The following is a 49,243-nucleotide window of genomic DNA, read 5'->3' on the forward strand; positions in this document are numbered from 1 at the left end:
TCCGTAGTGGTAAGAGCGGTGCGGGCACGGATGACATCGCCAACGAAGAAGTAGACGCGATCAGAACCGGCGCCGTCTACAGCTACCCAGGCCGTGTTCCCGTCGTCAAAGCGGTCGAAGTTGAGACTGCTCTTGGCAAACGCAAAAGGCATCAGGGCCTCCCGAAGCATAGCCACCTCGTCTTTGAGCGCTGTCATCGTCTCTTTCAGAGTGCCTGCGTCGCCATAGGCGTCCGCATAGCCAGCATAGTAGCCTTTGCGGTAATCCTCGTTGTCTGGCAGCAGGCGGTCGTTTTCCATGGCAGGCAAACGCCGTGCAATCTCTCTGGACACCTCGCCGCCAAAAGCGGAAAGCAAACCGGAGTTACCGTCGATTGTGTCTAACGTCATGCGAGCGCCGTCTTTCATCAAGGAAACCGCTCGTTCCACATGATCTGCGATAGGCGTTTCCGCCGGAATGGGGGAGAGATCACTCATCGTCGCGCCCTCCGGGGGCCAGCGCCTTCTCGACCGCGTCGAACACTGCTTGAAGGTCAGAGACGTTCGTGAGGCCGGAAGGCTTGAAAACGCGTTCCATAGTGGCATCGCCAATGGTATAGACTTTGGGCCTGCTACGGGCCGCGATCATGCTGTCGGCCTCCGCGTATTTGACGCGGGCGCGGTAATCGACGATTGCCTCAATCGTTGGATTCTCGTTCCCTATCAGTCGGAGCGTTTCGATCACGGCATTCCACGGCACATCCGCGTGGATGGCTGCATAGTCACGCAAGCTCATGCCATCCTGCTCGAAGTTTCCACCTTGCGAATGTTCTGCGCCAGCGCGTGCAAATGCCGGCCCGCCATCTTCAATCTTCTTGCTGTCGGTCATGCCAAATCCCTCGAAGGCAGACGGCCGGCAACAGCCAGGCCCTGCATGATACGGTTGGTGCAGTAGGTGATAGCCTCGGGCTCGTCGTAGTCGTTCCAAAGCCCGAACAGAGTGTTCGCCAGCGCGTGGGGTTCGATGCCCTTGCTCTCCCAGTAGGCTCGCTCGTTCATCGCGTGCTGGGCGGTGTGTTCTTCCGGGCAGAGGGGCAGGGCGAACCTATCCGGCGCCTTGGTCTGCTTGCCCCGGCCGAAATGACCGTGGAAGATATTGGCGTAGGAGAGGTGCGCGGCCTGAACGCCAATCCGGCCCGTGACGACGCAAGGCAGCTCGTGGAGGAACGCGAGATAGTCGCTGCGCTTCTTCGGCCGGCGCTTGGGCGGCTCGGGGTCGGTGCGGAATGCCGCGGTGTTGATGCGCATAGCCATCACATCCACTCCCCGATGCCGGCGAGCATTTCCTTCTGCGCTTCCGTCCGTTCTGGCCGGTAGCCCATCTCGGCACGAAGCTGGTTGACCTTGATCTGGGCCTCGATCTTCCTCATCAGAGAGGACACCCGCATGCCGGGGTGCTTCTTGACCATGGCGGCGAGCATGCGGCGCTGTTCTTCGGTCATGGTGCACCGCCGACAGTATCTGTGACAGGGTGCTTCGAAACGACCGTGACGCCGTATACGGCCATGCCGATCGCGTCGAGGATGGTGGTACCGCTGGTCAGCAGTTCTCCGACGACACGGCCACCGAGCGGCGCAAAGTCGCCGTTCATCTTCTTGAGCATGTCGAAGAGTTCGTTCTGATCGACTTCGAAGGTGACGCGCATCTTCATGCCACTCTCCTATCGTTCGCAGCCTCATGGAAGCCGCGCCGCTCTTCGGGCGTCGGCGGGACGTAGCCGAACTCGCGCGCGAGCAGTTCCGTCGCCGCATTGAAAAAGGCGATCATCTCGGGCTCTTCGCATTCGCGGGTGTTGATGGCGCGCGGGACACCGACCAGAAAGCCGTTCGCAAGCCGGATCGTGTCGACGAAGTTGACGGCCGGGCGGATATACTGGTCGAGCGCTTCCTTGCTCGGCGCGCAGCCGGTGGCGTCAATGCAGTCCTGCAAGGTCGCCCAATAGGCTTTGAGCCGATCAAGGTTGCGCCACTGCTTGATTTCGAGCTTCACCCGCTGACCGTTCTCGATGCCGTCGAGCGCCTGCAGGTCGTATTGCATTTCCGGCACGAGCGAATTGCCGCGACGGATGAAGGCATAGACGGGCTTTTCGGTGCGCTTCGCCATGATCAGCCCCCGTTCAGCGTTTCGAGCTTGGCATAGGCTCTGTCGCGCATCGCGTAGGCGGTATCGATCATGTCGGCGTGGCCGTTGCTTTCAAGGATGGCCGGCGCGTCGTAGTCGTTCCAGATCTCAGCAGCCGACGCAGAGTCCTTCGCGGTCGCGAGCGAGGTCTCGAGTTCTTCAAGGAAGCTGCCGAGGTCGAACTCGGATTCGGTCGACTGCTCATCAACCGGCAGTTCGGCCTCGATGGTCTTCGTTGCCGGCGGAGCGGGCGGGACCGGCGGCTTCGGCGGCGCTGGGCGCTCGGCCGGCGTGATATCGCGCATTTCGTCGGCGTCCGCGATTTCGCGTGCCTCGAACTCGTCGCGTATGCCGCCCAGCACGTCGCCGAACAGTTCGCGAAGGCAGTAGCCGGCCGCGCGCCACGCGATCATGCGTTCGCGAAACTTGTACCACGGCGCATCGTTGGGCTGGCCATCCTTCCAGACCTTCTGGTTGTTCTCCCAAACCTGCTTGCGGATCGTTGGCCGATCGTCCCAAAGGCCAGCGCGTTCAGCCTGCGCTTGGGTGAATTCGACGCGGCTTTCCTCGCCGGTATCGCTGCGCTTGGCATGGCAGTAGCCGACCATCTGGCCGTCGCGCATTTCGTAGCCGGTTTTCAGGAATGCGACCTTGCCCGACTGGCGGACGACGTTGATCAGGCCGTCACCGTATAGTGCGGGCTTGCCATTGATGACGGTGAAGCTGCGAAGGCTTACCATCGGTTTCAGGCCAAGCTCGGCGCCAGACATGATGCAGACGGCAACGGCGGCCGCCGCATCGTCGCCGGTCTTCTTACCGATCAGCGCCGCCGGTGCGAGGCCGGAGGCGACGACGGCGCGCGCCACGCGCATGGTTTCTTCGAAGGTCTGCGGGACAATGGCGATGACCTGTCCGCCGCCGGCGAGTGCTGGAACGTGAGCGTTCATCATGCGGCCCTCTGTGTTTCGACGCGTTCGACGCCCGGAAGAGACTGGCCAGCCGTGACTGCACGCTTAGCGAGCTGGTCGATGACGGCGAGAATGTCGGGGTGCTTCATCAGCACGAGCGCTGTGGCGGCCGCCTGATAGTCATTCACCTTCGCGTCGACGAACGTGCGGAGTGATACGCGGGCACCAGTGCGGCCGGCGCTGGCATTCTTCGCCTCGGCTTCCTTCGCCTTGGCTGCGGCTTCCTGCTCAAGCTGACGGGCGCGGTCGACAGCGGCCTGACGCTCGGCTTGGGACTGCTGATCGGCTTCGGCGGCCTTCCGGGCAGCTTCCTCGGCCTCTCGGCGCAACCGTTCCTCTTCGCGCCGCGCGGCTTCCTGCCGTTCGCGCTCGATGCGCTGCTGCTCAAGGAGAAATGGGTCGAGATGGCGCTTGAGCTGCTTTGACAGGTCCGCGGGATCTTCCTTGAGGTAGCGGTATTTGTCGTCCACGGCGCGGCTGGCATCCAGGTGCGGCTGCTTCTCGACTTTGTGAAGGTCGGTCGCCTTCTTCGCGACCGACGCCACCCTCTTCGAAAGGATTGCGATCTGGCTGGCCTGATCTTCCGTCTTCACTTCCTTTTTCAGAAGTTCGGCGGCAAGTTCCTTTTCGGCCTGATATTCCAGCTTGAGCGCTTCGAAAGGATCGGCCGGCAGGTTGTGCCCCATTGCGGGCGCTGGCGGCTCATCGTCCCAGCCGCCGCCGTCCATGGCCTTCCTCCATGCTTCATGCGTGACCGGATGCGTGCGGCAGAAGTTCCAGGCATCGGCCGGATCGACCATCCTGTCGCCACGCTGCGCCAGCCAGCATCCGTCATCGTCACGCCACAGCGCTACCGGCTCCCACTGGCCGCCCTTGAAGCGCGTACGGTAGTAGCCTTGTTCGGGCAGGCCTTCGTGCATCGGGCCGACGTTGCCTTCGAGCGCGGCCTGCCACCAAGCCCACGGGTTATCCTGAGACATGCGTTGCTCCTTAGATTGCGCTCGGCCCGACCGTGAGGCCGGCTCCGATAACGATTGCGAAAACAATGAATGCGAGGAGGATCAGGCAGGCGTTGCCGTGCTTGGCCGCGCCGGTGTTTGCTTCCTCAAGGATGAGGTAGACCGGCGACTGAACCCTGCAGGATACGCCAGAGGCGATGCATGAACACTCGGCGTGGGTGTGGAGGTCGCAGCGGGTCATGCGGCACTCCCGGTCTTGTGCCCATCCCAACCGGCTTCCATTGCATTGAGTGCCTCTTCCGCTTCGTCGCATTCCCAACAAAGACCGGGACCGTTTACGCGCTTGCCGCATTTCCGGCAGCTCGACGGCGAGTGGTAGATCGGCCGAACCTTGACCTTGCGGCCAAGCTGCTCCTTGATGGTCGGGACTTTGGGCCACTCATCGACGCCAGCCGCTTCGCGCTCGCTGAATGCCTTCTCAGCCCACACGCTTTCCTTGGCGTGCCCTTTGTTCACATCACGGGGGCGCATGCCGCACTTGTAGCCAGCGGCACAGGACTTATCGCAAAACCGTCCCCAGCCGCGCTTGTGGTCGGCCAGACGAACCGTGATCGGTGCCCCGCATGCGGCACAGTTTTTCTCGACGGTCGTCATTCCGCAGCCTCCAGAGCAGAGGCCGGATGAATGACCTCCCGGTTACGGTGGACGTGGACGCCCGTGTAGGTCTCGACGAGGAAATCATCGTCGGACGCGGCAAGGATGGCGTCGGCCATGGACCTCTGATCCGCAGCGTGATCGCGGATCATCTTGATCATCTCCTCGCGGGACTTTCGGCCCCAATCAGCCAAGCCGACGTGCTTGGAGCCGGGAAGGCGGATGCTGGTCATACGCTCGGCCATGGGATCACTCCGCAGCTTCGAGGAAGGGGAAAGGTTCGACGGCTGCGCGGGCCGGCATGTCGTCGAAGACGCCCTTCCAGCGGAGCTTTTGCATCTGCTCGGCAGTGAAGCCGACCAACTGGCCGCAGAAGGGAATGGGCTGGTGCTTGTTGTCGAACAGCGGGCCCTTGCCGCCGACCGATACAGCGCGCTCGCTCATCTCGTGGATGTTGCGGACGTATTCGAGGTAGCGGGCCGAAGCCTTCGGGGCTTCCTTGCCGATCCGGTGAAGATGGCGGACCTTCGTGATGACAGCGTCCAGATCGCTCAGGTTCATGCGGATCGCGTCTGCGGTGCGGTCGGCTTCGTGTGCCATGTGGGGCGCTCCTCATATTCCCGGTGTGTCGGGGTGATGAGAAGAAATTACCGAAATGGTAAGTAATGGTCAATAGGGAAATTGCCGATTTGGTAATTTTCTTGCCGCCGCCACCAAACCTGCTAGAATCACCACACGAAAAACCCGGCAGGACGAACCGGCCGGGCGAAGGGAGTGGGAACGAAAAAGCCCGCCGGTGAGGGCGGGCTCGATGATGTTTCTCCGGGCGAAGCCTACTTCGCGATAGCCTTCGGCTTGAATGCCTCAATCGCTTTCGTTGCGATTGCCGGTTTGATTTTCCCGAGCTTTGCCTGGCTCTGAAGATAATCCTGCAGGTGATCCCCTAGGTAGGTTTTACGGAACCATTTGCGGAATTCGCCTAGTGCTTCGTCCGGGTAGCAATACGGCGTCTGAGGGTTTGAGAGCGCCTGAGGGAAGTAGACGGGATATTCGTGCAAATACTGCTTACGCTCTCCGTACACGACCTCTAGGCTTTCACCCTTCCAGTGCTTGGCCCAGCGCTGCCCCACGCTGATATCTGGCACGATGTGCGGGCCGACATCGATCCCGGCATTGATCATCGGAACAATCATGCCGGCGATCTCTTGATAGATGCTGAAGTATCCGGTCGGGACAGCATTCGCGACCAGGCTTACGCGATCGTGAAACTGCTGCCATGCCAGACTTACCTTGCCGTCTGGATTGTATCCCACCTGGGCATAGACAAAGTCCGTAAAGCCCTTCTTAGCGAGAGTGCGGTAACTATTTATCGCGTGATCATTCCCAGAAACCTCGAAGGCATAATATTCGAGAGTTGCCATGCAAACGTGGGCTGGAACAGCGTGATGGATCGTGCCGTTCTTTTTCACCGCATGAAAGAAGACGGTGTCATCAAAACCTTGAGCCTTAATCAGGTCGCGAATTTTCTGCTCGCGTCCCTTTGTTGGAATTTGTCCCCACTCGTCTGTAAGCTTGACGAGAGTTGAAATAGCGACGCCACACATCCGAGATAGGCCGCGGAGGGTGAGGAATGGTGTCCCGTCCCCGAGTACGCCCATCCCGACGCCATCGATTTCAGCTTCAACGACGATTTCAAGGTCAAATGTAAGCTGGGTGGGGGTGATCGCTAAACTGCTTGTATTTGTCATATTATCTAGCCTTTTCAATTGGTTGAGGTGATGCCCAACAAGGCTAGAAATCTTCCCCAAAAACACTATTTTAGGGGTGTGCAGAGTGTTCTAGCCAAGTTGCTGATCATTCGCGAAAGCCGCTTTCCTTGGCCGGGGGCGGCTTTTCGTTTAAGATCTCTCTCAATATAGCTAAAATTGCATCTATCGCCAAGTCTACCGCGATAGTGGCTCAAGTTTTCCTATTCATCGCCGTGTGGCGGCCGCTTAATGCGTCGTCCCCTTACGTCTAGCGATGTACTCAGCGTTCAGAAGGTCCACGAGATCGTCGGCCTGCTCGATGTCCAACCCGTCCTGCGGCACGCCGTTCACCTCGGCCGTCATGCCTGTGAAGATGTCATAGACGGCCCACCATCCAGTGCCGTCCTCGCGCATCGCATAGCGGTTGTTCGATTTCGGCTTTTCGGCCATCTCCATCCCCCTCAGAGCCAATTTCACGATAGCGAGATTCCGCCGGAGCACAAGAAAAAGCGACTCTCATTACGTGCAATCGCTACATCTGGTAGCTGTTAACGAGTATGACTATTTTCCTAACTTTGTTCTTGTTGCGTTCTCGTTTTCGAGTCATGCTAAGGGCATCCCAAAATCCCAAGGAGCATGAACATGGCAGAGTTTTTCGTGGTTCAATCCTTCTCCCCAGCCAAGCGCGGCATGAAGCCCGATATCCCGGTGCAGGCAACGAGCGTGATGCACGCGAGGCGAATGGCCGAGCGCCTGGCGCTACAGAAGCCCATGGTCTTCGCGACCGTGATGGAAGGTGACCCTGAAAGCGGCGACTTCGGTGAGCCGAAGCTGATCTATTTCCACGGCGACGAAAAACCCGAGGAAGTCAGCAACATGCAGCCGATCTAGGAGGGTAACGCGTCATGGCGATTATCCACCAGATCAGGCGGAAGTATGCCAACAAGGCTGAGGAGACCGTTGCCGACCTGCTCTACGGCAGCGGTGTAAAGACTGAGGAGGAGATGGAGACCGTCATCAAACGCAAAGCCGCTGAAATCTCTATTGCGATGGCAATTCTACATGGCGGGGAGTGGCGGGTTCAGATTGATCACAACGATCCTTTTGTCCACATCACTCGGCGTCTGAAACGTAACCGTCAATTAGCCGCCAAACGTGGTTGATCGCCTCATCAGGTAACCCGTCGATTCTTTTCAGCAGGGATTTAACTTCGGTCTCTCCCGATACTCTACCGTTGCGCCCTGGGGGCTGGAAAAGCTCCCAGATTGGCACATCAAGCGCGCGCGCAAACGCGTGCAGCCAATCGAGATCAAGGCCGCGCTGCCCACTTAGAAGGCGCGAGACATTGACGTCGCTCGTACCAATCGCCTCTGCGATATCCTTGTTTTTCAGCCCTCTGGCTTCCATCAACTCTCTGATGAATATGCCTTTTGGCTCTGTTGCCGTCTTCGTGCTTGCCATTGTGGCAATCTACTTTTGAGGCTTGTGGCCACGAATAGCCAAATTGGTAATTTTCCTGATTGACTGAAATTGCCAATATGGTAATTTCGCGTCATGGAAAAGATCAGGACATGGCGCAAGGCGCGCAAACTCAGCATCGAAGAGGCCGGAGAACTCGTCGGCGTTAGCGGCGTCCAATGGTCTCGATATGAGACTGGTAAACGGCGCATTCCCGCTGAGAACCTTCAAGCTGTTTCTGAGGCAACAGGCATCCCGCCTCATGAGCTTCGGCCCGATCTGGCCGGTCTGGTCGCTGCCTCGGGAGCCGCGGCATGATCGGCGATCCTCAGACTATCCCCGACGACATGGCTGCTCGCGTTGCCCGCCTCATCAACGAGGCCGAGGACATGCGCCAGCAGGCGGCCGATGACCTGAAACAGATTTACGCCGATCTGCGCGAAGAACTGCGCGGTCTTGGGTGGGACGGCAAGCATGTGTCCGCCGAAGTCGCCGCGCTCAAGGGTGCTATTGGCGAGATGCGCCTTGACGAAAAGGCGAAGGAGAAGCGCGAGGAAAAAGGCGAGCGCATCGACGACTACGTTTCGCTCCTCACACGCGCACGTGCACGTGAGGGCAACGGCTACGCAGCTGCTCGCCGCTCCGACGGTGGCCTTTCCATCCTCACCAAGCACGAAGACATCAGAACAGCGCCGGTAACGGCGGAAGAAGCTTCGGAGGGCGCGTCTCCCGCCTCCACACCCTCGCTGACGACGCGCGAGGCGGAAGAAAGCGTCGTGTCCAATAACAGCCGGCCCGCAGCCTTGGCGGTTTCCGGTGGCGAACCGAGCATACCAAGTCCCGATGCTGGCGGCGAAAAAATGGATGCGGATCAGCGTACTCCAGGCCGGTCCGACGAAACGTCGGCATACTGCAACGCCCAATCGGGGCAAGCCACCAATTCCCATTCCGAGAAAGCCACCGTCGCCACTCAAGGCGAAGCGACGGCACCAACCAGCGACGAGCGCGAGACTGACCGCGAGGCGGCAGCAGAACGAGATCGCGCCGCCGCCAACGCAGGAGGCGACGATGTAGATGGCGGCGCGGAGCGCGCAGACCAAAACAACACGGTTCTTTCTACAGGGGAGGGCACCGCCAATACCGCTCTCCCCGCAGCCGGCGTCGTCATGGAATACGTGCCGCAGTCCGGAGTGAAGCGCCTGCCGTTCGCGAGCTGCTTCCCGGAACTGTCCAAGGCCGAATACGACCGCCTTGAGAAGGACATCGCCGTCAACCGCGTGCGCGAGCCGATCATCCGCCAGGGTGACGTGATCATAGACGGCTGGAACCGGTACACCATCGCCCGCAAGTACGGCTTCTCCTACCCCGTTCAAGAATACACCGGGGCGGACGTGCTCCTCGACCTGATCGAGTGGCAGCGCGCCGCACGCAATTTCACCACGGCACAGGAAAAGAAGATCGCCGCCGATCTGGCCAAGGCGATGCCCGACCGTGCCGACGACATCATGACCGCCTTCGGGCTGGCGGAAGCTCTGGAGGCTGCGGAATGACGGCGCGCGGTCCTGAGACAGAACACACCTATCCGGTCGATCAGGAAGCCCAGTTCGCGGTTGAGGCAACTCCCGGCGCGCTTCCATTCGTCCGTTCCCATCAATCCCGTCCGAGGAGGAAGGCAGCATGACGTGCAATTTCCGTATTGGGCAGAAGGTCGTTCTCGTGGACGACAGCGTTCGTGTCGGGGATGGAATCGTGCCCAAAGCACGCGCAACCCGTCTTGGCGCGAAGTATCCGGTAAAGGGGTGCGTCTACACCGTCCGTGATGTCAGGACCACGACGATTTCTGGCGAGATATGTCTTCTGCTGGTTGAGTTGGACAACTCCCACTTTGTCGCTGCGCACGGCTTCAAGTTCGAGCCAGGCTTTTCGGCGTGGCGCTTCCGGCCTGCCGTCGAGCGCGGCACTGACCTTGGCATGTCCATCCTCCGCAGCCTCCTGAATAAGACCGGGAAGCCGGTAGAGGTGGACGCATGAGCTGGCTCATCTACGGCATCATCGGCTTCACGATCCTCTGCGGCGCGACGGCTCTGGCATACGCCTTGGCCGACCGTGACGACGGACGCGGCGAATCCTCAGGCGCGCCGGAAGGCGATCAGGTTTCGAAATTTGGTCAGCGGTCCCCCTCCTGCTGATCATCGAGCGGGCGGCTTCCTCCTCCAAGCTGCCCGCTCACCCTTATCCTTGGGAAATCGCCTCGAAGCCGCAGAACGACTGCGTGCACGGCATCTCCCAACGGAACGAACGAGGACGCCGAAGCCGAGGATACCCCGGCGCCCTCAGTATCCCGGCCTTTGGCTGCGGCGGCCACCGGGAATGGAATTAGACGGTTCGGCCCAGGCGGACCGGACGAGATGGCTTCACAAGAGCCGGCAAGCTCATCGGAGCCATCTCGTTTCTCAGTAGTGATCCTGTCCATGACAGTTCTCCTTCGACACGAGAACAATCGCACGGGAGCACGACAAGGTGTCGGGATTTGAACACAAGAATTTGGGGCGACGCCCCAAGCGAAAGGCAAGCAGGAACAAGGGAATGAGCCCGAGCATAGCAGCCAGAGATTTGATGAGAGACGCTTGGCCGATCCATCGTTACGGCAAGCTCGACAACATTTTCTATCACGCTGTGCGGTTCATTTCGCCACGCGTCACCAAAGACTTCACGCAGCGCCGCGCCCGTTCGATCTGGGAGGGCAATGCGCGCCGCATCGATAGCGAAGAAATGGACGCCTTGAGGGCGGCCCTCGTCGAGGAGGCTCACCGTGAGCAACGAGAACTTACCGCCCGTCTGGCTTCGCTGGATGAAAAGATTGCCGCTTTTGAGGCGGCTGCGCATCGCGAAGCGCTGGCGCGACCGTTCTCGGAAATGGGCCGATAGGGCCGACTGGATCGTGGGGGAATGACGATGGATTACGGCGACTTCCTCAAAGGCAAAATCCGTCTCGCGCCGGTCTCAGGCCTGCCGATCTCTCATAATGACGTGAACCCGATCCTCAAGCCCCATCAGCGCGATATCGTGGTATGGGCGGCGCGCGGCGGGAAGCGTGCCATCTTCGCCGCGTTCGGCCTGGGCAAGTCGGTTATCCAGATCGAGGTCCTACGCCTCGTTTGCGCCGCCGTCGCCGGCCGTGGCTCGTCCTGCCGCTCGGCGTCCGCCAGGAGTTTCGCCGAGACGGCAAGATGCTCGACGTCGATATCAAGTTCATTCGTCGCATCGAGGAAGCTGGCGAGACCGGCATCTACATGACGAACTATGAGACCGTTCGCGACGGAAAGCTCGATCCGAACCAGTTCACGGCCGTCAGCCTGGACGAGGCGTCTGTGCTTCGCTCCTATGGCTCGAAGACCTACCAGACATTCCTCTCGCTGTTCGATCAAGTGCGGTACCGCTTCGTCGCCACGGCCACACCTAGCCCGAACCGATATAAGGAGTTGATCCACTACGCCGGGTTCCTTGGCATCATGGACACCGGGCAGGCCCTGACGCGGTTCTTCCAGCGCGACAGCACCCAGGCCAACAATCTGACGCTCTACCCGCACAAGGAGCGTGAATTCTGGCTGTGGCTTAATTCGTGGGCGATCTTTTTGCAGTCGCCGGCCGACCTGGGCCATTCGGCGGAAGGATACGATCTGCCACCGTTCAAGGTCATCTACCACGAGGTTCAATCGAACATCGCGGACGGCGGCATTGATCGCGACGGCCAAGCCGCGCTCTTCCGGGATACCGCCGTCGGCGTCGTGTCGGCATCCCGTGAGAAGCGCGATACCCTCGAGGCTCGCATCGCGAAGATGACCGAGATCCTTGCTGGCGCCCCGAACGATCATTTCATCATCTGGCACGATCTTGAAGACGAGCGCCGCGCGATCGAGCGCGCCGTTCCGTCGGCCGTGTCGATCTACGGCACCCAGGATCTTGAGATGCGCGAAGAGGCCATCGTCGATTTCAGCGAGGGCAAGTTTCAGTACCTCGCCGCTAAACCTGTCATCGCCGGCTCCGGCTGCAACTTCCAGCGCCACTGCCACAAGGCTGTGTTCCTCGGCATCGGCTTCAAGTTCAACGACTTTATCCAGGCTCTGCACCGCATCTACCGCTTCCTGCAGGTCGAAGAGGTCGAGATCCACATCATCTACGCGGAGAGCGAGCGCGAGGTCCTGCGCACCCTCCAAGCCAAATGGGAGGCACATAATCGCATGGTCGAGAAAATGAGCGAAATCATCCGTGAACATGGTCTCGACAAGCTTTCGGCTGCCGAGGTCCTGACCCGCTCCATCGGCGTCGAGCGGATCGAAGCGCGCGGCGAGGGGTGGCAGGTAGCCAATAACGATTGCGTCGAAGAGGCGAGATCCATGGCCGACAACTCCGTCGACCTGATCGTCACCTCTATCCCGTTCTCGAACCACTACGAGTACACGCCGAGCTACAATGACTTCGGCCACACTGACGGCGATGGTCATTTCTTCCAGCAGATGGACTTCCTGACACCCGAACTGCTTCGGATCCTCAAGCCCGGTCGGGTCTATGCCTGCCACACCAAGGACCGCATCCTATTCGGGAACGTCACCGGCATGGGTATGCCGACAGTCAACCCGTTCCACGCCCGCACTCTCTTCCACACCATGCAGCACGGGTTTGCCTACATGGGCATGATCACCGTCAACACGGACGTGGTGCGCGAGAATAACCAGACCTATCGCCTCGGCTGGTCCGAAAACTGCAAGGACGGCACGAAGATGGGCGTGGGCTCGCCCGAATACATCCTGCTCTTCCGCAAGCTGCCGTCCGACACCTCCAAGGCCTACGCCGACGAGCGCGTTTCCAAGTCGAAAGACGATTACACCCGCGCCCGGTGGCAGGTCGATGCTCACGCCTTTTGGCGCTCTTCCGGCGATCGGCTTCCGACCCCAGAAGAGCTCGCCAGCCTTGGCCCGGATCTTCTGGCGAAGGCCTTCACCGAGTGGACGATGAAGAACGTCTACGACTACGAGATCCATATCCGCATCGGGGAGGCGCTCGAAGTCCGAGGCGCGCTGCCGTCCACCTTTATGAGCCTGGCGCCCGGCGCGCACGACGCGTTCACTTGGCATGACGTGAACCGCATGCGGACGCTGAACGGAGAGCAGACCAAGAAGGGCCTGGAGAACCATATCTGCCCGCTCCAGTTTGATATCGTCGATCGCCTCATCAAGAGGTTCTCGAATGAAGGGGATCTGGTTTTCGATCCGTTCGGCGGCTTGTTCACGGTCCCTTACCGTGCGCTGAAGCTTGGCCGCCGCGGTCGCGCCTCCGAGCTTAACCCCGGCTATTTCCTCGACGGCATCAAGTACCTTCAGGCTATGGAGCGAGAAGTTGCGACGCCGACGATGTTCGACATTTTCGATCGTCAGGAGGAAGCGGCGTGACGCGGAAGCCGGCAAGCACCATCGCAATCGATTTGCGCGAGATCCGCCAGGACAAGATACTGACGGTGGAAGCCAACGGATCGCGCCGCACTCCCGAGTGGCGAGAGCGCTACGCACGCCACATCGCGACGCTCGATCAAGCGATTGAAGGTTTCGACAACCTCGCTCGTCAGCAGGCCGAGCGCCAAGGGGATCTTGGCCTATGACCTTCACCAATAGCGAGCTCCTCAAAATAGGCAGGCTGTTCAGCGGCCGAGACGGCGAGCACGACACTCTCGAGATAGCCCAGATCATGGGCCGCACCGAGGGCGAGATTTACAGCGCGCTGAGTGAGGCCCGAGCAGCCTATCGGGCTTTCAACGGCTGGCACCGTGAGCACCAGCAGTCCGCCCGCGACAAGGAGAGGGCGGCAAGATGAGCATGCCCCGCCACAACGCGAAGCGAGATGAATCAGAGCCGGCGATTATCGCCGTTCTGGAGCGTGTTGGCTTCAGCGTGTACCGCCTCGACAAGCCCGTTGATCTCCTCTGCGGGTTCCGCGGCCGGAATTACCTCGTCGAGGTCAAAACCGGCACCAAGGGATATGGCAAAGGCCTGAACGCCAACCAGCAGTCATTCGCTGACGACTGGCGTGGCTCTCCCGTGTTCAGCCTTCACAGCGTTGATGACGCGGTTGCATTCTCCCAATCCGTCGCGCGTGGGGTAGCCCCATGAGCGGCGTCATCTGGTCCAAATTCTTCTGGCAGGATTGGGAGACCGATCATGCCGTTCGCCTTAGCTCCTTCGCGGCGCAAGGCCTCTGGATGCGCATGCTCTGCATTGCGGCAGCACATGACCCGATCGGCTACGTCGCGGTAGCAGGCAAGGGTCTCGATGAAACCGGGCTCGCTCTTTTGACCGGGCGCCAGGAATCCGAGATCTCTTCCCTGTTGGGCGAGCTGGAACGAAACGGCGTGTTCTCCCGTGATCGGCAAGGCCGCATCTACTCCCGGAGAATGATCCGGGACGCGCGCAAAGCCGCTACGGCGCGGAATAACGGCAAAAAGGGCGGCAACCCAACCCTTTCAAATCCTTCGGGAAATTCCGCGTCGGATAAGGGTTGGCATATGGGGGAGGATAAGCCCCATAAGCCAAGAGCTAAGAGCCAGTCAGAAAAATTAGGCAATTTTTCTTCCAGCGCTGGCGCGCAAAAAAAATCCGACATCATCGAACTGAAGGAGGCTTTCATCGATGGCTGATCTCGTCCCTGCTGACATCTTCGAGCGCCTTCCCGAGCGGTACCGCCGACGGGCGAGGGAGATCGCGGCGCGCGTCGGAGAAATCGACATGCTGCTACGGCGCTGCGACACCGGAGCACTGCGGGATGCTGCAGTTCGCTTGCGCGGCCAGCTTCGCCCCCAGCCGGATGTCGAGATGGCGGATTTCGCCCGAGAGTTCAAAACGGCTTGCGGCGACCTGCCGGAATGGGCTGTCTCCGAAGCGACGAACGACTTCCTAGCCGGCCGCGTCGCGAACCACACCGGCCAGTTCATGCCGACCTGCGCCGAGTTTGCGCGGCATGCCAGGTCGATCATCGCGCCATTCATCGGCGAGAAAAACGGCTTGCGCAACGAAGCCGAGCGCCTGTTTGAGCGCGCCGAGGACGAGGCCCGTCGCGCGGCGCTCGCCGTCGAGCGCGCCGATCCAGCCGTTCGGGCTCGCGTTCGCGTCATGCTCGCCGCCGCCAAGGCGGGCGCTCCGCTGCCGGTCACCGGCCGATCGCATATCGGTACATCGCCCGAAACCAAGGCCGAGATGGACAAGCTACGCGTTCGCCGCCCGCACGTCTCGAAGCTTCCCGAAACCCGCCTTGTGAAGGGAAAACGGTCATGAACATCCACGTCCGGCGCACCGAGAAGACCACCGCCCGTATCGAGCTGATCAAGGAACTCTATGCCCCCGGCATGTCGGCGCTCGACATCGCAAACGCCGTCGCGGCCCGAACGCACGAGCAGCTTTCACGCATGGTGATCATGGGCATCTATGCCAGGAATCGTTCGGAACTAGCTGAATACCCGCTGCGCGGCTGGGGTGAGACGAAGCGCAGCCATGAACGTCTGACCGACCGTCGCCACCGCGAGAACAATGCTAAGCGGGAACGACGCCGGCTTGCCAGGCTCCAACGCGAGGCAGAGCGCGCCGCCGCGCCGCCACGGGCCCCGAAAGAGCGCAAGGCCCCCGAACCGTCAGAGGCGAAGGCCTACGACGCCACGGCCACGCTCAAGCGCCTTTTCGAGCTCGACGCCACCGAATGCCGCTGGCCGATCACCGGCAGCAAGGCCGATATCCAGTTCTGCGGGCATCCGGCCACCGGAACCTATTGCGACCATCACCAGCTTCGCAGCGTCGGCAAGGGCACGATATCCGAGCAGCGGGCGTCGAACGATCTAAGGAGGCATGCGGCATGAAACTCGTAGGATATGAGGCCAAGGCATTCTCAGCGTGGCGGGAGACCGAGCCTGACTTTGACGTGATCAGTTTCTCGACTGTCGCCAAGCGCGCTGAGTTAGATCACAAGAAGGTTCGCCGCGCCGTTCGAGGTCTCGCACGCAAGGGGCTGGCGAAATTCTATCGAACGTCGTGGACCGATGACGGAGAGCCCCATGGCGCTGGCTACGGCCTCACCAGCCAAGGGCGCGCCATGCTCGACGTCTCCCTCAACGGCAAGGAGGGGTGAGGATGAAGACGAGCAAGAAGATCGATCTTTGGTTTTGGGGTGTTGGCACCGTCGCCGTCTTGGACAAGCTGGCGGGCGATCAGGAGCGCGCCCGGATGCTCATTCCAATTCTCTTCATGGCTCTTTTCGCATCGTACATCGCAGAACTTATCGAGCGGCAAGACTGAACGGCGGCAACACGAGGAACATGACCATGGCAAGCAATGAACGTTGGTACGCTGTCCGCACCAAGCCAGGAACGCAGCGAATGGCACGGCCGCTGCCGATTGCAGCGAACGCGACTGAAAAGGAGAAGGAAGCCGCCGAGCGCCGGAAGGGCGAGAGCATCATCGAGCGCCAGCTTAGGCAGAAGGGTATCGACGTCTATATGCCGGCGTCATGGCTGCGTCTGAAGCACCACCGCACCAACAAGATGATCGAGCGCCGTATCCCGTTCCTCGTCGGATACGCTTTCGTTCACCTGCCGGAACTTGAGTTCGAAAAGGTGCGTGGTGTCGAGGGCGTTGTCTGCATGCTGTCGGCGTCACGTCTTTCCGGGCCGGTGCAGTTCCCGGAGAGCCTGATCGCAAAGCTCATGTTGGCGGAATTCGACACCGCCCAGGCGGAGCAGCAAGCCGGCTGGCAGGAGATGGAGAACCGCCGCTTCAAGCGCAGTGAGCAGCTTCGCGGTCAACTCAAGAAGATCCTGCCGAAGGGGCGCGTCCGCACTGTCCCGCTTCGCGACTGGGCCGATGTCGTCATTGATCGCATGAGCGAAGGCGCCCAATCGCAGGTGAGGGCACTTATCGACAGGTTGGACAAGCTTCAAGCCGCCGAGACTCTTGCGGAGATCGAAGAAGTCGCTTAATGTTACTGCAATCTTTGGTGATTTGTGGCTGTTCTGATCGCGGACCTCGATTAACGAGGGAATACACGCCGGGCCACGGGGCGATTTTCACCGCGCCCCGCCGTGGAAAACTATTGCCAATTTTCTGTCGGTGTAGAGCAGTCCGGTAGCTCGCCAGCCTCATAAGCTGGAGGCCGCAGGTTCAAATCCTGCCACCGCAACCAGTTCACCTCTGCGGGTGAAGCGCCAGAGAGCCCGCCCCGGTCTGTCACCCGTTGGCGGGTTTCTCATTTCAGGAGAGAGCGATGAGCGGCTTCCTCGGCTTCAGGCTCCATAAGGGTGAGCCGAGCCATCCGACCAAGCTGAGAGCGTACACAGGAAGTCTCCTCAACAAGGCCAGCAAGACTGAGGGCCTGAACAACTACACAGATCACCAGATCGCGCGGTGGTATGGCGTCTCTTTCAGGCTCTCATGGTTTCTCGGCTTCTGGCGCTTTGGCGAGACTTCCTATCCGTCCGAGCAAGGACCTTTGCCCCGCTGATCTTCCCGCCTAACCCTCCACCCCAGCAGAAAGGAACCAGGACATGACCCTCTCCGAATTCAAAGCATGGTTTGAAGGCTTCACCGAAGGCATGGCTGGCACTCCGGATGCCGACCAGTGGAAGCGCATTCAGGCGAGGGTGACAGAGATCGACGGCGTCGCGGTCACCAGGACGGTTTTCGTCGATCGCTACCTCCCGGCCTATCGTCCGTACTGGGCCAGCCGCTTTGATGTGTCCGGCATCTCTCACGGTACGATGTTGCTCTCCGCGGGCGAGCCCAGCGGCTTCGAGAGCCACAACGCCATGCTTGATCTCGGGAAGGCGGAATTCTCGTCCGCCCTGTCAGCCCGAAGTATCTGCTAATCCCCGCATACCCGAAACGAGAGCCGGGCTTACGTCCGGCTTCTCAGCCAGAGTATTTTTCTGAAAGCCGCGCACTTTCCTCGCGCGCCCTTTGATGCGCAGCCTCTTCCCTCACAAAGCGGTGCTTGCGCTCAGGTTGATTGCGCTCTTCCACAATCACTACCCAGTGCGCCTGTTCTTTCTCTACGCCAATCACGAACGGCGGCACGTCGTCCATCCTGCCCTCCCAAGGTTAGCCCATGCCAGTCCTGAAAAATGCCCGGCATGAGAAGTTCGCGCAATCTTTGAATTTAATCAAAGGAAATCAAAATGGCCCGTGGCGGTAAACGTGACGGCGCTGGCCGCCCGGCCGGGGCTCTCACACAGCGCACCAGAGAGGTGGCCGAGCGTTCGCTTGCCACAGGCATGTCGCCGCTCGATGTGATGCTCGAAAACATGCGGCACTTCCAGCAGGTGGCACTCGACGCCGAAGCAACTCTGGAAGGACTCACGGCCGAGGAGTTCTCCGACAAGGTGCCGAGTGACGCCACGCCCGAGCAGCAGTTCAAGTTTCTCCTCGCTGAGGTGAAGAAGACAGCCGGGCTTCGCCAGATGGCGCAGGATGCCGCCCGAGACGCCGCGCCCTACGTTCACGCCAAGCTGGCGTCTGTCGAGCACTCCGGCCCCAACGGATCGCCGATCGCAATCAGCGTCTTGGCAGAGGATGCCAATCTGTGATGCATGGAACCAGCAAAGCTTACGGAGAAGCAGCGAGAGGCTAACCGTCTGCTGGCCGGCCCGGCCCGCAACATCATGCTCAGGGGCGGGTCTCGCTCTGGCAAGACGTTCGTTCTGGTGCGTGCGCTAATTCAGCGAGCCATCAACGCGCCAGGTTCTCGCCATGTCATCTTCCGCTTCCGTTTCAACCACGCCAAGACCTCGGTCTGGTCCGATACGCTGCCAAAGGTCCTATCGCTCTGCTTCCCGTCACTTAAGGTAAGGTTCGACAAGACGGATTTCTATGTCGAGTTGCCCAACGATTCCGAAATCTGGATCGGGGGCCTCGATGACAAGGAGAGGGTCGAGAAGATCCTCGGCCAGGAGTATGCCACTCTCTATTTCAACGAGAGCAGCCAGATCCCATGGGCGTCAGTCGAGACGGCAATGTCTCGTCTGGCCCAGAAATGCAAACTGGCGCCGGCGATCGCTTTGGCCACTGGCCGCGCGTTCCTTACGCTGAAGGCATACTTCGACTGCAACCCGCCATCGAAGCTCCATTGGAGCTACCAGATGTTCCGGGCCAAGATGAAGCCAGGCACCAAGGAGGTGCTGGCCAAGCCTGAAGACTACGTCGAGATGCAGGTCAACCCTGCAGACAACGTCGATAACCTGCCGGCGGAATACTTCGACGTCCTCGCATCGATGTCAGCAGCCAAGCGGTTGCGCTTTGAGGCAGGCGAATGGGCGAGCGATGTCAGCGGCGCACTTTGGGCGCTGGAGGATCGCAAGGCGCCTGACGGCAAGACGATGCCGGGCATAGACAGCCTGCGCGTTGCCTCGTTGCCAGAAATGCGCCGCATCGTCGTATCCGTAGACCCGTCAGGTACACGGGGAGACGGCGCCGGGGACGATATCGGCATCGTCGTCGCGGGACTCGGCATAGATGGGCACGGATATGTGATCGAGGACGGGACGTGCCAGATGTCGCCCGAAGGCTGGGGACGACGAGCCGTCGATCTCTACCACCGACATGAAGCGCATCGGATAATCGGCGAGCGTAACTTCGGCGGCGACATGGTTAGATTCACCGTCTCCACCGCTGACAAGAAAGCGGCTTTCAAGGAAGTGGTCGCAAGCCGCGGTAAGGCCGTCCGAGCCGAGCCGATCAGCGCACTTTATGAACAGGGTAGGGTTCATCACGTCGGGGACTTTCCCGATCTTGAGGACCAGATGTGCAATTTCACGCCCTCTGGCTATCTCGGGGAAGGTTCGCCTGACCGAGCCGACGCACTTGTCTGGGCGCTGACAGAATTGATGCTTGGGGGTTCCACCTTCTCGCTCGACAACCTTTGAGGAAGCCGATGGGGAACATTCTCGCCTTCGCTCGTGATAGCCTCACGAGCCTGGTGTCCCGCATGGGAACCGACCGAGACAAGGCCGCGACGACCTTCTACGCTCATACGGTGATGACGGACGATCAACTGATCGCCGCCTACAGCACTGCATGGCTGCCGCGGAAGATCGTGGACATTCCGGCGCTCGACGCCTGCCGCAAGTGGCGCGGCTGGCAGGCGAAGAAGCCGCAGATTGAGGCGATCGAGGATGAAGAGAAGCGCCTGAACGTCAAGGGTAAGGTGCTGGAGGCCATGAAAAAGGCCCGGCTCTTCGGCGGCGCGGCGCTTTACATCGGCACGGGCGATGCCGACGCGGCGAAGCCTCTGGACGTTGAGCGGATCGGCAGGGGCGGCATCCGCTACTTGAACGTGATCACGCGCCGCAAGCTGAGTGCAGGCGAGATCGAGCGCAACCCGGAATCTGAATGGTACGGCAAGCCGAGGGACTACACCCTCTCGGGCAACAACGGGCAGCAGGTTGTCATCCACCCATCGCGCCTGGTGCTGTTCTCTGGCGCGATGCCAGCCGATGACGAGATCTCGACGAACGTTTGGCAGGGCTGGGGCGACAGCGTTCTTCAGTCCACGCTCGACGCGATCAAGAATGCGGACAGCACGGCCGGCAATATCGCCTCCCTCGTATTCGAGGCGAAGGTCGATGTCATCCGCATCCCAGACTTCATGGCTTCATTGAACAACGAGGTGTATCGCTCGAAAATCATTGAGCGTTATACGCTCGCGAACATGTCGAAGGGCATCAACGGAACGCTGCTTCTCGACAAGGAAGAGGAATATGACACCAAGAGCGCATCGCTCGCCGGCCTGACTGATATCCTCATGGCTTTCATGCAGATCGTGTCCGGTGCTGCCGACATTCCGGTAACGCGCCTCTTGGGGCAGTCGCCCGCCGGCATGAACTCGACCGGCACGTCGGACATGAAGAATTACCACGACCGCATCCAGTCGATGCAGGAACTGGAGCTTCAGCCAGCCATGGCCCGTCTTGACGAATGCATCGAGCGATCGGCCGGCGTGGTTGACCCCGATGTCCACTATCGCTGGGCTCCTCTGGAGCAGATGAGCGAGAAGGAGCGGGCCGATATCTTCAAGATCACGGCCGACGCCGCTCGCCAGCTCGTTGGCACGACGGCCGGCCAGGAAATCGTCCCGCGCGAGGCTGTTTCCGACGCTCTCGTCAATCGGCTAGTCGAGGATGGCGTTCTGCCTGGCCTCGACGCTGCGATCGAGGAATACGGCAAGCTGAGCGAGCAGGAGCCGTCAGACGATGAGCTTGCGGCTGCTGCCGCAGCACAGGCCGCGGCAAAGCCGAACAACGTGACGCGCATGCAGGCAGCGGCGAACGACGCCGCGCCGCGCACGCTCTATGTGCGACGTGACGTCCTGAACGCCGCCGAGATCATTGCATGGGCCAAGGGGCAGGGGTTCAAGACAACGCTCCCGGCCGATGACCTGCACGTCACCATCACGTTCAGCCGCACGCCCGTCGATTGGATGGAAATGGGCTCGACATGGGAAGATGAGGTCAAGATCCCGCGCGGCGGTGCTCGCCTGATGGAGAGGTTCGGCGAGGCTCGCGTCCTGCTGTTCAACTCGAACATGCTCCGCTGGCGCCATGACGAGATGGTCGACAAGGGCGCTTCATGGGATCACCCGGAATACCAGCCGCACATCACCATCAGCTACGATCCGGGTTCCCCTGATCTTGCCGATGTCGAGCCCTATCAGGGTGAGATCGTGCTTGGGCCAGAGCGCTTTGCTGAAATCTATGAAGGGACAGCCCAAAGCATCGCAGAGAGTTAGGACTACTTACTCCAGCAGTCTATGACACTCTGATTCGGGACAAGCAGATGTCTCATACGAGCATTGCTAGCGGCGATGACAATGAGACTGTCATTTTGAGAAAGTATTTTGTCGACATACTGCTGAAGCTGTTCCAGCGTACCCCCATAGCCCACGTACCACACGGTTTCGAGAACGCGATGCACGCATGGCCCGAGCTTCTTCAGGTGTGCGTCCATTTGTGCGTGTGTGGGGTTGGGACCATTCAGATCATAAGAAACAAAGTAGTTAGCCATTACACCCTCCAATTTTCTTACGCGACTTTAGAAGAGCGCTAAATCAACCCAGAGTCGAGTCCGGCTGAGGACTATCAACATGCAATTCACCGACGCTGTAGCGGTGTCCGGCACGCGTCGGACGGCCGATGGATACCTCGTTGCCGAAGCGCGGTCGGTTCGCACCGGCATCCAGCTTTATGCCGGCAGTGAAGTCGGCAAGCCGGAGCTGTCGGTGGTGCGGGTCTATCGCCCGGCTGATCAGGTCTTTGCCGATGCCAGCCTTCAGAGTTTCACGCACGCCCCGGTGACGATGGATCACCCGGCGGAAGCGGTCACGGCCGACAACTGGAAGCAGCTCGCCGTTGGTGAGGTCAGCACGGCCGCCAAGAAGGACGGCGAGTGGGTGCACCTGCCGCTGATACTGAAGGACGCCGCGGCGATCCAGGCAGTCGAAACCGGGAAACGCGAGCTGTCCGCCGGCTACACCTGCGAACTCGTGTTCGGCGACGGTGTCACGCCTGAGGGCGAAGCGTTCAACGCCACCCAGACCAACATCAAGATCAACCACCTCGCGATCGTCGATCGGGCGCGGGCTGGTTCAAAGGCTCGCATCGGCGACGGTGCGATTTCGTGGGGCGCGGCCCCTGTGACCAATGATCAGCAACCCGAAAAGGAAAAGATCATGACCCTGAAGACGGTTACCGTCGATGGCATCCCGGTCGAAGTAACCGACCAGGGCGCCACGGTCATCGCAACGCTGCAGCAGCGGCTTGCCGACATGGCCAAATCGAAAGACAAGCAGATCGACGACGCCTGCAAGCAGGTCGAGGCGAAGGACGCTGAACTCGCCAAGAAGGACGCCGAGATCGACGCCCTGAAGGCCAAGGTGCTCGATGAAAAGGCGCTCGATGCCAAGGTGCAGGCCCGTGCGGATCTGATCACCGTCGCCAAGTCGATCGCCAAGGATGTCAAGACCGAAGGCCTGACCGACGCCGCCATCCGCAAGGCGGTCGTTTCCGCCAAGCTCGGTGATGCCGCGATTGCCGGCAAGCCTGACGCCTACATCGACGCGCGCTTCGACATCCTTGCCGAGGAAGCGAGTAAGAACCCAGATCCGTTCGCCAACGCTGTTCGCGACGGTGTCACCACCCCGGCCACCATCACCGATGCCAGCAAGGCCTATGAAGCCATGCTGCAGCGTGATCGCAACGCCTGGCAGGGCAACCAGAAGGAGTCCGCATAATGGTGTTCCCGACCGTCTCCTACTCGCGCGACACGCCGGCCGGTTATCCCGGCATGATCGCCACCACCGAGCCGCACTGGATCACGTCGATGATCGTAGGTGCTTCTTCCGGTGACATCCCCTTCGGCCGCGGCGTGATCTACGCCACCGCCGAAGACACTGTCGCGCTGCCAGCGGCGATCGGTAAGTTTGCCGGCGTGGCTGTCGTTGACCGGACGCTGCCGTTCGCCAACGGCGAGGTCTACAAGCCGCTCGACCAGATCAGCGTGATGAAGACCGGCTCCATCTGGGTCACGGCGCTCGTCGCCGTCGCGCAGGGCGACCCCGTCTACATGACGCCGACCGGGACGTTCACGAACGTCTCCAACTCGTCGGCAAACCAACTCATCGAAAATGCCGAATGGGCAAGCGTCACGAGCACCACGAACCAGCTCGCACGTCTCCGCCTTGGCGTCACCAAGTAAAGGAGAACGAGCATGTTCACGACCGACGCGCCCGCTCTGGCGCTGAACTTCCTGCGCACCGCGCAGAACTACATCGAGCCGGGCATCTACGCCCGCGAATACCCGGACTTCCAGTACCGCGAGCTGGTGCCGGTCGACAACACGGCGCCAGACTGGACGACGCACATCGACTTCTTCTCGATGGGCGATGACGTCGGCCAGGCCCGCGAATTCGCGCCGGATGGCGACGACATCCCGTTCGTCGACTTCAAGCTCGATAAGGGCGACAGCCGCGTCTACATGGCCGGCATCGGCTACCGCTACAATCTCCAGGAGCTTGCCCACGCTCAGGCGTACGGCATTCGCCTTGACGGTACCCGTGCCGATGCTGCTCGCCGCAAGTACGAGCAGTTCGTCGACAATCTGTGCTTCCTCGGTCGCTCGAAGCTCGGCCTCGCCGGCCTGCTGAACTCGACCTCCGTTACTGCGCTCACCGCGCCCAACGGTGCAGGCGGCACGGCGACGTGGCCCACGAAGACCGTCGACGAGATCGTCAAGGACGTCAACGACGTGCTCGGTGTCGTCTTCACGGCATCCAACGGCATCGAGCAGGCCGACACGCTCCTGCTGAGCCAGGATCGCTATGCCTACATCGCGACCCGCCGCCTCGACGCGACGCAGACGACGACGATTCTGGAGCACATCCAGCGCGTCAACATCTACACCATCCGCACCGGTCAGCCGCTCAAGATCCGCGCCGTCTTCGGCCTGGAGACGGCCGGCGCTGGCAACACCCAGCGCATGGTCGCTTACCGCCGCACGCCCGATGTCGTGAAGGTGCACATTCCGATGCCGCTCCGCTGGCTGCAGGCGGAACAGCGCCTTCTCAAATACGAAGTGCCGGGCATCTTCCGCTTCGGCGGCGTTGAATGGCGCCGGCCGGGTGCCGCTCGCTACCTCGACGGGATTTAAGGAGAACGCTCATGAGCAAGCTCACGATCAAGAATACCCGTCCCGGCGGCTTCGGCATTCCGGGCGGTCCCGTCATCGAGGCCGGCGCTTCGCTTGAGGTCGACCAGGCAGACTGGGAAACCGTTGAGGACCATCCCGTCGTCAAGGCGTGGGTGGACGCTGGCCACCTCACGGTCGAAGGAGAGCGGACCGCCAAGGTGGCGCCCGAGGGCTCCGACCAGCCCAAGACGGCACAGGAGGTCCTTGCGATGGCCAATGACCCGGCGGTCCAGTTCATGACCTTCAAGTCGGCGGCCGCGAAGCTCCTCGGCGACAAGATCCCGGCGAAGAAGGACGAGATCATCGCCGCTCTCGAAGAACTGGCAACCCAGCCCTGACAACTTACCCGGCAGGCAACTGCCGGGCGATCACCAAGGAGAAAGACATGGCCGGATACGGTACGAGAGCGGATTTCACGACCTACGCGACCGCGGCCGGCTATGTCTTCCCTGATGGCACGACCGATGCCCAGAAAGACGCGGCGATGCAGCGCGGCTCTCTGGTGATCGATCGGTATGAGCCACGGTTCAGCGGGCGCCGCACCGGCGGGTTTGCCCAAGAGCGGGCGTGGCCGCGCACCGGCGCCACCACTTATTACGGCGAGGCGATCCCGGCTGACGTTGTGCCGGTCGCCATCGTCAACGCCTCATACGAGGCGGCATTCCTCGAACTTACCAACCCCGGCAGTCTGTCGCCTGTGGTTACAGGCAACGCCGCGGTGAAGCGGGAGAAGGTCGGTCAGCTTGAGGTCGAGTACGCCGCTTCCTCGTCGACGAGTATTGCCGACATGATCGCCATGGCCACGCCCGTCGTCACGACGATCGAGGGGCTGCTGTGGCCGTTCCTCGTGCCGGTGCTGCCGGCTATCGCGGTGGTCTGATGCCTGATGCTCTCTACGCCCGCCTACAGGCAACAGCCGATCGGCTCATCAAGAAGTTCGGGCAACAGGGCACGGTGACGCGCGTCGCGCAGTCTGGCCCAGCATATGACCCGGTGCTGACGCCGACGGATTATCCGTGCCAGCTCGTCGTGATGGAATACGAGGATCGCGCCGTAGATGGCACGCTGATCCTGCGCACCGACAAGCTGATCTACATCGCGACGCATGGCCTCAGCATCACGCTCGATCGGGCAGACACGATCAACGCTGGCGGGCAAACCTTCGCCATCGAGAACGTCAAGCAGATCAACCCGGCTGGGCTGGTCGTCTATTACGAAGTGCAGGGCAGGGCCTGATGGCGAAGCGACCGTCGCAACGCAACCATATCCGGGGGCTTCTCGACGAATTAGAGCCGGAGCTTCGGAAGGCATTCGAAGAGAGCATCGACAACCTTAAAGCTGGCGTCCGGCTGGCGGAAATCGTCACTCGGCTGGAGGAGCGTGACATCGAAGGCGCCATCCGTGCCATGGGTATCGAGGCGTCGGCCTACCGCCCGTTGAAGAAAGCAACAGAAGCTGTGTTCGAAGCCGGCGGCGATGAGGCAGCAAAGCGCGTTCCCCGCGTCACTGAGAGCAACGGATCGACCGCGCTGTTCCGCTTCGACATTGAGCATCCGACCGCGGCGCAGGACCTGAGGCTCTATAGTTCGAGGCTGATCACTGGCGATCTCGTGCCGGATCAAATCGATGCGATCAGAAATACACTCGCCAATGGCATCCAAATGGGGCGGGCGCCGCGCCGAACCGCGTTGGATATCGTGGGTCGTCAAAGTGCGGTGACGGGTCGTAGGGAAGGCGGGATCATCGGCCTCTCTTCGCGACAAGCTGAGCATGTGGAAGCGTTTCGGAGGCGTCTATCTTCCGGAGATCCGTCCGAGATGCGGAAGGTCTTCGAGATGACCCGGCGCGACAAACGGTTCGATGCCACGATCCGATCCGCGATCAAGGCCGGAAAGCCAGTCGACCAAGCCACGATTGATAGGATGGCGGGTCGCTACGCAGACCGGCTCCTATTGCTCCGAGGCGAGACGATAGCCCGCACCGAGACGATGACGGCCTTCAACAAGGGCCAGCTGGCAGCAATGCGGCAGGCGATAGCGGAAGGGCGGGTGAGCGAAACCATAATCACGAAGGTCTGGCACGCGTTTATCGACAAGCGCACGCGCGACAGCCACCTGCATCTGAACAACAAGGCCGTCGCCTTTCGGGAACCCTTTCGAGCCATCTCGGGTGCCGAGCTGCAATACCCCGGCGATCCCAACGGAGGCGCTTCCGAAATCATCAACTGTCGCTGTTGGATGGAAACCAAGATCGACTTCCTTGCGGATATTGACTGATGGCCGGGCCGACAACGGGCATTTTCACCCGATCCGGCCGGGCGTCCCAAGGACAGGCGCGGTTCGCAAGCGATGTCGACGAGTGGGTTCTGCAGACGAAAAAGCGCATGACCGCTGTGTTTCGCCTGTCCACCCAGAAAATGATCACCATCGCGCAAACGACCGTGCCTTACCAAGATGGCTTCCTGCGAGCATCCATGGTGGTTCTGGTCAACCAGAGCCCGCCGCCGGCCACCCGAAGGGAGGAGGACGGCATGGGGCCATATACCCAAGCCTATATGCAAGTGGCGATTGCCAACGCAGCGGCCGGAGACCGCATTCTTGCAGCATACACGATGGAATATGCGAGGAGGCTGGAATACGGCTTCGTCGGAACAGACAGCATGGGGCGTTCGTACAACCAGCCACCGGTCGGCTGGGTTCGTCGGGCCGCTGCGCAATGGAAAGCAGTTGTTGCCGAATCCGTGGCTGAGGCTAAGGCTCGTTCCCCCTCGAAGGCTCAATTATAGCGTTGTTGCGCTTCTCGGCTCTGTCTGATGCGGCGAGAAACCCCGCCTGAAGGGTCGCCATCGCGCGACGGGCGGTCTTGAGCGTTGTGTCACCAAGCTCTGTCTCCGCCCTGTCAGTGCCGAGCGCAAGCAACGCCACGTGCAGGCGTTCATAGACCTCATCATTCGTCAGCGGCGGCTTTGGCATGAAGGATTGATATATGGCGACGTCCATCGACGCAATCATTCTGGCGGCGTTGCTCGAACACCTTGAGGCAATCGATCTCACCCCGGCCTTGGATATCGCCATGCCTGGGGTGTCGTTCACGCCGCCGGTATACGACGGCAATGGAGCGGACTACCGAAAAGGCGACCCTAAGCCATATCTGGCGGCATGGTTCATGCCGGCAAAGACGAACCGGGTAACCATTGATGTTGGTCCGCAACAGAAACTTGGCGTTCTCCAGGTCTCGGTGATGTGGCCCGCGAACAAGGGGCAGGTGAAGCCGCTCGACGTGGCGGGCGCCGTCATCGACCACTTCAACAACCGATTCTTCCTCGTGTCCGGCGTTCGCATCACCGTGATTGACGAGCCTTGGTTGGCGCCTCCTGTGCAAAGCGCAGACCAACTGAATTTCCCTGTCACCATCAACTACTCGGCGTTCGGGCCGGAAATCGCACCATAGAAAGGATCAAGGCATGTCTACTTCCGACATCGGCCACATCATCTACATGAAGGCCGGGGCGCCGACGGCGTTCACCGAGGCCGCCTATGAAACGCTGTTCACCACCTCGCCGATCAAGATCAACGGTGTCGTGTCGATTGGCCCGGTTGGCGGCACGAATGCCGTGATCGACATCCCCGACCTCGAGAGTGGCTGGGTTATGGCGGCCAAGGGCGCCAAGACCGGTTCCGAGACCGCGATCGCACTGCGTGAGATCAAGGGCGACGCCGGCCAGACGGCGGTGAAGGCCGCTGCGGTCGAGGGCGAACACAAGCTCTATAGCTTCAAGATCGTCGAGCCCGACGCCTCGGGTGAGGTCGAGTACATCACCGGCATCGTCTACAACTGGCAGCGCAACGAGCGTTCCACGACGAGCTATGCCGGCTTCACCTTCTCCATCCGTGCCAACAGCGACAGCGTCGTCGCTGACGCGCCCTGAGGTGATCCATGGACTTCGGTCAGTTCGATAGCCGGAAAGCATCCGAGACGCCGCGTGCGCTCCACCTCAAGCACCCCGGCACGGGTAAGCTGCTCTATGATGGTGTGGACGCAAAGGGCAATCCCGACGAGGCAAAGCCCTGCCGCGTGCTCGTTCTCGGCATCGAGGGCGAAACGGGCCAGAGCGCCATCCTCGAAAGCCAGCGCGCCCGCATGAAGCAGGAGCGCCCGTCCGGCGAGCCCGTCACCATCTCCAATGTGCACGACCAGATCGTGAAGGAGATCGCCCCGCTGATCGTCGGGTTCGAGAACGTGAACCGCGGCAGCAAGGCAGCGACTGCGCCGGCTGACGTCGAATGGTTCCTGAACCTTCAGATCGTCAACGGCAACCGGGCGCAGCTTTCGTTCGCCGAGCAGGTTCGGACCTTTGCAACGGACCGGGCCGCGATCCTGGGGGAAGGGAACGCCAGCTAGTCCTTGCCGCTGAGCAACTGGGCTGGCTGGCATCCACGGTCAAGAACGAGAGCAAGACGCGCGCGCAACGCTTTATCGACGCCGGGCGGCCGCTTCCATTGGTCGAGATCGTCGGCGGCGACTATCTGCTCGAAGCGCTCCAGCAGCTCGGGCCGATCAGGAACACCGGCATGGGCCTGACGATCCCTGACTGGCAGGAGCTGGCGGCATTCGCCAACGCATGCGGCCTGGCGCTGGAGCCATGGGAATACCGCCTGATCCGCAGAATGTGCAGCGCCTACCTGCGGGAGTTCAATGCGGGGAAGGACCCCTTCTGCATCCCGCCTGTCGAGCGAGCGTCTACAGGATGAAGTCGCCCTTCACGAAGTCAACCACAGCGCCGACCTTGATGGAGAGGTCCACTTTCCCATCGCCGTTGATGTCGCCGTAGATGTAGGTCCCGTTCGACTTCTGCTCATAGCGCAACTCGCCGGCCTTCTTGTGGAAGTCGTTCTCACCGATGAATTTGAACGCCTGGTTCCCGGCGATCTTGGTGTTCGCGTCGATGCCAGCCAAATCGATTTTGTCGCCTTGTGTGCGGTTGAAGTCCTTGATGGTGTCGCGGCCATCCGATGACCCAGTAGAGTACTTGGCCTTTTCGAAAACAAACATATCCGCACCAGACCCACCGAACAGCCTGTCTGCGCCAGCCCCGCCAGACAGCCTATCGTTTCCAGCGTTGCCGTAGATCGTATCCGCGCCCTCGCGGCTAACGAGCAGATCGTTGCCACCGTGCCCTACCAGGATGTCATTCTCTGCGCTGCCGTATACCTTGTCATTTCCGGCCATAACTTGCTTGATGAGGTTTCGTTCGTCCCAAGTAGGGACGGTCTGAAGAACCTCAACGAGTTTCGTGACTGAGAGCGACAGGCCGCTAAGTGAAAGCTGAAGTTCACCACCGTAGGTCTCGGTTACGCTCTTGATCGTTCCACCCACAATGTACCCATCACCATTGGCCTTGAACCCGCTGCCCGCGATCGTCACCTTCGTACCGTACGCATATCCAACAACCTTTGTTGAAGTGAAGGTCACAATATCAGCAGATCCAAATTCCCCCGAAAAAGGACCAAAGCTGCTCATATCAAAAGCTGTGTCGCGGCCTACCTTGAGAACTATACCCATAGAATCCTCCTCTGGAAGGATTGCGACACTTAGATATGTCGGGTGTCCTTCCTAATCTCCGATTGATATCATGACGCGGCGTTATGTTCTGCTCAAGGGGAAAACAGTCGAGGGCTGCTTCAGTCGCGGGAGCATGATCAGATAAGGCGCACCGAAGAGCGCCTTATCCTATTCGGCGGCAGGTCTTATCAGGCTTCGGACAGTATCTACGTAGCCACCAGCGCCAGCATCTTTGAATTCCTGTTCGGTCACGTAGCCGTCGTTGATGCAAGTCGCGATGTAACCGCCTTTGTAGTCTTTCGTTTCGTTCTTTGAGAGGTCCATTATCATTTGCTTACAGGCAACGATAAGGGCCCGACGATCAGCGGCTGCCTTGGCTGCTTCCTGTTCCTGGGATCTCCGGTACTCCGAGAAAGCAAAATATCCGCCGCCAGCGATAACGACCACGCACGCCGTCGCGATCAGTCCCTTTAGCCAACCATCCATGCCGTAACCCTCCAAGTTGCCGCGACGATACTGCGCGATTCCACCAAAGGTAAAGCCATGACCGATTTCGCTACGCTTGTGCTCGCCGCCGATAGCCGTGGTCTCGTGACCGGAGAGCAGGCATTGGATAGGCTGGCAACGGCTGCGGAAAAGACCGAGCGGCGGACGGCCAAATCTCTCAGCGACGTCGGCAAGGCCGCCGAGCAAGTCGGTAAGCAGTCGGCTTTTGCGAGCCAGAACTCTCGCATGATGGCAATGCAACTATCTCAGGTCGCGCAACAGGCGAGCGCGACAGGGAATGTGTTGCAGGCCATTGCGATCCAGTTGCCCGACCTTGCACTCGGGTTCGGGCCCATCGGCATTGTCGCGGGTGCCGCCGCCGGCGCGGTTCTCGCATACTTCGCCTCTTACGAGGATGGCGGCGATGCGAACCAGATATTGAAAGAGCAAGAGGAACTGATCCGCCAGGTCGCCGATCGCTGGGGTGAGGCGGCGCCCGCGCTTCAGGCCTATATTGACACGTTGGATCGCGCTAAAACCGCTGCCGAGGATGCCGCTGCTCAACAGGTGTTCGCCGATGAGCAGTTTCGATCAGCGCGCGACGCGCTTCCTGATCTGATCGTTGGGTTCGACGATCTTACCTCCAAACTGAGGCTCGCCGGTGAGGAGCAAGAGAACATCGGTGAGCTCGAGAGAGCGTTTCAGGCGCTGCAAGAGGCTGTTGAAAGCAACAGTGATCCCACCGACGAACTTAAAAATCTACAAACGGCTCTTGCCGATGCCGCAAAGTCCTCTGGAATACCAGCGATCGATGCCTTCTCTAGCTCACTCTATAGCTTTGGGAACGCTGCATTGACAGCAGCCGGCAATGTGGAAACGCTCGTGAAACAGATGAGCGTTGCGCAAACCCTTTCCAGCATTCGAGGGCTTAACGCCCCACTGGGGTACGAGAACCCGAACATCCCGGATCCAAGCGTGGAAATCCCGACACCCGATCGGCGCCCTCTTATAGAGCTTGACGGGCTACCGGGCGAATTCGGCCGCAAAGGCCGCAAGGGCAGGAAAGGGGGCAAGACCCAGACGCAGCTTTACGATGACATCGTCGCCGCTGCGAACCGCCGCATCACCAGCCTGGAGGCAGAGAAGACCGCGATCGGCCTGACCGATGAAGCGGCCGCCAAGCTGCTCTATACCACCGATCTGTTCAACGACGCGCAGCAGAAGGGGATTGATCTCTCGGGACCGCAGCGCGAGCAATTGACCACGCTGGCCGAAACCATGGCCCGTGTCGAAGAGGAAACCCGCCAGGCCTCCGAGGCGATGGAGTTCCAGAAGGATGTCTTGCACGGCATCTTCGGCGATCTCCGCAACGCCCTCGATGACGGCAAGATCACCTGGGAGGAGTTCGGCGACATCGCCATGGGCGTTCTCGACAAGGTGATCGATAAGATCCAGGACGATCTTGTCGATGCCATCGTGAACATGAACAGCGGCACGTCCGGCGGCGGCGGGTTCCTGGGTGGGCTCTTCAGCCTCTTCGGTGGCGGTGGAGCGTCAGCCGACCCTTGGGCCGGGATGCGCGTCACCTCCTTTGACGGCGGCGGCTACACCGGCAAGCGTTCGCGCTCCGGCGGCATGGACGGGAAGGGCGGGTTCATGGCCCTCCTGCATCCCGACGAGACAGTCATCGACCACACGAAATCATCTGCCACCTCCAACTCCGCTGGCGAGGGCCGAACGGTCATCGAGGTGAGGATGTCGGCGGATATCGAGTCTCGCATCATGCAGAACACCGCGCGCAACACGGTCGAAATCGTGAAGCAAAACAATAAGAACCGCCAAGAAGCTTACACGAACGGTGATAACGCCTATGGCTAATCCGATCCTCCTCCCTGCCATCCCATGGGCTCAGGTCAGTCTTCGCCCGGTCAGCCCGGCCGATGTGAGCATGATGGAGGGGCGCCGCACGGAAATGGTGGCGAGCATGACGCCATATTGGGTGGCGTCCTATTCGACAGGTTCGTTGCTTCCGGTGCATTCCGGTCTTTTCGACGCCTTCGCCATGAAGGCCGACGCTCGCGGTGCGCCGTTCCTGGCATACGATCCATGGCGGCCGCGACCGATCGCGATGAACACCGGCTCGCCGCTCTCCGGCACGAAGGCTGGGGGCGGTGCGTTCACGGGGCAGGCGGTGCTTGACGAAATCATCGACAGCCGAAACGTCCAGATCTCGGGCCTTCCAGCATCGTTCAAGTTCTCGGCCGGCGACTATATCGAATTTCGCATGAGCCTACTGGTCCGGTCGCTTCACCTCGTCGTCGAGAATGCGACCGCCACCTCTGGCGGCGTTGCGACGCTGGAGATCATGTTCGGGCTCGACACCCAGAACTTTACCACCTCCGCCAGCGTCCACCTCGAAAAGCCGTCCGCTGTCATGATGATCGATCCGGGCAGCGTGGAGGCGCCGAAGTCGCTCGGGAACCGCGAAGCCTCGTTCTCCGCAACGGAGGTATTTTTCTCATGAGCGCGCTTGACCCCGCAGTCGAGGCTCTGATCGATGCCGGCCGCCTTGTCCGCCTCGACCTGATCCGCTTTGATCTTCCCGGCAAGTCCGTCGGCTACCACCGCGGCGGCCGGCCCTACACGCACAACGGTTTGGTCTACCTGCCGAACCGGTTCCTCGATATGGGCAGCATGACGAGCGCCGTCGGCGTTGCTGTTACCACACGCACCATCGTGTTCTCCAACATCCCCGTCGAGAACCCGGAAGACGCTATCTCGCAGATCGAAAGCTACAACTACCAGAACGCGCCGGTGATCATCGCCCACCTTGCGGGCGTGCCGGAGACGAGCGAGGTCGTCGGCATCCTCGCGTCGTCGATCTACGAGATTGACCAGGTGCGCTTTAACGAGGGCGCGGTCAACGGCGCCGAACGCTCGCTGACGCTCTCCATCGATCTTCAGCCGCCCGGCCGCTCGGCGCGCGGTTCCACCGGTGTGAAGCGGAGCCTTGCCGAGCAGAAGTTCGATAACGACCCGGACGATACGGGTCTCGAATACGTCGCCACGAACACATCAATCCCCGAGGAATGGGGACAGGTGCCAAGGTAACGCTCCCATGAACCGTTTTCGAAAAGTCGAGGCTACGCTGAACGCGGAGCTTGCGAAGCCGTATGCCTATGGCAACCCGGCGCAATCCGACTGCTTCTTCATGGGGCTGGCGCTCATCGACGCGCTGGAAGGGTCGCAACGCGCCCGGAAATATGCCGGCAGCTACAAGACGCTTGCCGGTGCGCAGCGTGCGCTTCGTCGCCGGGGGTATTCCTCGCTCGTATCGTTCTTCGCCGCCGAACTCGGCAAGCCGGTGCTTGGCGGCGCCGAAGCCCGTTGCGGCGACCTCGTTATCCTGCGCCTCCTCGACGGGGCAGAGCATGTCGGCGTGTGCCTCGGCACGCGGTTCCGCACCAAGACTCCTGACGGCGCGCGCGACTACGCGCTCGACACCGTTATCGCAGCCTTCCACATCGGGTAGTCCTGAATGGCGATCTTCACTGCTATCGGCACGGCTATTGCCGGCGCGCTTTTTGCCGGCTCCACGCTGGCCGCGTCTGTCATTGCCGGCGGTCTGGCTTTCGCGGCCCGGATCGGCCTGTCGTATCTCAATCGCCCGAAGAAGCGGTCGTATTCTGCCGTCCAGGCCGAGACGCAGTTCGGCGGCGATGTGCCGGTCGGCACGATCTTTGGCACGTCGAAGACCAAGGGCCAGCGGACGTTCTATGCGAAGTGGGGGCCGGGCAACAAATTCAATGCCGAGGTCTTCTTGCTGGCGAACGGCTGGTGCGACGGCCTGGAGCCCTATGTCTATTTCTACGGCCAGAAGCAGACGCTGGTCGAGCGCCCGATCATCGGCAACGAGGTGGCGCACTATGGCGTCGAGGGCTTCCTTGCCGGCGGCAATCACCTGTTCTCGATCCGCTTCTACGATGGGCGTCCTGACCAGCTCGTGGACCAGAAGCTCGTCGACGATAGCGCATCCCTCGGCCAGACGTGGAAATCGACCAGCGTCAATGCCGGCATCGCCTATGTCGTGGTGGAGCGCATCTTCAAGCCGGAGCAGTTCGACAAGGGTAAGCCCGATATCGAGTTCGTGCTGCGCGGCCTGCGCGAGTACGATCCACGCAAGGATACGACCGTTGCCGGCGGCTCCGGGTCGCAGCGGCTCGACGATCCCGCAACGTGGGTTCACACGCTCAATCCGGCCGTCCATCGGTTCAACTATCAGCTTGGCCTTCGCGCGCTGGTCTCCGGCCGCACGCTGATCGGCGAAGGCAAGAGCATCGGGCAGCTGGACCTTGCCACCTATTTCGTGGCGATGAACGTCTGTGACACGCTGCGCCTCGACGACAAGCCGACCTATCAGTGCTCGCTCGTCGTCGGTGGCGAGGACGATCATACCGAGATCCTGCGCGAGTTCGACGATGCGATGGCCGGGTACGGCCTGAACCGGCGCGGCCTGTCGGGCATCATTGCCGGTGCGCCGCAAATCCCGGTGATGGAAATCACTGCCGATGACATCCCGGCCGACCGGGCGAAGGAAGTGCAGTTCAGGAAAAGCGCGTTCGACCGGTCTATTCACACTTCCGGCCAAACAGTAGCCTAAGATGCTGAAAAGATTGATGAAAGCCGCTCCGTTTGGGGCGGCTTTCGTATTTGTGTGTGTTGATTTTGGATGTAGGTAAATCAAGCACTTAGTTAGCGTTCGTCGGGCTTTGCGGCTGCTCGACGCGACAACAATGCGACAACGCCGCGACAAGGAACCAACATGGATACGACTGAAAAAGCGGACCTCCTTTACGGGGTTCCGGCCATCTCTGCATACCTGAGCCTCACCGATCATCAGGTCTACAACCTCCACCGACGCAAGCTGCTCCCCACTTTCAAACTCGGGAAGATTGTTTGCTTGCGTCGCTCCGATGTCGGGCCGTGGCTTGACCGGCAAGCGCGTGCCGCTACCGAAGGCAGGGAGGGCGGCATCGATGACGCCGGTTGAAGAATTCCGCAAGTTCGTCGCGATACACCGAGAGTCCGGCAAGCGGCAGGCTGATCAGTTCTTTGCCGAGAACGGCGAGGCATTAGCCACGGCCGATGCCATCGAGGTCGAGAACCTGACCACGACCGCCGTGGGGCAGATCATTCTTGGCCTCGATATGTTTTTCGAAGAGAAGGGGCTTGCGAAGAATAGGGCGATCAACGACTGCCTGAAACGCGCCACGGTCGCCGGCTTCCTCCTGCGCCTGGCTGCGCTCTACACCGCCGACGGCGGGGAGGTGGGGCATGCCTGAGAAGCATATCGCCACCATCCCCAAAAACTCGACCGAGGAAATCCGCGTCACCCTCGGCAGCTTCAAGGGCCACGACCTGTTCAATGCCCGCGTTTGGTTCGAGGGTGAGGACGGCACCATGCGGCCGGGGAAGTCCGGTATCGCCTTCAAGCTCGACAAGCTGCCGGCATTCGCCGAAGCGGTTGCAGCCGCGCTTAAAGCGGCGGGAGGCGCCCATGGATAGCGCGCGCCGTATCGAGGCGGCTCGGTGGGTCCTCTGGGGCGACGACCGCGCCCCCATCGTTCAACAGGTCAAATCTAAATTCGAACTGACGGCTCTTGAGGCCTGCGAGGTCATCAAGAAAGCCAGCTTGATCAAAGCGAGGGCGACATGAGCAAGGCCGGGAAGTTCTCGATGGTCTCCCGCACCATCTGGCGGTCTGAACGGTTTCGCGCCTTGGAGAGCCACCGCGCGCAGTTGCTGTTTTTCTACTACCTGACCTGTGAGCATCAGAACGCCCTCGGCTGCTTCCGCCTGCCGGACGGCTACGCGATTTCGGATCTCGGCTGGACCCTGCAGGAGTATCAGGTTTCCAAGGCCGAATGCATCGGCGTCGGCCTGATCGACTGCGACGACGAGACCCAGGAAATCCTCGTCGTGAAGTGGCTAGAGAACAACCCGCCGCAGAATCAGAAACACCTCCAGGGGCTCATCAAGGCGAACCTCGCCATCGAGAGCGACGACTTCCGCAACAGGCTCGCCGACGTGCTCTGCGCGATGGCCGGACAAGTCCAGCCAAGCCCCGAACCTCGGAGACCCTATTGATAGGGTATCGATACCGTATCCGAACCCTACCGATACAAAGAGAAGGAAACAGAAACGGAAACGGATACGGAAACTGAGAAGAACACCGAAAAAGAAAATCAAAAAAAAACGTGAAACTGAAACTGCCGCATAGTCGCGGCTGACCTCCCCAGCCATAGACGGCGCAATCCAGGAAAATTGCCATGAAAAACGGAAGCGATAGCGCCGAGGGCGAAGCCATGTCCTCGCAAGCGAAATGGAACAACGCGCATCCTTTGGAGATGCTGGCGCACCAGTACGTGCGCTCGGCGCTGAAAAAGGGGCTCTTGAACAAGGAGCCATGCGAGGTTTGCGGAGCTGAGAACGTCGATGCCCATCACGACGACTACAGCCGGCCGGGTGTCGTCCGCTGGCTCTGCCGCCTACATCATCGCCACCACCACATGCAGGAGAAAGCCGTATGACCCGCCCCATCCTGACACCTGACGCCCTTGACGCGATGCTTGAGGGGAAATTGTTGTCCAAGCCTGAAAAACTTTGGGGGGCGCCGGCAATTGCGGTTGCTCTCGGTGTTTCCGAGGACACCGTGAGAGAATGGGCAAAGGATCCGGAAGTCCCGATCTATCGGCCGAAAGGGTATTTTGCCCGACGGAGTGAACTGGAAATATGGCTTAGGCGGAAACCCTAAACCCATCCATTCCGACGGCCAATTCTGGCGATGTGCGTGAACACTCTCGGACCTCCGATATGGCTGAAATCAAACGCCGCTCCGTCAAGGTGCGACAGGTCAATCGTGATGCCATCGACGGTGTAGGGACGCGCAAACCTTGCTTTGATTTTCCAGTGAGGCATTGCGATATCATGAGCCGGGGCACATCGCAGCATATAGGTCAGTGCAATGAACTGATCTTGCTCCGAAGCAATCGGGTCAGGCAGGGGGTGGCCCATATCAACACGAGCTGCATCAAGTGTCAGAGCGGCGATGCCGAACATGATCAATTCATGCTTCGATAGCCGGGCAATTTCGTCCGTGTCGCTGGCAGCCATACGAGCGGTGGTGGCGTCATCAAGCTCCATAAGGGCGTGTTCCAAGTACGTTGCCATAATTCCCCCGATCCGCCGATATTTTCCTAGTTTTCCCCAGTGGCGGTTCAAGGTGAATACTGCGCATATCCTGGTGAATGAGGATATGGCCTTTTTACCGCGCCGAAAAGAAAGCACTGACCGACGAGCAAATCCTTGAGATGCTTGGCACCGGCGCCCAGACGCATGCCGGGGTCGCGGTCTCCGCCGAAACGGCATTGCGGACACCGGCCGTTGCTGCCGCCGTGCGCACCATCTCCGAGGCCTGTGCCTCGCTCGCCGTCAAAGTGGTTTCAATCGCGGCCGACGGCACCGAGACGGAAGCCCCGAACCACGAAGCCGCAAAGCTCCTGAAGGGCGATGCGAACGACTGGCAGAGCGGGTTTGAGTTCATCCGCTCTATCGTCGTCGACGCCCTCTGCCGAGACCAGGGCGGCCTTGCCCGCGTCACGCGCTCCTCGGATGGCCGGCTCCTCGAAATCATCCGTCCGCGCCCCGGCTTCATCAACGTCGATTACCCGGATGACAGCCTCCAGCCCCGCTACCGCGTCAACGGCATCGTGCAGCCGGCCAGCGATATCATCCACCTTCGCGGCACCTTCGACAAAGCCCCGCTCACCCTTTGCCGCGAAGCCATCGGCGTTGCCGTCGTCATGGAGCGCCACGCCTCTCAGCTTTTCGGCCGTGGCGCCCGCCCTGGCGGTGCCGTCGAAATGCCGAAGGGTATCGGCGAGGACGCGATCAAGAAGGTCATCGCCGGCTGGAACAAGACGTTCGGTGACGGTGGCGGCGCCGGCAGGACCGCGTTCCTCTACGACGGCGCCACCTTCAAGCAGATGACGCTTTCCAGCGTCGATGCGCAGTTTCAGCAGCTCCGGCTTTTCCAGCTTCAGGAAATCGCGCGCGCCTTCAACATCCCGGCCAGCCTCATCGGCGATCTGACCCGCGCCACCTGGTCCAACTCAGCCGAGATGCAGCGCCAGTTCCTTCAGCTTTGCCTTGAGCCCTGGCTTCGCGCCCTCGAAAGCGCCCTCGGACGCGCGCTCTTCACCAAGGAAGAGAAGGGCAAGTTCGCCGTTCGCTTTGATCGCGACGACTTCACGAACGTGGATCTCACGGCGCGCGCCACCGCGATCAACAGCCTTGTCGCCTCCCGCGTCATCAACCCCAACACCGGCCGCGCTTGGCTCGACCTCCCGCCGTACGACGGAGGTGAGGAGTACGCGAACCCGAACACCGGCGCCAGCCAGCCGGGCGTGGGTCACAACGGCGGCCCGCCTCTCGACCGCGATGAAGGCGGCAACCCGAAAACCCCGAAGCCCGACGACGATAAGGACCAGACGGATGAACCTTGAAGACATCCAGGCCAACGTGATCGATCAGGATCGCGGCCGTAAGCTTGAAATCGTGGATCCTTGGGAGGGCAAGCCCACGGGGATGACACTGTGGATCGCCGGCCCGGATAGCGAGACGCAGCGCAAAGCCCGCATCGCCATGATGGACGAGCTTGCCGACCGCGCCGAGCCGGACGGAGCGATCAAAGCCGAGCACCGGGAAGCAGCCCGCTTGAACTGCCTCGCCAAGACGGTCCTGCGCTGGGAAGTCCAGCACGAAGGCTCTGATCTCGCTTTCAGTCACAAGAACGTCCTGCGCGTCTTGCGCGCCGCCGACTGGCTTCAGGCTCAGGTCGATGCGTTCGCCGGCGACCGCCGAAACTTCGCGCCGGAGGGGCTGTGATGGACCGGCTGTTCTTCGAAACCAAGATGATCGCCGACGACGCCGGCCTCGTCTCCGGCATCGCGTGGAAGTTCGGCACGCCTGACCGCGTTGGCGACTGGATCGAGCCAGGCGCCTTCAAGGGTGCTTCCATGCCGATCCCCATGCTTTTCGGCCACGACATGAATGATCCCATCGGCACCTGGGACGTGGCGACCGAGAAATCGGACGGCCTGCACCTGACCGGCAAGCTCCTCGTCGACGAGGTAAGCCGCGCGCGCGAAGTTCGCGCCCTGGTCAAGTCCGGCGCGGTCAAGGGCATCTCAATCGGCTTCATCACTAAGAAAGCCGCGGCCCGCACTGGCGGCGGCCGCATGATCAAGGCCCTCGAATTTCTGGAAGCGTCCCTTGTGACGATCCCCATGCATCCCGGCGCGAAAGTCACGTCGGCGAAATCGGCAGTCCAGGCGATATCGATCGCCGCTGCCATCAACCGCGCGGCAGCGCAAATCGGAAGGAACTGACATGCACCATGTCACGAAACGCGCGCTGCTCAACAGCGTGGCCATTGAGCGAAAGGGCGAGGAAGACGATCCGGTATCCATCGTCACCAAGTCGCTCGAGGATCTTCAGAAGACCGTGGACGAGCGGCTGAAGAAGGTGGAGGGCGGCGCCGAAATCAAGGCGCTTATGGACCGCATCGACGAATTCGAGAAGAAGGCGAACCGCCCCGGCTCGAAGACGACGGCAGAGGAGCAGCAGGAGATCGAGCGCAAGGCTCTGTCCTCCTATCTCCGCTCCAACAGCTCGGCAGCGATCGAGGAGGCCGGCGGCTCATTCGAGGTGAAGGCGGCATCCTCCGACAATGACGCTTCGGGCGGCTATTTCGTCCTGCCGACCGTGGACCTGTCCATCCGCACGCTGATGACCGACCTGTCACCGCTGCGCGGCCTGGCTGAAGTCGTCAGCATCTCCACCGACAAGTACGAGCGCTTCTATTCGCTCGGCAAGCGCGGTGCGCAGCGCGTCTCGGAACGCGACGACCGTCCGCAGGACACGGCTCGCCCCGAACTGATCAAGCACAGCTATCCGGTGGGTGAATACTACGCCGCCCCGGCTGCAACCCGGCATCTGCTCGACGACGCCGCCACCGACATTGCTTCCTGGCTCGTGAACAACGCCACCCATGACTTTGCCGAGACCGAGGGCGAGGACTTCCTTCGCTATACCGGTGTCGATGGCTTCCCGCGCGGCCTCCTCGATTACGGCACCACGAACGAGAAAGATTTCGTCCGCGCTTGGGGTAAGCACCAGTACGTGCCGGCCGGTCATGCTTCGGCACCGACCGATACGCAGCTCGTTGCGGCCGTGATCAAGCTGGTTGCCGCGCTGCGCAAGCCCTACAAAGGCAACGCCAAGTTCCTGATGAACAGCAATACGGCAGTGCGCCTCCGGGCTATCGTCGATGAAGTTGGCCGCCGCCTTTGGGCGCCGACGGGCAACCTCATCGAAGGCGTCGAGCACCCGCTGCTTGGCTACTCCGTCGAGATCGACGAGGGCATGCCCGATATCGCGGCCGGCGAGCACCCCATCGCCTTCGGCGACTTCCGCCAGGGCTATGTGATCGTCGATCGCCAAGGCGTCCGCATCAACCGCGACGAACTCACCCAGAAGGGCCGGATCATCTTCGACGTCTATAAGCGCGTCGGCGGCGGTGCCGGCGACTTCAACGCGATCAAGTTCCTCAAGGTCGCAGCGAGCTAAGGAGCCCCATCATGCGCAAAGGACTTTACCACAACCTCAAGGCCATCCCGGCCATCAACTCGGCCTCGCAGGCCGCAGCGGCCGACGGCATCGAGATCGACCGCAAGGGCTCGCAGGGCCTCATGTTCATCATCAACACCGGGGCAATCTCCGGTGCTGGCGATTTCGGGGTGAAGGTGCAGGAGAGCAATTCCAGCGGCACCGGCTACACCGACGCGGACGCGGACGATGTAATCAGCGGCGTCCCGGCCACCCTCGGCGCCACGGCGGCCTATCAGGTCGAGTACATCGGCAAGAAGCGGTTTGTCCGTCTCGCCCTCACCAAGTCAGGCGGCACCTCTATTCAGGCGGGAGCAATCGCCTTGATCGGCCACCAGCACATCCAGTTGCCCTGATGCCGTCCCGCGCTCCATCCATCCGGTCTTGTGGCTGCGTCGTTCCCTACGGGGAGCGGTGCCGCCACATGGCCGCATCAGATGCGCAGCGCAAGGCCCGTTTCGACAAGAAGCGGCCACCGGCCCGGCACCGCGGCTATGACAAGGCATGGGAGACCGAGGCGAAGGCCTTCCTCTCCCTGCCAGAAAACGAACTGTGCGCACGATGCGGGGCAAAGGCCACCGTCGTCATGCACATCAAATCCATCCGCACGCGCCCAGACCTTCGCATGGTTCGCTCCAATTGGCGGCCCGGTTGCCAGCGCTGCAATGCCATCGAGGCAGCTGAAGAGCGCCGAACGGAAAGGAACCCATCATGACCGTCTACACCAGCGCCGGATTGAAAGTGTACATCGGCGGTGTGCTGAAACAGAAGAGCACCGACTTCGTGCTGACCGACTTCACCACGCCGCCCCAGACCTGGGTTGAGATCAAGGAAGTGGAAGCAGCTGGCTCCGCCGGCGACACGTCGGAAGCTGTCAACTTCACCGCTCTTGGTGACAAGCGCACCCGTACCCAGAAGGGACCGCGCTCGGCTGGCTCGATGGAAATCGTCTGCGGGATCGACGCCGCTGACCCCGGCCAGCTTGCAGCCATCGCCGCCGAGAAGAGCATCAGCGACTTTGCATTCAAGTTGGTGCTCAATGATGCGCCGGCAGGAGGCACGCCCTCCGAACGATATTTCATCGGCAAGGTCATGTCTCAGTCCGAGCAGTACGACAGGGCCAGCAGCATCATGAAGCTGAACATCAGCCTCGGCATCAACAGCAACATCGTACGCGTCGCGGCCGAGGACTAGGAATTGTTAGAAGCCTCTGGCCCTTCGCAAAGCGAGAATGCGCTCGTCGATAAGCTTCTTGCCAAGTTTGCTTATTCCTGTGCCGCCCAACTTCTGTTCGGCAAGGCCAAGCTCGCGCAATCGGTCAGCGGTTTTCGCCGGAAGCATCAACGTCGCTGCACCGCCGATATGCATCTGCTTCAGCCAATGCAGCTCATGCTCGCTGAGGTCTTTCAAAGTGATCGTCATGATCGTTCTCCGAATCGATCACCAATCATGCCCGACCGGGGGGTGGTCTTCGACTTTCCACCTCACCGGGGGACCGGCGCGGGGTCCATCGCGCGAGATTTGCCCGAAATAGGATTTTTGACATGGCCATCGTCACGCTTGCCCAGCTCAAAGAGCAATTGAACTTCGATGAAGACCTCGGAACGGCCGATGATGTTCTGCTCGGGCGCAAGATCGAAGCGGCGCAAAACCATATCGAGCGCCTGCTGGGCTTCAAGATCGGGGAGACCTATGGCGGCACGGAGCAAGAGGCAATTCCGCCTTCGCTGGTTGAGGCGGTGCTTCAGCTTGCGGCGCACTGGTATGAAAACAGGGAAGCGACCCTTGTCGGCGTGACAGCAGAGGAGCTTCCCTTCGGCGTTTGGGAAATCGTTCGCGAATACAGGGATTGGTCCTTTGGCGGATGACGGCGGACTGTCCCGAATCCAGCAGCGTATGGCGATGATCCCGCGCCGCGTCCGCGAGGCCGTGACGCCCGCGCTTATCAAAGAGGGTAACGACCTCGCCGTCACCATGCGCATTCTCGCACCCGACGACCCAGCCACCGACGCGCCCGACCTGCGGAGCAGCATCGAGGTAACGGGGCCGAGCGAGCAGACGCCGCCCTATTCACAGCCGGGCGGCTCCATGGTCGTGCCGGAAAACGCCGTGGCCGTAACGGTCGGTAACGCGGACGTTCGCTACCCGCACCTTGTTGAATACGGGACCACGAAGGCCACCGCTCAACCGTTCTTCTGGCCGACTGTCCGGCTCCAGCGGAAGAAGGCGACGAACGCGATCAAGCGCGCGATCCGCAAGGCCGTCAAGGACAACTGGGGAAGCCGCAAATGACCCCGGAACTCGCCCTGCAGAAGGCCGTCCGCACCCGCCTTATTGGCACCAGCGCCGTCACCGATCTCGTGCCGGCCGGCTCCATTCTCGACCGCAACCAGCGCCCGGCACCGTTCCCCTCTATCGTCATCGGCGAAGGTCAGAGCGTGGACGAGGGCAACAGCATCGCCCGCACGCTGATCCGCGTCTATCTCGACCTGCATATCTGGAAGAAGGAGCCGAGCACCGAGGGTGTCAAAGCCATTGCCGGGGCGATCCGGGCGGCAATCAAAACTCCGAATTTCGGAGTTTTGGAGGGCTTCCACTTCGCCGATTGCTACGTTCAGTCCGCCCGCTTCCTTCGCGATCCTGATGGCGAGACCTCGCATGCCGTCGTCACCATCAACGCCCTGGTGCAGGAGATAACCTGATGCGCGCCGGCAAGCTTGATCGCACCATAAAAATTCAGGGGTTCACGAACACGGTGAACGAGTACGGCACGCCCGTCGAGACATGGACCGACAAGGCCACGCTGCGCGCCCAGATCATCCAGAGCAGCACCGAGGAATTCATCCGGGGCGGCGCCGTTGACGAGACGGTGATCATCTTCCGCACCCGCTGGCTGGCCAGCGTGACCACATCCGACCGGATCGAATACGAGGGCGAGGCCTTCAACATCAAGGAAACGAAAGAGATCGGCCGACGCAAGGGGCTGGAGCTTCGAGCCGTGAGGTCCGAATGAGGGGCAGCAAGCCGCGTCTCGTCGTCGACAATGAAGCGGTGCGCAAGGCGCCGGCCGCCCCGTCGTGGCTATCGGGCGAAGCAAAAAAGGAATGGCGCCGCGTCCTGCCGATCCTGATCAAGCGGAAGATCCTGACCACGGCCGACCTCGGAAGCCTCGAAAACTACTGCGTAGCGATCGGGCAGGTTCGGGAGATGGAGGAGCACCTTCAGCGCCACGGGCATGTTGTTGAGCAATTCAAGGAAAAGGACGGCGAGATTTTCAGCCTTGGCATGAAGCGCAACCCGGCCGTGGGTATCCAGTCCGACGCCATGACGCGGGCGCGGTTGCTGGCGGCCGAACTCGGCTTAACGCCGGTGTCGCGTTCGCGGCCGGCGGTTAGAGAGGACGAGGACGATGGCGAAGACCCGTGCAACGTTTCCTGAGTGGGTCTATGACGGCTCGGAAATACCCGACCCGCAAGGCTTCGGCGAGCGCGCGGTGAAGTTCCTGCGCATGCTGAAGCATCCGAAGTCCGGCAAGCCGTTCCAGCTCGACCCTTGGCAAGAGCGCGTCGTGCGCCGCATCTATGGCCCGCGCAAGGAAGACGGAAGCCGGATCGTCCGAACCGTCGTGCTTCTCCTGCCGCGCGGCAACCGCAAGACCTCGCTGTCGGCGGCGCTGGCGCTGCTCCATACAATCGGCCCGGAGCGCGTGCCGGGCGGCGAAGTCATCACGGCCGCCTCCGATCGGAAGCAAGCGCGCATCGCCTATGAGGAAGCGCGCGGCCTCGTCTGGGCGCACAAGAAGATTGCGCCGAAGGTCCGCAACCTCGATTACCGCAACAAGCTCTATTATCCGACCGCCCGCAGCTTCTGCGAGGCGATCAGCGCCGACGCGGGCACCCAGCACGGCCGTACGCCGGTTTTCGTTCTGGCCGACGAGCTGCACGCCTGGAAGAAGCGGGACCTCTGGGACGTGCTCCGCTCCGGTCTGGTCAAGACGGCCGGAAGCCTGCTGGTCGTGGCGACGACGGCCGGGCGCGGCCGGGAGAACATTGCCTGGGATATCGTGGACGATGCGCGGCGCGTGGCGCGCGGCGAGGTGGACGATCCGTCCATCCTGCCGGTGCTTTTCGAGGCGACCCCCGATGATGACTGGCGCGATGAAGAGGTGTGGCGCCGGGTGAACCCCGGCCTTGCTCACGGCTATCCCGATATCGAAGGCCTGCGCCAGATGGCATTCGAGGGCGAGCGCCGCATCGGCGACCGCGAAGCCTTCAAGCAGCTCAACCTCAATATCTGGCTGGATAGCACCGATGACCCGGCCTTTGACATGGAGGCGTATGACGAGTGCGCCGGCGCGGTCGAGCTAATCGACCTCGAGGCGGAGCGCCGGCCGTGCTGGCTTGGCGTCGATCTTTCGTCCAGCAAGGACCTTTCCGTCATCGTCGCCGCGTGGCCCGATGGGGATGAGGGTTACATCGTCCATCCATGGTTCTTCTGCCCGACAGAGAACCTTCGCGACCGTCAGGACCTTTCCGGCGCCTCCTACATCGCCTGGGCTGAGGAAGGCCACATCGAAGCAACCCCCGGCAACGTGATTGATGTTCGAAGGGTCGAAGCTGTCATTCGTGAACTCTGCGCCCGATTCAACGTCATGGAAATCGCGTTCGACCCGGCGCTTGCCGCGACCACCCTTGCGAACCTCAACGAGGACGGCTTTCCGGCCGTCGAGATGCGGCAAGGCCCTCTCACGATGATGCCGGCGCTTCAGGAGCTGGAGCGCGTTGTCATAGGGCGACGCCTACGCCACGACGGGCACCCCGTCTTGCGCCTCTGCTTTTCGAACGCTGAGGCTCAACGCAACACGCAGGGGCATATCGTACGCCTCACCAAGCCCAAGCTGTGGATGTCGATTGACGGCGCCGTCGCGGCGGCAATGGCGGTGCGGCGCGCGGCGGCCGGTGGCGGCGGTTCCTTCTACGACAACGCAGGCGATGACTTTGAAAACTGGGCTTTTGCGGAGTGCTGACCCATGGCTGATGATGAAGAACGCTTGATCGTGCTGCTTGAGGCAAGGATCAAGGACCTCGAAAAGAACATGGCGAAGGCGAGCGGCATCACCGGGAAGACCTATCGCGAAATGTCCCTCGGCTCGAAACGGGCGACCGACCAGATGGAGGAGCACATGATCCGCTCCACCACCCGGATAAACCAGGCGCTCGCCACGACTTCCACGAAAATTGGGGCCTTCGGCAAAGCCATGATCGGCGGTTTCGTCGGCGGCATGGTCGCTGGCGGGTTTACTGGCATCCTCTCCCAGGTGCATCAGGTCGCCGACGCGGTGGCTGAAGTCGGCGACCAGGCAAAGATGGCAGGCCTCTCCACCAAGGTTTTTCAGGAGTGGAAGTTCGTCGCCGAGCAAGCCCGTATCCCGATCGATGCCATCACAGACGGCTTGAAGGAACTGCAGCTGCGCGCCGACGAGTTCGCCGTCACCGGCAAAGGTTCGGCGGCCGAAGCATTCCAGCGCCTCGGCCTGACGCCGCAGGAGATCAAGGAAAAGCTGAAAGACCCGTCCGAGCTGCTGCTGCTCATCATCGAGCGCACCCGGCAGATGAAGGACACGGCGGCCGGTATCCGCATCTTCGATGAACTCTTCGGCGGCACCGGCGGCGAGCGCATGGTCGCGCTGCTGGAGCAAGGCGAGGGCGCAATCCGCGATCAGATTCAGGCGGCGAATGAGCTTGGCGTGATCATGGATGATCAGCTTATCCAGAAGGCGGCAGAGGTAAACCGCAAGTTCGATGCCATTTCCATGACCATCGGCGTGAAGGTGAAGAGCGCGCTCGTATCTGTCTCCGACACCATCTGGGAAATGATTGAGGGCTTGAAGGACTTCGAGGAACAGCGCAGCTCGCTTCTGCAGAAGTCCCAGGCCGACATGGGAATGCAGCGCGTCGATCTCGAAAACGAGCGAATGCGGATCGCTGCCGGCGATAGCGCGAACCTACTTTACCGAAATCCAAACGGCCCGGCGGCGAAGGGGCGGATGGATGAAATCGATCGCGAGCTTGCGAAGCTGAACGAGCGCGACGCCCAAATCGCAGGCATCCTCTATAAGCGGACTGATGCGCGCGAGCGAACAACGGATCGCACCTGGACACCACCCGAGTACACCGCGCCGGCCGACAGTGGCGGTAAAGGCGGGAAAGCTCGCGCCGCATCCATTGCTGCCGCAGAGCGTGAGCGCCAAGCGATCAAAGACCTCATCGCCGAACTGGAGGAAGAGCTTCGCCTGGTCAACGCCAGCGATGCGGAGAAGCGCGCCGCAGCCGCATCAAGGCAGGCCGGCGCGGCTGCAACCGAGAAAGAGCGTGATCAGGTTGTCGCCCTCACCGAAGCGATCCACAAGGAAGAGGAGGCCAAGCGCCTGGCCGAGGAGCGCACGCTTCTCTATCGCGACCTGACCCGCTCGGCGATCGATGATCTTGCCGGCGCGCTGGAAGACGGCAAAAGCCTTTGGGAAGCCCTTGGCGACGTGGCGGTGAACAGCCTCAAACGCATCGCCGATACTGTCCTCGACGATGTGCTCGACAGCATTTTTCAGGTGAACAACGCGGCGGGCGGAAGCGGCGGCGGCCTGCTCGGCGGGCTGTTTAGCGGGATCTTCGGCGGTGGAGCCAAGGCCGATCCGTGGGCCGGGATGCGCATGCCTTCCTTCGACGGCGGCGGATACACTGGAATGGGTTCTCGCTCGGGCGGGATCGATGGGAAAGGCGGCTTCCCGGCCATCCTTCACCCGCGCGAGACCGTGACCGACCACACCCGGTTCAACCAGGCTTCCGCGGCATCCAGCGCCGCTGCCCCGATCTCTCGTTCCGTCATCCAGATCACGCTTTCGCCCGAGCTGCTGGCCCAAGTGCTTGATCAGGCGAAAGACCAGACTGTGCAGATCGTCCGGCAAAACAACGTGGACCTCGAAAACGTCCGTCAGAATGGAGGGAATTACTGATGCCCGATCCTATGGAACTTCCGGCAGTCCTTTGGGCCGCTTGCCAGTTTGACCCGGTTGACCCTTCCGACGTGAGCATGATGGAACGGCGTCGCTCGGAAATCATGTCGAGCATGACCCCTTACTGGCGCGCATCGTTCAAGACGGTGCCGCTGGAAGAGGTCGAGTACGGCCGGTTTGATGCTTTCGTGATGGAGTCCGGCCCGCGCGGCTCGCCCTTCATCGGTTATGACCTGTCCAGGCCGCGACCCATCGCGCACGACGAGGGGAAGCCCTTGTCCGGCACGAAAGCGGGGGGCGGGGCATTCGACGGCCGTGCTGTCCTCGATACCATCACCGACAGCCGGAACGTCGTCGTCTCAGGCCTGCCGGCGGGCTTCAAGCTCTCGGCCGGTGACTATGTCGAGTTCCGCATGACCCTCCTGACGCGTTCGCTCCACCGGATCACGGCCGACGCGACCGCCAATTCCAGCGGCGTTGTCTCGCTGAGGATCATGTTCGGGCTCGACACGCAGAACTTCAACACCGCCGCCGTGGTGGATTTCGAGAAGCCCGCGACGGTGATGATGATCGATCCGGGCAGCGTGCAGGCGCCGAAATCGTGGGGCGACCGCTCGGGCTCGTTCTCGGCAACCGAGGTGTTCATCTATGAACCTTGAAAAGCTCCTCTGCGCGGAACTGAAGCGTCAGCTTGAGGCGAAAGGTGCCTGTGTCATGCAGGTGCCTGCCGGCGGCGAACTACTCTG

81 protein-coding genes, 1 tRNA gene and 1 pseudogene (2 of these 83 cut by a window edge) are annotated in these 49,243 nt (G+C 61.1%); 63 read left to right on the forward strand and 20 right to left on the reverse strand.

What is annotated here, in order from left to right; translation table 11 throughout:
- The 14 genes from MUU55_RS11005 to MUU55_RS11070 form a co-directional block, all read right to left on the reverse strand.
- Positions 1-476: the 5' portion of a hypothetical protein gene (locus MUU55_RS11005; RefSeq protein WP_244760771.1), read on the reverse strand. 10 nt of this gene lie to the left of the window's left edge; the window shows 476 of its 486 coding nt (coding positions 1-476); it begins with the start codon at positions 474-476; its stop codon lies beyond the left edge, outside the window.
- Positions 469-867, reverse strand: a complete 399-nt coding sequence (locus MUU55_RS11010) for a hypothetical protein (protein WP_244760772.1) — start codon at positions 865-867, stop codon at positions 469-471. The genes MUU55_RS11005 and MUU55_RS11010 overlap by 8 nt, the downstream gene beginning before the upstream one ends.
- Positions 864-1,292 carry a DUF968 domain-containing protein gene (locus MUU55_RS11015; protein ID WP_244760773.1) on the reverse strand — a complete coding sequence of 143 codons (429 nt, stop codon included), beginning with the start codon at positions 1,290-1,292 and terminating at the stop codon, positions 864-866. The genes MUU55_RS11010 and MUU55_RS11015 overlap by 4 nt, the downstream gene beginning before the upstream one ends.
- Positions 1,292-1,480: a hypothetical protein gene (locus MUU55_RS11020; protein ID WP_244760774.1), complete on the reverse strand. Its 189-nt coding sequence runs from the start codon at positions 1,478-1,480 to the stop codon at positions 1,292-1,294. Before MUU55_RS11020 ends, MUU55_RS11015 begins: the two co-directional genes overlap by 1 nt.
- Positions 1,477-1,689: a hypothetical protein gene (locus tag MUU55_RS11025; protein ID WP_244760775.1), complete on the reverse strand. Its 213-nt coding sequence runs from the start codon at positions 1,687-1,689 to the stop codon at positions 1,477-1,479. The genes MUU55_RS11020 and MUU55_RS11025 overlap by 4 nt, the downstream gene beginning before the upstream one ends.
- The gene (locus MUU55_RS11030) at positions 1,686-2,141 is read right to left on the reverse strand and encodes a hypothetical protein (protein ID WP_244760776.1); all 456 of its coding nucleotides are present in this window, start codon (positions 2,139-2,141) and stop codon (positions 1,686-1,688) included. The genes MUU55_RS11025 and MUU55_RS11030 overlap by 4 nt, the downstream gene beginning before the upstream one ends.
- A 2-nt stretch (positions 2,142-2,143) precedes the next feature.
- On the reverse strand, positions 2,144-3,109 hold the full coding sequence (locus MUU55_RS11035; RefSeq protein WP_244760777.1) for a recombinase family protein: 966 nt from the start codon (positions 3,107-3,109) through the stop codon (positions 2,144-2,146).
- Positions 3,106-4,107 (reverse strand): hypothetical protein, encoded by a 1,002-nt coding sequence (locus tag MUU55_RS11040; protein WP_244760778.1) that lies wholly within the window; start codon positions 4,105-4,107, stop codon positions 3,106-3,108. Before MUU55_RS11040 ends, MUU55_RS11035 begins: the two co-directional genes overlap by 4 nt.
- Positions 4,108-4,117: 10 nt before the next feature.
- Complete coding sequence (locus MUU55_RS11045) at positions 4,118-4,327, reverse strand: hypothetical protein (RefSeq protein ID WP_244760779.1); 210 nt, start codon at positions 4,325-4,327, stop codon at positions 4,118-4,120.
- Positions 4,324-4,740: a hypothetical protein gene (locus tag MUU55_RS11050; RefSeq protein ID WP_244760780.1), complete on the reverse strand. Its 417-nt coding sequence runs from the start codon at positions 4,738-4,740 to the stop codon at positions 4,324-4,326. The genes MUU55_RS11045 and MUU55_RS11050 overlap by 4 nt, the downstream gene beginning before the upstream one ends.
- A complete protein-coding gene (locus MUU55_RS11055) occupies positions 4,737-4,985 on the reverse strand; it encodes a hypothetical protein (protein ID WP_244760781.1) in 249 nt (82 codons plus the stop codon). Before MUU55_RS11055 ends, MUU55_RS11050 begins: the two co-directional genes overlap by 4 nt.
- A 4-nt stretch (positions 4,986-4,989) precedes the next feature.
- Positions 4,990-5,340 (reverse strand): hypothetical protein, encoded by a 351-nt coding sequence (locus tag MUU55_RS11060; RefSeq protein ID WP_244760782.1) that lies wholly within the window; start codon positions 5,338-5,340, stop codon positions 4,990-4,992.
- 233 nt (positions 5,341-5,573) lie between these two features.
- The gene (locus MUU55_RS11065) at positions 5,574-6,488 is read right to left on the reverse strand and encodes a BstA C-terminal domain-containing protein (protein ID WP_244760783.1); all 915 of its coding nucleotides are present in this window, start codon (positions 6,486-6,488) and stop codon (positions 5,574-5,576) included.
- A 246-nt stretch (positions 6,489-6,734) separates the two neighbouring features.
- Positions 6,735-6,938, reverse strand: a complete 204-nt coding sequence (locus MUU55_RS11070) for a hypothetical protein (protein WP_244760784.1) — start codon at positions 6,936-6,938, stop codon at positions 6,735-6,737.
- A gap of 192 nt (positions 6,939-7,130) precedes the next feature.
- Between MUU55_RS11070 and MUU55_RS11075 the strand changes: the two genes are divergently transcribed.
- Positions 7,131-7,379, forward strand: a complete 249-nt coding sequence (locus MUU55_RS11075; protein ID WP_244760785.1) for a hypothetical protein — start codon at positions 7,131-7,133, stop codon at positions 7,377-7,379.
- Positions 7,380-7,393: 14 nt separating this feature from the next.
- Positions 7,394-7,651 carry a hypothetical protein gene (locus MUU55_RS11080; RefSeq protein WP_244760786.1) on the forward strand — a complete coding sequence of 86 codons (258 nt, stop codon included), beginning with the start codon at positions 7,394-7,396 and terminating at the stop codon, positions 7,649-7,651.
- Here the strand turns inward: MUU55_RS11080 and MUU55_RS11085 are convergent.
- Positions 7,602-7,949: a helix-turn-helix domain-containing protein gene (locus MUU55_RS11085; protein WP_244760787.1), complete on the reverse strand. Its 348-nt coding sequence runs from the start codon at positions 7,947-7,949 to the stop codon at positions 7,602-7,604. The two genes, MUU55_RS11080 and MUU55_RS11085, sit on opposite strands and share 50 nt — an antisense overlap.
- A gap of 93 nt (positions 7,950-8,042) precedes the next feature.
- On the opposite strand from MUU55_RS11085, the gene MUU55_RS11090 reads away from it, so the two are divergent.
- The 18 genes from MUU55_RS11090 (at position 8,043) to MUU55_RS11175 (ending at position 17,844) form a co-directional block, all read left to right on the forward strand.
- The gene (locus MUU55_RS11090) at positions 8,043-8,264 is read left to right on the forward strand and encodes a helix-turn-helix domain-containing protein (RefSeq protein ID WP_160871285.1); all 222 of its coding nucleotides are present in this window, start codon (positions 8,043-8,045) and stop codon (positions 8,262-8,264) included.
- Positions 8,261-9,496 carry a ParB N-terminal domain-containing protein gene (locus MUU55_RS11095; protein ID WP_244760788.1) on the forward strand — a complete coding sequence of 412 codons (1,236 nt, stop codon included), beginning with the start codon at positions 8,261-8,263 and terminating at the stop codon, positions 9,494-9,496. Before MUU55_RS11090 ends, MUU55_RS11095 begins: the two co-directional genes overlap by 4 nt.
- A gap of 127 nt (positions 9,497-9,623) precedes the next feature.
- Positions 9,624-9,977, forward strand: a complete 354-nt coding sequence (locus tag MUU55_RS11100; protein WP_244760789.1) for a hypothetical protein — start codon at positions 9,624-9,626, stop codon at positions 9,975-9,977.
- Complete coding sequence (locus MUU55_RS11105; protein ID WP_244760790.1) at positions 9,974-10,135, forward strand: hypothetical protein; 162 nt, start codon at positions 9,974-9,976, stop codon at positions 10,133-10,135. The genes MUU55_RS11100 and MUU55_RS11105 overlap by 4 nt, the downstream gene beginning before the upstream one ends.
- 397 nt (positions 10,136-10,532) lie before the next feature.
- Positions 10,533-10,874 carry a hypothetical protein gene (locus MUU55_RS11110; RefSeq protein WP_244760791.1) on the forward strand — a complete coding sequence of 114 codons (342 nt, stop codon included), beginning with the start codon at positions 10,533-10,535 and terminating at the stop codon, positions 10,872-10,874.
- Positions 10,875-11,017: 143 nt separating this feature from the next.
- A complete protein-coding gene (locus tag MUU55_RS11115; RefSeq protein ID WP_244760792.1) occupies positions 11,018-13,396 on the forward strand; it encodes a DNA methyltransferase in 2,379 nt (792 codons plus the stop codon).
- On the forward strand, positions 13,393-13,602 hold the full coding sequence (locus MUU55_RS11120) for a hypothetical protein (RefSeq protein WP_244760793.1): 210 nt from the start codon (positions 13,393-13,395) through the stop codon (positions 13,600-13,602). Before MUU55_RS11115 ends, MUU55_RS11120 begins: the two co-directional genes overlap by 4 nt.
- Positions 13,599-13,814: a hypothetical protein gene (locus MUU55_RS11125; protein ID WP_244760794.1), complete on the forward strand. Its 216-nt coding sequence runs from the start codon at positions 13,599-13,601 to the stop codon at positions 13,812-13,814. Before MUU55_RS11120 ends, MUU55_RS11125 begins: the two co-directional genes overlap by 4 nt.
- A complete protein-coding gene (locus tag MUU55_RS11130) occupies positions 13,811-14,110 on the forward strand; it encodes a hypothetical protein (RefSeq protein ID WP_244760795.1) in 300 nt (99 codons plus the stop codon). Before MUU55_RS11125 ends, MUU55_RS11130 begins: the two co-directional genes overlap by 4 nt.
- Positions 14,107-14,634 (forward strand): hypothetical protein, encoded by a 528-nt coding sequence (locus MUU55_RS11135; protein WP_244760796.1) that lies wholly within the window; start codon positions 14,107-14,109, stop codon positions 14,632-14,634. Before MUU55_RS11130 ends, MUU55_RS11135 begins: the two co-directional genes overlap by 4 nt.
- A complete protein-coding gene (locus MUU55_RS11140) occupies positions 14,627-15,268 on the forward strand; it encodes a hypothetical protein (protein ID WP_244760797.1) in 642 nt (213 codons plus the stop codon). The genes MUU55_RS11135 and MUU55_RS11140 overlap by 8 nt, the downstream gene beginning before the upstream one ends.
- Complete coding sequence (locus MUU55_RS11145) at positions 15,265-15,843, forward strand: GcrA family cell cycle regulator (RefSeq protein WP_244760798.1); 579 nt, start codon at positions 15,265-15,267, stop codon at positions 15,841-15,843. The genes MUU55_RS11140 and MUU55_RS11145 overlap by 4 nt, the downstream gene beginning before the upstream one ends.
- Entirely contained in the window at positions 15,840-16,112 is a 273-nt protein-coding gene (locus MUU55_RS11150; RefSeq protein ID WP_244760799.1) for a hypothetical protein, read from the forward strand. The genes MUU55_RS11145 and MUU55_RS11150 overlap by 4 nt, the downstream gene beginning before the upstream one ends.
- A gap of 2 nt (positions 16,113-16,114) precedes the next feature.
- Entirely contained in the window at positions 16,115-16,279 is a 165-nt protein-coding gene (locus MUU55_RS11155; RefSeq protein ID WP_244760800.1) for a hypothetical protein, read from the forward strand.
- 80 nt (positions 16,280-16,359) lie between these two features.
- Entirely contained in the window at positions 16,360-16,959 is a 600-nt protein-coding gene (locus MUU55_RS11160; protein ID WP_244760801.1) for a transcription termination/antitermination NusG family protein, read from the forward strand.
- Between the two features lie 125 nt (positions 16,960-17,084).
- Positions 17,085-17,162: transfer RNA gene (locus tag MUU55_RS11165), tRNA-Met, on the forward strand.
- An 81-nt stretch (positions 17,163-17,243) separates the two neighbouring features.
- The gene (locus MUU55_RS11170) at positions 17,244-17,480 is read left to right on the forward strand and encodes a hypothetical protein (protein ID WP_244760802.1); all 237 of its coding nucleotides are present in this window, start codon (positions 17,244-17,246) and stop codon (positions 17,478-17,480) included.
- 43 nt (positions 17,481-17,523) lie between these two features.
- Positions 17,524-17,844 carry a hypothetical protein gene (locus MUU55_RS11175; RefSeq protein ID WP_244760803.1) on the forward strand — a complete coding sequence of 107 codons (321 nt, stop codon included), beginning with the start codon at positions 17,524-17,526 and terminating at the stop codon, positions 17,842-17,844.
- Positions 17,845-17,887: 43 nt separating this feature from the next.
- Here the strand turns inward: MUU55_RS11175 and MUU55_RS11180 are convergent, their stop codons facing one another.
- The gene (locus MUU55_RS11180; RefSeq protein ID WP_244760804.1) at positions 17,888-18,061 is read right to left on the reverse strand and encodes a hypothetical protein; all 174 of its coding nucleotides are present in this window, start codon (positions 18,059-18,061) and stop codon (positions 17,888-17,890) included.
- A 92-nt stretch (positions 18,062-18,153) separates the two neighbouring features.
- Between MUU55_RS11180 and MUU55_RS11185 the strand changes: the two genes are divergently transcribed.
- The 15 genes from MUU55_RS11185 (at position 18,154) to MUU55_RS11255 (ending at position 29,463) form a co-directional block, all read left to right on the forward strand.
- Positions 18,154-18,561 carry a hypothetical protein gene (locus MUU55_RS11185; RefSeq protein ID WP_244760805.1) on the forward strand — a complete coding sequence of 136 codons (408 nt, stop codon included), beginning with the start codon at positions 18,154-18,156 and terminating at the stop codon, positions 18,559-18,561.
- Between the two features lie 3 nt (positions 18,562-18,564).
- Positions 18,565-19,896, forward strand: a complete 1,332-nt coding sequence (locus MUU55_RS11190) for a phage terminase large subunit (protein ID WP_244760806.1) — start codon at positions 18,565-18,567, stop codon at positions 19,894-19,896.
- Between the two features lie 62 nt (positions 19,897-19,958).
- Entirely contained in the window at positions 19,959-21,758 is a 1,800-nt protein-coding gene (locus MUU55_RS11195; RefSeq protein ID WP_244760807.1) for an anti-CBASS protein Acb1 family protein, read from the forward strand.
- A 354-nt stretch (positions 21,759-22,112) separates the two neighbouring features.
- Positions 22,113-23,258: a DUF2213 domain-containing protein gene (locus MUU55_RS11200; RefSeq protein WP_244760808.1), complete on the forward strand. Its 1,146-nt coding sequence runs from the start codon at positions 22,113-22,115 to the stop codon at positions 23,256-23,258.
- On the forward strand, positions 23,258-23,722 hold the full coding sequence (locus MUU55_RS11205) for a structural cement protein Gp24 (protein ID WP_244760809.1): 465 nt from the start codon (positions 23,258-23,260) through the stop codon (positions 23,720-23,722). Before MUU55_RS11200 ends, MUU55_RS11205 begins: the two co-directional genes overlap by 1 nt.
- A gap of 12 nt (positions 23,723-23,734) precedes the next feature.
- Positions 23,735-24,673, forward strand: a complete 939-nt coding sequence (locus tag MUU55_RS11210) for a DUF2184 domain-containing protein (RefSeq protein WP_244760810.1) — start codon at positions 23,735-23,737, stop codon at positions 24,671-24,673.
- Positions 24,674-24,684: 11 nt separating this feature from the next.
- Complete coding sequence (locus tag MUU55_RS11215) at positions 24,685-25,050, forward strand: hypothetical protein (RefSeq protein WP_244760811.1); 366 nt, start codon at positions 24,685-24,687, stop codon at positions 25,048-25,050.
- A gap of 47 nt (positions 25,051-25,097) precedes the next feature.
- On the forward strand, positions 25,098-25,592 hold the full coding sequence (locus MUU55_RS11220; RefSeq protein ID WP_244760812.1) for a DnaT-like ssDNA-binding protein: 495 nt from the start codon (positions 25,098-25,100) through the stop codon (positions 25,590-25,592).
- On the forward strand, positions 25,592-25,948 hold the full coding sequence (locus MUU55_RS11225) for a hypothetical protein (RefSeq protein ID WP_244760813.1): 357 nt from the start codon (positions 25,592-25,594) through the stop codon (positions 25,946-25,948). The genes MUU55_RS11220 and MUU55_RS11225 overlap by 1 nt, the downstream gene beginning before the upstream one ends.
- Positions 25,948-26,988, forward strand: coding sequence for a phage minor head protein (locus MUU55_RS11230; RefSeq protein WP_244760814.1), 1,041 nt, complete (start codon positions 25,948-25,950; stop codon positions 26,986-26,988). Before MUU55_RS11225 ends, MUU55_RS11230 begins: the two co-directional genes overlap by 1 nt.
- Positions 26,988-27,497 carry a hypothetical protein gene (locus tag MUU55_RS11235; RefSeq protein WP_244760815.1) on the forward strand — a complete coding sequence of 170 codons (510 nt, stop codon included), beginning with the start codon at positions 26,988-26,990 and terminating at the stop codon, positions 27,495-27,497. Before MUU55_RS11230 ends, MUU55_RS11235 begins: the two co-directional genes overlap by 1 nt.
- Before the next feature lie 200 nt (positions 27,498-27,697).
- Complete coding sequence (locus tag MUU55_RS11240) at positions 27,698-28,162, forward strand: phage tail terminator-like protein (protein ID WP_244760816.1); 465 nt, start codon at positions 27,698-27,700, stop codon at positions 28,160-28,162.
- A 13-nt stretch (positions 28,163-28,175) separates the two neighbouring features.
- Positions 28,176-28,640, forward strand: a complete 465-nt coding sequence (locus MUU55_RS11245; RefSeq protein WP_244760817.1) for a hypothetical protein — start codon at positions 28,176-28,178, stop codon at positions 28,638-28,640.
- A gap of 8 nt (positions 28,641-28,648) precedes the next feature.
- Positions 28,649-29,113 carry a hypothetical protein gene (locus MUU55_RS11250; RefSeq protein WP_244760818.1) on the forward strand — a complete coding sequence of 155 codons (465 nt, stop codon included), beginning with the start codon at positions 28,649-28,651 and terminating at the stop codon, positions 29,111-29,113.
- Between the two features lie 98 nt (positions 29,114-29,211).
- Positions 29,212-29,463, forward strand: a complete 252-nt coding sequence (locus MUU55_RS11255; protein WP_244760819.1) for a hypothetical protein — start codon at positions 29,212-29,214, stop codon at positions 29,461-29,463.
- Here the strand turns inward: MUU55_RS11255 and MUU55_RS11260 are convergent.
- Positions 29,453-30,274 carry a calcium-binding protein gene (locus tag MUU55_RS11260; RefSeq protein ID WP_244760820.1) on the reverse strand — a complete coding sequence of 274 codons (822 nt, stop codon included), beginning with the start codon at positions 30,272-30,274 and terminating at the stop codon, positions 29,453-29,455. The genes MUU55_RS11255 and MUU55_RS11260 overlap by 11 nt on opposite strands.
- A gap of 168 nt (positions 30,275-30,442) precedes the next feature.
- Positions 30,443-30,760, reverse strand: coding sequence for a hypothetical protein (locus tag MUU55_RS11265; protein ID WP_244760821.1), 318 nt, complete (start codon positions 30,758-30,760; stop codon positions 30,443-30,445).
- 57 nt (positions 30,761-30,817) lie between these two features.
- Between MUU55_RS11265 and MUU55_RS11270 the strand changes: the two genes are divergently transcribed.
- From MUU55_RS11270 to MUU55_RS11325, 12 genes and pseudogenes are all read left to right on the forward strand, one after another.
- On the forward strand, positions 30,818-32,638 hold the full coding sequence (locus tag MUU55_RS11270) for a hypothetical protein (RefSeq protein ID WP_244760822.1): 1,821 nt from the start codon (positions 30,818-30,820) through the stop codon (positions 32,636-32,638).
- A complete protein-coding gene (locus tag MUU55_RS11275; protein WP_244760823.1) occupies positions 32,631-33,284 on the forward strand; it encodes a hypothetical protein in 654 nt (217 codons plus the stop codon). Before MUU55_RS11270 ends, MUU55_RS11275 begins: the two co-directional genes overlap by 8 nt.
- The gene (locus MUU55_RS11280) at positions 33,281-33,871 is read left to right on the forward strand and encodes a DUF2163 domain-containing protein (protein WP_244760824.1); all 591 of its coding nucleotides are present in this window, start codon (positions 33,281-33,283) and stop codon (positions 33,869-33,871) included. Before MUU55_RS11275 ends, MUU55_RS11280 begins: the two co-directional genes overlap by 4 nt.
- Before the next feature lie 7 nt (positions 33,872-33,878).
- Complete coding sequence (locus MUU55_RS11285) at positions 33,879-34,292, forward strand: DUF6950 family protein (protein WP_244760825.1); 414 nt, start codon at positions 33,879-33,881, stop codon at positions 34,290-34,292.
- 6 nt (positions 34,293-34,298) lie between these two features.
- Positions 34,299-35,408 (forward strand): annotated as a pseudogene (locus tag MUU55_RS11290) (phage tail protein); the annotation flags it as partial.
- A 174-nt stretch (positions 35,409-35,582) separates the two neighbouring features.
- The gene (locus MUU55_RS11295) at positions 35,583-35,810 is read left to right on the forward strand and encodes a DNA-binding protein (RefSeq protein WP_244760827.1); all 228 of its coding nucleotides are present in this window, start codon (positions 35,583-35,585) and stop codon (positions 35,808-35,810) included.
- Positions 35,797-36,102 (forward strand): hypothetical protein, encoded by a 306-nt coding sequence (locus tag MUU55_RS11300; RefSeq protein ID WP_244760828.1) that lies wholly within the window; start codon positions 35,797-35,799, stop codon positions 36,100-36,102. Before MUU55_RS11295 ends, MUU55_RS11300 begins: the two co-directional genes overlap by 14 nt.
- Positions 36,095-36,325: a transcriptional coactivator p15/PC4 family protein gene (locus MUU55_RS11305; RefSeq protein WP_244760829.1), complete on the forward strand. Its 231-nt coding sequence runs from the start codon at positions 36,095-36,097 to the stop codon at positions 36,323-36,325. Before MUU55_RS11300 ends, MUU55_RS11305 begins: the two co-directional genes overlap by 8 nt.
- A complete protein-coding gene (locus MUU55_RS11310) occupies positions 36,318-36,476 on the forward strand; it encodes a hypothetical protein (protein ID WP_244760830.1) in 159 nt (52 codons plus the stop codon). Before MUU55_RS11305 ends, MUU55_RS11310 begins: the two co-directional genes overlap by 8 nt.
- A complete protein-coding gene (locus MUU55_RS11315; protein WP_244760831.1) occupies positions 36,473-36,907 on the forward strand; it encodes a hypothetical protein in 435 nt (144 codons plus the stop codon). The genes MUU55_RS11310 and MUU55_RS11315 overlap by 4 nt, the downstream gene beginning before the upstream one ends.
- A gap of 182 nt (positions 36,908-37,089) precedes the next feature.
- Positions 37,090-37,350 (forward strand): hypothetical protein, encoded by a 261-nt coding sequence (locus MUU55_RS11320; protein ID WP_244760832.1) that lies wholly within the window; start codon positions 37,090-37,092, stop codon positions 37,348-37,350.
- Positions 37,347-37,574 (forward strand): MerR family transcriptional regulator, encoded by a 228-nt coding sequence (locus tag MUU55_RS11325; RefSeq protein ID WP_244760833.1) that lies wholly within the window; start codon positions 37,347-37,349, stop codon positions 37,572-37,574. Before MUU55_RS11320 ends, MUU55_RS11325 begins: the two co-directional genes overlap by 4 nt.
- Here MUU55_RS11325 and MUU55_RS11330 read toward each other — a convergent pair.
- Complete coding sequence (locus MUU55_RS11330; protein ID WP_244760834.1) at positions 37,571-37,963, reverse strand: hypothetical protein; 393 nt, start codon at positions 37,961-37,963, stop codon at positions 37,571-37,573. The genes MUU55_RS11325 and MUU55_RS11330 overlap by 4 nt on opposite strands.
- Before the next feature lie 167 nt (positions 37,964-38,130).
- Between MUU55_RS11330 and MUU55_RS11335 the strand changes: the two genes are divergently transcribed.
- The 7 genes from MUU55_RS11335 to MUU55_RS11365 all read left to right on the forward strand — a co-directional run bounded on the left by MUU55_RS11335 (position 38,131) and on the right by MUU55_RS11365 (position 42,682).
- Entirely contained in the window at positions 38,131-39,324 is a 1,194-nt protein-coding gene (locus MUU55_RS11335) for a phage portal protein (protein WP_244760835.1), read from the forward strand.
- Positions 39,314-39,706 (forward strand): hypothetical protein, encoded by a 393-nt coding sequence (locus tag MUU55_RS11340; protein ID WP_244760836.1) that lies wholly within the window; start codon positions 39,314-39,316, stop codon positions 39,704-39,706. Before MUU55_RS11335 ends, MUU55_RS11340 begins: the two co-directional genes overlap by 11 nt.
- Entirely contained in the window at positions 39,706-40,209 is a 504-nt protein-coding gene (locus MUU55_RS11345; RefSeq protein WP_244760837.1) for an HK97 family phage prohead protease, read from the forward strand. The genes MUU55_RS11340 and MUU55_RS11345 overlap by 1 nt, the downstream gene beginning before the upstream one ends.
- Before the next feature lies 1 nt (position 40,210).
- A complete protein-coding gene (locus MUU55_RS11350; protein ID WP_244760838.1) occupies positions 40,211-41,449 on the forward strand; it encodes a phage major capsid protein in 1,239 nt (412 codons plus the stop codon).
- Positions 41,450-41,460: 11 nt separating this feature from the next.
- Complete coding sequence (locus MUU55_RS11355; RefSeq protein ID WP_244760839.1) at positions 41,461-41,844, forward strand: hypothetical protein; 384 nt, start codon at positions 41,461-41,463, stop codon at positions 41,842-41,844.
- 68 nt (positions 41,845-41,912) lie between these two features.
- Positions 41,913-42,203 (forward strand): endonuclease, encoded by a 291-nt coding sequence (locus MUU55_RS11360; RefSeq protein WP_244760840.1) that lies wholly within the window; start codon positions 41,913-41,915, stop codon positions 42,201-42,203.
- Positions 42,200-42,682: a hypothetical protein gene (locus tag MUU55_RS11365; protein WP_244760841.1), complete on the forward strand. Its 483-nt coding sequence runs from the start codon at positions 42,200-42,202 to the stop codon at positions 42,680-42,682. Before MUU55_RS11360 ends, MUU55_RS11365 begins: the two co-directional genes overlap by 4 nt.
- A gap of 6 nt (positions 42,683-42,688) precedes the next feature.
- On the opposite strand, the gene MUU55_RS11370 is transcribed toward MUU55_RS11365, so the two are convergent.
- Positions 42,689-42,910: a hypothetical protein gene (locus tag MUU55_RS11370; protein WP_244760842.1), complete on the reverse strand. Its 222-nt coding sequence runs from the start codon at positions 42,908-42,910 to the stop codon at positions 42,689-42,691.
- Positions 42,911-43,032: 122 nt separating this feature from the next.
- Here MUU55_RS11370 and MUU55_RS11375 point away from each other — a divergent pair, with 122 nt between their 5' ends.
- The 9 genes in view from MUU55_RS11375 to MUU55_RS11415 are tightly spaced (at most 3 nt apart) and all read left to right on the forward strand, a layout consistent with a single transcriptional unit that may run on beyond the window.
- The gene (locus MUU55_RS11375) at positions 43,033-43,356 is read left to right on the forward strand and encodes a head-tail connector protein (protein WP_244760843.1); all 324 of its coding nucleotides are present in this window, start codon (positions 43,033-43,035) and stop codon (positions 43,354-43,356) included.
- Positions 43,346-43,780 carry an HK97-gp10 family putative phage morphogenesis protein gene (locus MUU55_RS11380; RefSeq protein WP_244760844.1) on the forward strand — a complete coding sequence of 145 codons (435 nt, stop codon included), beginning with the start codon at positions 43,346-43,348 and terminating at the stop codon, positions 43,778-43,780. The genes MUU55_RS11375 and MUU55_RS11380 overlap by 11 nt, the downstream gene beginning before the upstream one ends.
- Entirely contained in the window at positions 43,777-44,190 is a 414-nt protein-coding gene (locus tag MUU55_RS11385) for a DUF3168 domain-containing protein (protein ID WP_244760845.1), read from the forward strand. The genes MUU55_RS11380 and MUU55_RS11385 overlap by 4 nt, the downstream gene beginning before the upstream one ends.
- Positions 44,190-44,501 (forward strand): phage head closure protein, encoded by a 312-nt coding sequence (locus MUU55_RS11390; protein ID WP_244760846.1) that lies wholly within the window; start codon positions 44,190-44,192, stop codon positions 44,499-44,501. The genes MUU55_RS11385 and MUU55_RS11390 overlap by 1 nt, the downstream gene beginning before the upstream one ends.
- Positions 44,498-44,926, forward strand: coding sequence for a phage terminase small subunit P27 family (locus MUU55_RS11395; RefSeq protein WP_244760847.1), 429 nt, complete (start codon positions 44,498-44,500; stop codon positions 44,924-44,926). Before MUU55_RS11390 ends, MUU55_RS11395 begins: the two co-directional genes overlap by 4 nt.
- Positions 44,898-46,514 (forward strand): terminase large subunit, encoded by a 1,617-nt coding sequence (locus MUU55_RS11400; RefSeq protein ID WP_244760848.1) that lies wholly within the window; start codon positions 44,898-44,900, stop codon positions 46,512-46,514. Before MUU55_RS11395 ends, MUU55_RS11400 begins: the two co-directional genes overlap by 29 nt.
- A 3-nt stretch (positions 46,515-46,517) precedes the next feature.
- Positions 46,518-48,497, forward strand: coding sequence for a phage tail tape measure protein (locus MUU55_RS11405; protein WP_244760849.1), 1,980 nt, complete (start codon positions 46,518-46,520; stop codon positions 48,495-48,497).
- Positions 48,497-49,156, forward strand: coding sequence for a hypothetical protein (locus MUU55_RS11410; RefSeq protein ID WP_342346052.1), 660 nt, complete (start codon positions 48,497-48,499; stop codon positions 49,154-49,156). Before MUU55_RS11405 ends, MUU55_RS11410 begins: the two co-directional genes overlap by 1 nt.
- Positions 49,146-49,243, forward strand: partial view of a phage tail assembly chaperone gene (locus MUU55_RS11415; protein ID WP_244760851.1) — the 5' portion only. 268 nt of this gene lie beyond the right edge of the window; 98 of the gene's 366 nt are visible here — the first part of the coding sequence; the start codon lies at positions 49,146-49,148; its stop codon lies beyond the right edge, outside the window. Before MUU55_RS11410 ends, MUU55_RS11415 begins: the two co-directional genes overlap by 11 nt.

Source organism: Shinella curvata, from assembly GCF_022899935.1.
In the GTDB taxonomy this organism is placed as follows: Bacteria; Pseudomonadota; Alphaproteobacteria; order Rhizobiales; family Rhizobiaceae; genus Shinella; species Shinella curvata.

What these genes read in the sequence shown, in the direction of transcription:
- MUU55_RS11010 (WP_244760772.1), bottom strand. Translation starts at nt 867, where the DNA reads ATGACCGACAGCAAGAAGATTGAAGATGGCGGGCCGGCATTTGCACGC.
- MUU55_RS11015 (WP_244760773.1), bottom strand. Translation starts at nt 1,292, where the DNA reads ATGGCTATGCGCATCAACACCGCGGCATTCCGCACCGACCCCGAGCCG.
- MUU55_RS11020 (WP_244760774.1), bottom strand. Translation starts at nt 1,480, where the DNA reads ATGACCGAAGAACAGCGCCGCATGCTCGCCGCCATGGTCAAGAAGCAC.
- MUU55_RS11025 (WP_244760775.1), bottom strand. Translation starts at nt 1,689, where the DNA reads ATGAAGATGCGCGTCACCTTCGAAGTCGATCAGAACGAACTCTTCGAC.
- MUU55_RS11030 (WP_244760776.1), bottom strand. Translation starts at nt 2,141, where the DNA reads ATGGCGAAGCGCACCGAAAAGCCCGTCTATGCCTTCATCCGTCGCGGC.
- MUU55_RS11035 (WP_244760777.1), bottom strand. Translation starts at nt 3,109, where the DNA reads ATGATGAACGCTCACGTTCCAGCACTCGCCGGCGGCGGACAGGTCATC.
- MUU55_RS11040 (WP_244760778.1), bottom strand. Translation starts at nt 4,107, where the DNA reads ATGTCTCAGGATAACCCGTGGGCTTGGTGGCAGGCCGCGCTCGAAGGC.
- MUU55_RS11045 (WP_244760779.1), bottom strand. Translation starts at nt 4,327, where the DNA reads ATGACCCGCTGCGACCTCCACACCCACGCCGAGTGTTCATGCATCGCC.
- MUU55_RS11050 (WP_244760780.1), bottom strand. Translation starts at nt 4,740, where the DNA reads ATGACGACCGTCGAGAAAAACTGTGCCGCATGCGGGGCACCGATCACG.
- MUU55_RS11055 (WP_244760781.1), bottom strand. Translation starts at nt 4,985, where the DNA reads ATGGCCGAGCGTATGACCAGCATCCGCCTTCCCGGCTCCAAGCACGTC.
- MUU55_RS11060 (WP_244760782.1), bottom strand. Translation starts at nt 5,340, where the DNA reads ATGGCACACGAAGCCGACCGCACCGCAGACGCGATCCGCATGAACCTG.
- MUU55_RS11065 (WP_244760783.1), bottom strand. Translation starts at nt 6,488, where the DNA reads ATGACAAATACAAGCAGTTTAGCGATCACCCCCACCCAGCTTACATTT.
- MUU55_RS11070 (WP_244760784.1), bottom strand. Translation starts at nt 6,938, where the DNA reads ATGGCCGAAAAGCCGAAATCGAACAACCGCTATGCGATGCGCGAGGAC.
- MUU55_RS11075 (WP_244760785.1), top strand. Translation starts at nt 7,131, where the DNA reads ATGGCAGAGTTTTTCGTGGTTCAATCCTTCTCCCCAGCCAAGCGCGGC.
- MUU55_RS11080 (WP_244760786.1), top strand. Translation starts at nt 7,394, where the DNA reads ATGGCGATTATCCACCAGATCAGGCGGAAGTATGCCAACAAGGCTGAG.
- MUU55_RS11085 (WP_244760787.1), bottom strand. Translation starts at nt 7,949, where the DNA reads ATGGCAAGCACGAAGACGGCAACAGAGCCAAAAGGCATATTCATCAGA.
- MUU55_RS11090 (WP_160871285.1), top strand. Translation starts at nt 8,043, where the DNA reads ATGGAAAAGATCAGGACATGGCGCAAGGCGCGCAAACTCAGCATCGAA.
- MUU55_RS11095 (WP_244760788.1), top strand. Translation starts at nt 8,261, where the DNA reads ATGATCGGCGATCCTCAGACTATCCCCGACGACATGGCTGCTCGCGTT.
- MUU55_RS11100 (WP_244760789.1), top strand. Translation starts at nt 9,624, where the DNA reads ATGACGTGCAATTTCCGTATTGGGCAGAAGGTCGTTCTCGTGGACGAC.
- MUU55_RS11105 (WP_244760790.1), top strand. Translation starts at nt 9,974, where the DNA reads ATGAGCTGGCTCATCTACGGCATCATCGGCTTCACGATCCTCTGCGGC.
- MUU55_RS11110 (WP_244760791.1), top strand. Translation starts at nt 10,533, where the DNA reads ATGAGCCCGAGCATAGCAGCCAGAGATTTGATGAGAGACGCTTGGCCG.
- MUU55_RS11115 (WP_244760792.1), top strand. Translation starts at nt 11,018, where the DNA reads ATGGGCGGCGCGCGGCGGGAAGCGTGCCATCTTCGCCGCGTTCGGCCT.
- MUU55_RS11125 (WP_244760794.1), top strand. Translation starts at nt 13,599, where the DNA reads ATGACCTTCACCAATAGCGAGCTCCTCAAAATAGGCAGGCTGTTCAGC.
- MUU55_RS11130 (WP_244760795.1), top strand. Translation starts at nt 13,811, where the DNA reads ATGAGCATGCCCCGCCACAACGCGAAGCGAGATGAATCAGAGCCGGCG.
- MUU55_RS11135 (WP_244760796.1), top strand. Translation starts at nt 14,107, where the DNA reads ATGAGCGGCGTCATCTGGTCCAAATTCTTCTGGCAGGATTGGGAGACC.
- MUU55_RS11140 (WP_244760797.1), top strand. Translation starts at nt 14,627, where the DNA reads ATGGCTGATCTCGTCCCTGCTGACATCTTCGAGCGCCTTCCCGAGCGG.
- MUU55_RS11145 (WP_244760798.1), top strand. Translation starts at nt 15,265, where the DNA reads ATGAACATCCACGTCCGGCGCACCGAGAAGACCACCGCCCGTATCGAG.
- MUU55_RS11150 (WP_244760799.1), top strand. Translation starts at nt 15,840, where the DNA reads ATGAAACTCGTAGGATATGAGGCCAAGGCATTCTCAGCGTGGCGGGAG.
- MUU55_RS11155 (WP_244760800.1), top strand. Translation starts at nt 16,115, where the DNA reads ATGAAGACGAGCAAGAAGATCGATCTTTGGTTTTGGGGTGTTGGCACC.
- MUU55_RS11160 (WP_244760801.1), top strand. Translation starts at nt 16,360, where the DNA reads ATGGCACGGCCGCTGCCGATTGCAGCGAACGCGACTGAAAAGGAGAAG.
- MUU55_RS11170 (WP_244760802.1), top strand. Translation starts at nt 17,244, where the DNA reads ATGAGCGGCTTCCTCGGCTTCAGGCTCCATAAGGGTGAGCCGAGCCAT.
- MUU55_RS11175 (WP_244760803.1), top strand. Translation starts at nt 17,524, where the DNA reads ATGACCCTCTCCGAATTCAAAGCATGGTTTGAAGGCTTCACCGAAGGC.
- MUU55_RS11180 (WP_244760804.1), bottom strand. Translation starts at nt 18,061, where the DNA reads ATGGACGACGTGCCGCCGTTCGTGATTGGCGTAGAGAAAGAACAGGCG.
- MUU55_RS11185 (WP_244760805.1), top strand. Translation starts at nt 18,154, where the DNA reads ATGGCCCGTGGCGGTAAACGTGACGGCGCTGGCCGCCCGGCCGGGGCT.
- MUU55_RS11190 (WP_244760806.1), top strand. Translation starts at nt 18,565, where the DNA reads ATGGAACCAGCAAAGCTTACGGAGAAGCAGCGAGAGGCTAACCGTCTG.
- MUU55_RS11195 (WP_244760807.1), top strand. Translation starts at nt 19,959, where the DNA reads ATGGGAACCGACCGAGACAAGGCCGCGACGACCTTCTACGCTCATACG.
- MUU55_RS11200 (WP_244760808.1), top strand. Translation starts at nt 22,113, where the DNA reads ATGCAATTCACCGACGCTGTAGCGGTGTCCGGCACGCGTCGGACGGCC.
- MUU55_RS11205 (WP_244760809.1), top strand. Translation starts at nt 23,258, where the DNA reads ATGGTGTTCCCGACCGTCTCCTACTCGCGCGACACGCCGGCCGGTTAT.
- MUU55_RS11210 (WP_244760810.1), top strand. Translation starts at nt 23,735, where the DNA reads ATGTTCACGACCGACGCGCCCGCTCTGGCGCTGAACTTCCTGCGCACC.
- MUU55_RS11215 (WP_244760811.1), top strand. Translation starts at nt 24,685, where the DNA reads ATGAGCAAGCTCACGATCAAGAATACCCGTCCCGGCGGCTTCGGCATT.
- MUU55_RS11220 (WP_244760812.1), top strand. Translation starts at nt 25,098, where the DNA reads ATGGCCGGATACGGTACGAGAGCGGATTTCACGACCTACGCGACCGCG.
- MUU55_RS11225 (WP_244760813.1), top strand. Translation starts at nt 25,592, where the DNA reads ATGCCTGATGCTCTCTACGCCCGCCTACAGGCAACAGCCGATCGGCTC.
- MUU55_RS11230 (WP_244760814.1), top strand. Translation starts at nt 25,948, where the DNA reads ATGGCGAAGCGACCGTCGCAACGCAACCATATCCGGGGGCTTCTCGAC.
- MUU55_RS11235 (WP_244760815.1), top strand. Translation starts at nt 26,988, where the DNA reads ATGGCCGGGCCGACAACGGGCATTTTCACCCGATCCGGCCGGGCGTCC.
- MUU55_RS11240 (WP_244760816.1), top strand. Translation starts at nt 27,698, where the DNA reads ATGGCGACGTCCATCGACGCAATCATTCTGGCGGCGTTGCTCGAACAC.
- MUU55_RS11245 (WP_244760817.1), top strand. Translation starts at nt 28,176, where the DNA reads ATGTCTACTTCCGACATCGGCCACATCATCTACATGAAGGCCGGGGCG.
- MUU55_RS11250 (WP_244760818.1), top strand. Translation starts at nt 28,649, where the DNA reads ATGGACTTCGGTCAGTTCGATAGCCGGAAAGCATCCGAGACGCCGCGT.
- MUU55_RS11260 (WP_244760820.1), bottom strand. Translation starts at nt 30,274, where the DNA reads ATGGGTATAGTTCTCAAGGTAGGCCGCGACACAGCTTTTGATATGAGC.
- MUU55_RS11265 (WP_244760821.1), bottom strand. Translation starts at nt 30,760, where the DNA reads ATGGATGGTTGGCTAAAGGGACTGATCGCGACGGCGTGCGTGGTCGTT.
- MUU55_RS11270 (WP_244760822.1), top strand. Translation starts at nt 30,818, where the DNA reads ATGACCGATTTCGCTACGCTTGTGCTCGCCGCCGATAGCCGTGGTCTC.
- MUU55_RS11275 (WP_244760823.1), top strand. Translation starts at nt 32,631, where the DNA reads ATGGCTAATCCGATCCTCCTCCCTGCCATCCCATGGGCTCAGGTCAGT.
- MUU55_RS11280 (WP_244760824.1), top strand. Translation starts at nt 33,281, where the DNA reads ATGAGCGCGCTTGACCCCGCAGTCGAGGCTCTGATCGATGCCGGCCGC.
- MUU55_RS11285 (WP_244760825.1), top strand. Translation starts at nt 33,879, where the DNA reads ATGAACCGTTTTCGAAAAGTCGAGGCTACGCTGAACGCGGAGCTTGCG.
- MUU55_RS11295 (WP_244760827.1), top strand. Translation starts at nt 35,583, where the DNA reads ATGGATACGACTGAAAAAGCGGACCTCCTTTACGGGGTTCCGGCCATC.
- MUU55_RS11300 (WP_244760828.1), top strand. Translation starts at nt 35,797, where the DNA reads ATGACGCCGGTTGAAGAATTCCGCAAGTTCGTCGCGATACACCGAGAG.
- MUU55_RS11305 (WP_244760829.1), top strand. Translation starts at nt 36,095, where the DNA reads ATGCCTGAGAAGCATATCGCCACCATCCCCAAAAACTCGACCGAGGAA.
- MUU55_RS11310 (WP_244760830.1), top strand. Translation starts at nt 36,318, where the DNA reads ATGGATAGCGCGCGCCGTATCGAGGCGGCTCGGTGGGTCCTCTGGGGC.
- MUU55_RS11315 (WP_244760831.1), top strand. Translation starts at nt 36,473, where the DNA reads ATGAGCAAGGCCGGGAAGTTCTCGATGGTCTCCCGCACCATCTGGCGG.
- MUU55_RS11320 (WP_244760832.1), top strand. Translation starts at nt 37,090, where the DNA reads ATGAAAAACGGAAGCGATAGCGCCGAGGGCGAAGCCATGTCCTCGCAA.
- MUU55_RS11325 (WP_244760833.1), top strand. Translation starts at nt 37,347, where the DNA reads ATGACCCGCCCCATCCTGACACCTGACGCCCTTGACGCGATGCTTGAG.
- MUU55_RS11330 (WP_244760834.1), bottom strand. Translation starts at nt 37,963, where the DNA reads ATGGAGCTTGATGACGCCACCACCGCTCGTATGGCTGCCAGCGACACG.
- MUU55_RS11335 (WP_244760835.1), top strand. Translation starts at nt 38,131, where the DNA reads ATGCTTGGCACCGGCGCCCAGACGCATGCCGGGGTCGCGGTCTCCGCC.
- MUU55_RS11340 (WP_244760836.1), top strand. Translation starts at nt 39,314, where the DNA reads ATGAACCTTGAAGACATCCAGGCCAACGTGATCGATCAGGATCGCGGC.
- MUU55_RS11345 (WP_244760837.1), top strand. Translation starts at nt 39,706, where the DNA reads ATGGACCGGCTGTTCTTCGAAACCAAGATGATCGCCGACGACGCCGGC.
- MUU55_RS11350 (WP_244760838.1), top strand. Translation starts at nt 40,211, where the DNA reads ATGCACCATGTCACGAAACGCGCGCTGCTCAACAGCGTGGCCATTGAG.
- MUU55_RS11355 (WP_244760839.1), top strand. Translation starts at nt 41,461, where the DNA reads ATGCGCAAAGGACTTTACCACAACCTCAAGGCCATCCCGGCCATCAAC.
- MUU55_RS11360 (WP_244760840.1), top strand. Translation starts at nt 41,913, where the DNA reads ATGGCCGCATCAGATGCGCAGCGCAAGGCCCGTTTCGACAAGAAGCGG.
- MUU55_RS11365 (WP_244760841.1), top strand. Translation starts at nt 42,200, where the DNA reads ATGACCGTCTACACCAGCGCCGGATTGAAAGTGTACATCGGCGGTGTG.
- MUU55_RS11370 (WP_244760842.1), bottom strand. Translation starts at nt 42,910, where the DNA reads ATGACGATCACTTTGAAAGACCTCAGCGAGCATGAGCTGCATTGGCTG.
- MUU55_RS11375 (WP_244760843.1), top strand. Translation starts at nt 43,033, where the DNA reads ATGGCCATCGTCACGCTTGCCCAGCTCAAAGAGCAATTGAACTTCGAT.
- MUU55_RS11385 (WP_244760845.1), top strand. Translation starts at nt 43,777, where the DNA reads ATGACCCCGGAACTCGCCCTGCAGAAGGCCGTCCGCACCCGCCTTATT.
- MUU55_RS11390 (WP_244760846.1), top strand. Translation starts at nt 44,190, where the DNA reads ATGCGCGCCGGCAAGCTTGATCGCACCATAAAAATTCAGGGGTTCACG.
- MUU55_RS11395 (WP_244760847.1), top strand. Translation starts at nt 44,498, where the DNA reads ATGAGGGGCAGCAAGCCGCGTCTCGTCGTCGACAATGAAGCGGTGCGC.
- MUU55_RS11400 (WP_244760848.1), top strand. Translation starts at nt 44,898, where the DNA reads ATGGCGAAGACCCGTGCAACGTTTCCTGAGTGGGTCTATGACGGCTCG.
- MUU55_RS11405 (WP_244760849.1), top strand. Translation starts at nt 46,518, where the DNA reads ATGGCTGATGATGAAGAACGCTTGATCGTGCTGCTTGAGGCAAGGATC.
- MUU55_RS11410 (WP_342346052.1), top strand. Translation starts at nt 48,497, where the DNA reads ATGCCCGATCCTATGGAACTTCCGGCAGTCCTTTGGGCCGCTTGCCAG.